Source organism: Mitsuokella sp. AF33-22, from assembly GCF_003475755.1.
In the GTDB taxonomy this organism is placed as follows: Bacteria; Bacillota; Negativicutes; order Selenomonadales; family Selenomonadaceae; genus Mitsuokella.
The window spans coordinates 412-57,104 of sequence record NZ_QRQA01000001.1 but is presented as its reverse complement, the minus strand read 5'-3'; the positions used below and the strand labels follow the sequence as shown (position 1 = coordinate 57,104).

General features: G+C 55.7%; 51 protein-coding genes and 13 tRNA genes (1 of these 64 running past the window's edge). 18 read left to right on the top strand and 46 right to left on the bottom strand.

What is annotated here, in order from left to right; all coding sequences use genetic code 11:
- Positions 1 to 966, bottom strand: the 5' portion of a protein-coding gene (locus DWZ54_RS00340) for an MFS transporter (protein ID WP_370245697.1). 396 nt of this gene lie to the left of the window's left edge; the window shows 966 of its 1,362 coding nt (coding positions 1–966); its start codon is at positions 964 to 966; its stop codon lies off the left edge, out of view.
- Positions 967 to 1,252: 286 nt separating this feature from the next.
- Between DWZ54_RS00340 and DWZ54_RS00335 the strand changes: the two genes are divergently transcribed.
- On the top strand, positions 1,253 to 1,483 hold the full coding sequence (locus tag DWZ54_RS00335; RefSeq protein WP_118474045.1) for a DUF4405 domain-containing protein: 231 nt from the start codon (positions 1,253 to 1,255) through the stop codon (positions 1,481 to 1,483).
- Between the two features lie 101 nt (positions 1,484 to 1,584).
- Here the strand turns inward: DWZ54_RS00335 and nirJ2 are convergent, their stop codons facing one another.
- From nirJ2 to DWZ54_RS00320, 3 genes are read right to left on the bottom strand one after another with little or no spacing between them, the layout of a single operon-like run.
- Positions 1,585 to 2,583, bottom strand: a complete 999-nt coding sequence (nirJ2, locus tag DWZ54_RS00330) for a putative heme d1 biosynthesis radical SAM protein NirJ2 (protein ID WP_118474044.1) — start codon at positions 2,581 to 2,583, stop codon at positions 1,585 to 1,587.
- On the bottom strand, positions 2,580 to 3,770 hold the full coding sequence (gene nirJ1, locus DWZ54_RS00325; protein ID WP_118474043.1) for a putative heme d1 biosynthesis radical SAM protein NirJ1: 1,191 nt from the start codon (positions 3,768 to 3,770) through the stop codon (positions 2,580 to 2,582). The genes nirJ2 and nirJ1 overlap by 4 nt, the downstream gene beginning before the upstream one ends.
- 37 nt (positions 3,771 to 3,807) lie before the next feature.
- Positions 3,808 to 4,404, bottom strand: a complete 597-nt coding sequence (locus DWZ54_RS00320; RefSeq protein WP_233541568.1) for a TetR/AcrR family transcriptional regulator — start codon at positions 4,402 to 4,404, stop codon at positions 3,808 to 3,810.
- 221 nt (positions 4,405 to 4,625) lie between these two features.
- Between DWZ54_RS00320 and DWZ54_RS00315 the strand changes: the two genes are divergently transcribed.
- From DWZ54_RS00315 to DWZ54_RS00305, 3 genes are all read left to right on the top strand, one after another.
- A tRNA-Arg gene (locus DWZ54_RS00315) sits at positions 4,626 to 4,703 on the top strand.
- 85 nt (positions 4,704 to 4,788) lie between these two features.
- Entirely contained in the window at positions 4,789 to 5,181 is a 393-nt protein-coding gene (locus DWZ54_RS00310) for a hypothetical protein (protein WP_118015240.1), read from the top strand.
- 24 nt (positions 5,182 to 5,205) lie between these two features.
- Positions 5,206 to 6,069: a 3'-5' exonuclease gene (locus DWZ54_RS00305; protein WP_118474042.1), complete on the top strand. Its 864-nt coding sequence runs from the start codon at positions 5,206 to 5,208 to the stop codon at positions 6,067 to 6,069.
- Between the two features lie 136 nt (positions 6,070 to 6,205).
- Here DWZ54_RS00305 and DWZ54_RS00300 read toward each other — a convergent pair.
- The 7 genes from DWZ54_RS00300 to dcuC all read right to left on the bottom strand — a co-directional run bounded on the left by DWZ54_RS00300 (position 6,206) and on the right by dcuC (position 9,930).
- A tRNA-Tyr gene (locus DWZ54_RS00300) sits at positions 6,206 to 6,291 on the bottom strand.
- A gap of 4 nt (positions 6,292 to 6,295) precedes the next feature.
- A tRNA-Arg gene (locus tag DWZ54_RS00295) sits at positions 6,296 to 6,373 on the bottom strand.
- A gap of 26 nt (positions 6,374 to 6,399) precedes the next feature.
- A tRNA-Ile gene (locus DWZ54_RS00290) sits at positions 6,400 to 6,476 on the bottom strand.
- 37 nt (positions 6,477 to 6,513) lie between these two features.
- Positions 6,514 to 6,588, bottom strand: a tRNA-Gly gene (locus DWZ54_RS00285).
- Between the two features lie 168 nt (positions 6,589 to 6,756).
- The gene (locus tag DWZ54_RS00280; RefSeq protein ID WP_233541566.1) at positions 6,757 to 7,431 is read right to left on the bottom strand and encodes a trimeric intracellular cation channel family protein; all 675 of its coding nucleotides are present in this window, start codon (positions 7,429 to 7,431) and stop codon (positions 6,757 to 6,759) included.
- Positions 7,432 to 7,458: 27 nt separating this feature from the next.
- Positions 7,459 to 8,586, bottom strand: coding sequence for a M20/M25/M40 family metallo-hydrolase (locus DWZ54_RS00275; protein ID WP_118474041.1), 1,128 nt, complete (start codon positions 8,584 to 8,586; stop codon positions 7,459 to 7,461).
- Positions 8,587 to 8,658: 72 nt separating this feature from the next.
- Positions 8,659 to 9,930, bottom strand: coding sequence for a C4-dicarboxylate transporter DcuC (gene dcuC / locus DWZ54_RS00270; protein ID WP_118474040.1), 1,272 nt, complete (start codon positions 9,928 to 9,930; stop codon positions 8,659 to 8,661).
- A gap of 874 nt (positions 9,931 to 10,804) precedes the next feature.
- On the opposite strand from dcuC, the gene DWZ54_RS00265 reads away from it, so the two are divergent.
- From DWZ54_RS00265 to DWZ54_RS00250, 4 genes are all read left to right on the top strand, one after another.
- The gene (locus tag DWZ54_RS00265) at positions 10,805 to 11,353 is read left to right on the top strand and encodes a TetR/AcrR family transcriptional regulator C-terminal domain-containing protein (protein ID WP_074739854.1); all 549 of its coding nucleotides are present in this window, start codon (positions 10,805 to 10,807) and stop codon (positions 11,351 to 11,353) included.
- 134 nt (positions 11,354 to 11,487) lie between these two features.
- Positions 11,488 to 11,814 carry a cupin domain-containing protein gene (locus DWZ54_RS00260; protein WP_022487520.1) on the top strand — a complete coding sequence of 109 codons (327 nt, stop codon included), beginning with the start codon at positions 11,488 to 11,490 and terminating at the stop codon, positions 11,812 to 11,814.
- Positions 11,815 to 11,889: 75 nt separating this feature from the next.
- A complete protein-coding gene (locus DWZ54_RS00255) occupies positions 11,890 to 12,534 on the top strand; it encodes a flavodoxin family protein (protein ID WP_118474038.1) in 645 nt (214 codons plus the stop codon).
- A gap of 28 nt (positions 12,535 to 12,562) precedes the next feature.
- Positions 12,563 to 13,066 carry a flavin reductase gene (locus tag DWZ54_RS00250; protein ID WP_118023021.1) on the top strand — a complete coding sequence of 168 codons (504 nt, stop codon included), beginning with the start codon at positions 12,563 to 12,565 and terminating at the stop codon, positions 13,064 to 13,066.
- Positions 13,067 to 13,762: 696 nt separating this feature from the next.
- On the opposite strand, the gene DWZ54_RS00245 is transcribed toward DWZ54_RS00250, so the two are convergent.
- A complete protein-coding gene (locus tag DWZ54_RS00245; RefSeq protein ID WP_118474037.1) occupies positions 13,763 to 14,728 on the bottom strand; it encodes a transposase in 966 nt (321 codons plus the stop codon).
- 430 nt (positions 14,729 to 15,158) lie between these two features.
- Here DWZ54_RS00245 and DWZ54_RS00240 point away from each other — a divergent pair, with 430 nt between their 5' ends.
- Together DWZ54_RS00240 and DWZ54_RS00235 are read left to right on the top strand one after the other, a co-directional pair.
- On the top strand, positions 15,159 to 15,716 hold the full coding sequence (locus DWZ54_RS00240; protein WP_118474036.1) for a hypothetical protein: 558 nt from the start codon (positions 15,159 to 15,161) through the stop codon (positions 15,714 to 15,716).
- Positions 15,717 to 15,925: 209 nt separating this feature from the next.
- Positions 15,926 to 19,177 carry a hypothetical protein gene (locus DWZ54_RS00235; RefSeq protein ID WP_147369877.1) on the top strand — a complete coding sequence of 1,084 codons (3,252 nt, stop codon included), beginning with the start codon at positions 15,926 to 15,928 and terminating at the stop codon, positions 19,175 to 19,177.
- Positions 19,178 to 19,254: 77 nt separating this feature from the next.
- On the opposite strand, the gene DWZ54_RS12105 is transcribed toward DWZ54_RS00235, so the two are convergent.
- Positions 19,255 to 19,674: a tyrosine-type recombinase/integrase gene (locus DWZ54_RS12105; protein ID WP_147369875.1), complete on the bottom strand. Its 420-nt coding sequence runs from the start codon at positions 19,672 to 19,674 to the stop codon at positions 19,255 to 19,257.
- 243 nt (positions 19,675 to 19,917) lie between these two features.
- Between DWZ54_RS12105 and DWZ54_RS00225 the strand changes: the two genes are divergently transcribed.
- Positions 19,918 to 20,391: a low molecular weight protein-tyrosine-phosphatase gene (locus DWZ54_RS00225; RefSeq protein ID WP_118474033.1), complete on the top strand. Its 474-nt coding sequence runs from the start codon at positions 19,918 to 19,920 to the stop codon at positions 20,389 to 20,391.
- Between the two features lie 70 nt (positions 20,392 to 20,461).
- Here the strand turns inward: DWZ54_RS00225 and rbr are convergent, their stop codons facing one another.
- The 6 genes from rbr to DWZ54_RS00195 form a co-directional block, all read right to left on the bottom strand.
- Positions 20,462 to 21,013, bottom strand: a complete 552-nt coding sequence (rbr, locus tag DWZ54_RS00220) for a rubrerythrin (protein WP_118015245.1) — start codon at positions 21,011 to 21,013, stop codon at positions 20,462 to 20,464.
- Positions 21,014 to 21,139: 126 nt separating this feature from the next.
- A complete protein-coding gene (locus tag DWZ54_RS00215; protein WP_118015246.1) occupies positions 21,140 to 21,559 on the bottom strand; it encodes a PaaI family thioesterase in 420 nt (139 codons plus the stop codon).
- Positions 21,560 to 21,602: 43 nt separating this feature from the next.
- On the bottom strand, positions 21,603 to 22,184 hold the full coding sequence (locus DWZ54_RS00210) for a hypothetical protein (RefSeq protein WP_118474032.1): 582 nt from the start codon (positions 22,182 to 22,184) through the stop codon (positions 21,603 to 21,605).
- 158 nt (positions 22,185 to 22,342) lie between these two features.
- Positions 22,343 to 23,410, bottom strand: a complete 1,068-nt coding sequence (locus tag DWZ54_RS00205; protein WP_370245694.1) for a type II asparaginase — start codon at positions 23,408 to 23,410, stop codon at positions 22,343 to 22,345.
- 236 nt (positions 23,411 to 23,646) lie between these two features.
- Positions 23,647 to 24,627, bottom strand: coding sequence for a Gfo/Idh/MocA family protein (locus tag DWZ54_RS00200; RefSeq protein ID WP_233541565.1), 981 nt, complete (start codon positions 24,625 to 24,627; stop codon positions 23,647 to 23,649).
- A 25-nt stretch (positions 24,628 to 24,652) separates the two neighbouring features.
- Positions 24,653 to 25,606, bottom strand: a complete 954-nt coding sequence (locus DWZ54_RS00195) for a LysR family transcriptional regulator (RefSeq protein ID WP_118474031.1) — start codon at positions 25,604 to 25,606, stop codon at positions 24,653 to 24,655.
- A gap of 173 nt (positions 25,607 to 25,779) precedes the next feature.
- Between DWZ54_RS00195 and DWZ54_RS00190 the strand changes: the two genes are divergently transcribed.
- Positions 25,780 to 26,796 carry a YeiH family protein gene (locus DWZ54_RS00190; RefSeq protein WP_118474030.1) on the top strand — a complete coding sequence of 339 codons (1,017 nt, stop codon included), beginning with the start codon at positions 25,780 to 25,782 and terminating at the stop codon, positions 26,794 to 26,796.
- Between the two features lie 97 nt (positions 26,797 to 26,893).
- Positions 26,894 to 27,145, top strand: coding sequence for a hypothetical protein (locus tag DWZ54_RS00185; RefSeq protein ID WP_118474029.1), 252 nt, complete (start codon positions 26,894 to 26,896; stop codon positions 27,143 to 27,145).
- 102 nt (positions 27,146 to 27,247) lie between these two features.
- On the opposite strand, the gene DWZ54_RS00180 is transcribed toward DWZ54_RS00185, so the two are convergent.
- Positions 27,248 to 29,038, bottom strand: a complete 1,791-nt coding sequence (locus DWZ54_RS00180) for a M48 family metallopeptidase (RefSeq protein ID WP_233541576.1) — start codon at positions 29,036 to 29,038, stop codon at positions 27,248 to 27,250.
- A 254-nt stretch (positions 29,039 to 29,292) separates the two neighbouring features.
- Here DWZ54_RS00180 and DWZ54_RS00175 point away from each other — a divergent pair, with 254 nt between their 5' ends.
- A complete protein-coding gene (locus DWZ54_RS00175) occupies positions 29,293 to 30,648 on the top strand; it encodes a threonine/serine exporter ThrE family protein (RefSeq protein WP_118474028.1) in 1,356 nt (451 codons plus the stop codon).
- A 192-nt stretch (positions 30,649 to 30,840) separates the two neighbouring features.
- Entirely contained in the window at positions 30,841 to 32,385 is a 1,545-nt protein-coding gene (locus DWZ54_RS00170) for a DASS family sodium-coupled anion symporter (protein ID WP_118474027.1), read from the top strand.
- 87 nt (positions 32,386 to 32,472) lie between these two features.
- Here the strand turns inward: DWZ54_RS00170 and DWZ54_RS00165 are convergent, their stop codons facing one another.
- Positions 32,473 to 33,111: a hypothetical protein gene (locus tag DWZ54_RS00165; RefSeq protein ID WP_147369874.1), complete on the bottom strand. Its 639-nt coding sequence runs from the start codon at positions 33,109 to 33,111 to the stop codon at positions 32,473 to 32,475.
- Between the two features lie 206 nt (positions 33,112 to 33,317).
- Here DWZ54_RS00165 and DWZ54_RS00160 point away from each other — a divergent pair, with 206 nt between their 5' ends.
- Positions 33,318 to 34,493: an MFS transporter gene (locus DWZ54_RS00160; RefSeq protein ID WP_118474025.1), complete on the top strand. Its 1,176-nt coding sequence runs from the start codon at positions 33,318 to 33,320 to the stop codon at positions 34,491 to 34,493.
- A 44-nt stretch (positions 34,494 to 34,537) separates the two neighbouring features.
- On the opposite strand, the gene fucP is transcribed toward DWZ54_RS00160, so the two are convergent.
- From fucP to DWZ54_RS00135, 5 genes are all read right to left on the bottom strand, one after another.
- A complete protein-coding gene (fucP, locus tag DWZ54_RS00155; RefSeq protein WP_118474024.1) occupies positions 34,538 to 35,878 on the bottom strand; it encodes an L-fucose:H+ symporter permease in 1,341 nt (446 codons plus the stop codon).
- A gap of 90 nt (positions 35,879 to 35,968) precedes the next feature.
- Entirely contained in the window at positions 35,969 to 36,652 is a 684-nt protein-coding gene (locus tag DWZ54_RS00150) for a class II aldolase/adducin family protein (RefSeq protein WP_118474023.1), read from the bottom strand.
- A 12-nt stretch (positions 36,653 to 36,664) separates the two neighbouring features.
- Positions 36,665 to 37,105, bottom strand: coding sequence for an RbsD/FucU family protein (locus tag DWZ54_RS00145; protein WP_118474022.1), 441 nt, complete (start codon positions 37,103 to 37,105; stop codon positions 36,665 to 36,667).
- Positions 37,099 to 38,574 carry a rhamnulokinase family protein gene (locus DWZ54_RS00140; protein ID WP_118474021.1) on the bottom strand — a complete coding sequence of 492 codons (1,476 nt, stop codon included), beginning with the start codon at positions 38,572 to 38,574 and terminating at the stop codon, positions 37,099 to 37,101. Before DWZ54_RS00140 ends, DWZ54_RS00145 begins: the two co-directional genes overlap by 7 nt.
- Positions 38,575 to 38,610: 36 nt before the next feature.
- A complete protein-coding gene (locus DWZ54_RS00135) occupies positions 38,611 to 40,404 on the bottom strand; it encodes an L-fucose isomerase (protein ID WP_118474020.1) in 1,794 nt (597 codons plus the stop codon).
- A 271-nt stretch (positions 40,405 to 40,675) separates the two neighbouring features.
- Between DWZ54_RS00135 and DWZ54_RS00130 the strand changes: the two genes are divergently transcribed.
- Positions 40,676 to 41,551, top strand: coding sequence for an AraC family transcriptional regulator (locus tag DWZ54_RS00130; protein WP_118474019.1), 876 nt, complete (start codon positions 40,676 to 40,678; stop codon positions 41,549 to 41,551).
- Between the two features lie 53 nt (positions 41,552 to 41,604).
- Here DWZ54_RS00130 and DWZ54_RS00125 read toward each other — a convergent pair whose 3' ends face one another.
- Positions 41,605 to 41,823 carry a hypothetical protein gene (locus DWZ54_RS00125; RefSeq protein WP_147369873.1) on the bottom strand — a complete coding sequence of 73 codons (219 nt, stop codon included), beginning with the start codon at positions 41,821 to 41,823 and terminating at the stop codon, positions 41,605 to 41,607.
- A gap of 180 nt (positions 41,824 to 42,003) precedes the next feature.
- Between DWZ54_RS00125 and DWZ54_RS00120 the strand changes: the two genes are divergently transcribed.
- Positions 42,004 to 42,894: a LysR family transcriptional regulator gene (locus tag DWZ54_RS00120; protein WP_233541563.1), complete on the top strand. Its 891-nt coding sequence runs from the start codon at positions 42,004 to 42,006 to the stop codon at positions 42,892 to 42,894.
- Here the strand turns inward: DWZ54_RS00120 and fliB are convergent.
- The 19 genes from fliB to DWZ54_RS00025 all read right to left on the bottom strand — a co-directional run bounded on the left by fliB (position 42,871) and on the right by DWZ54_RS00025 (position 56,605).
- Positions 42,871 to 43,776 carry a flagellin lysine-N-methylase gene (fliB, locus tag DWZ54_RS00115; RefSeq protein ID WP_118474165.1) on the bottom strand — a complete coding sequence of 302 codons (906 nt, stop codon included), beginning with the start codon at positions 43,774 to 43,776 and terminating at the stop codon, positions 42,871 to 42,873. The genes DWZ54_RS00120 and fliB overlap by 24 nt on opposite strands.
- 7 nt (positions 43,777 to 43,783) lie before the next feature.
- Positions 43,784 to 45,019 (bottom strand): phenylacetate--CoA ligase family protein, encoded by a 1,236-nt coding sequence (locus DWZ54_RS00110; RefSeq protein WP_118474016.1) that lies wholly within the window; start codon positions 45,017 to 45,019, stop codon positions 43,784 to 43,786.
- 14 nt (positions 45,020 to 45,033) lie between these two features.
- A complete protein-coding gene (locus DWZ54_RS00105; RefSeq protein ID WP_233541562.1) occupies positions 45,034 to 45,627 on the bottom strand; it encodes an indolepyruvate oxidoreductase subunit beta in 594 nt (197 codons plus the stop codon).
- Positions 45,624 to 47,477, bottom strand: coding sequence for an indolepyruvate ferredoxin oxidoreductase subunit alpha (gene iorA / locus DWZ54_RS00100; RefSeq protein WP_118474015.1), 1,854 nt, complete (start codon positions 47,475 to 47,477; stop codon positions 45,624 to 45,626). The genes DWZ54_RS00105 and iorA overlap by 4 nt, the downstream gene beginning before the upstream one ends.
- 139 nt (positions 47,478 to 47,616) lie before the next feature.
- A complete protein-coding gene (locus DWZ54_RS00095; RefSeq protein WP_118474163.1) occupies positions 47,617 to 48,186 on the bottom strand; it encodes a universal stress protein in 570 nt (189 codons plus the stop codon).
- Between the two features lie 21 nt (positions 48,187 to 48,207).
- The gene (locus DWZ54_RS00090; RefSeq protein ID WP_118474014.1) at positions 48,208 to 49,425 is read right to left on the bottom strand and encodes an ABC transporter permease; all 1,218 of its coding nucleotides are present in this window, start codon (positions 49,423 to 49,425) and stop codon (positions 48,208 to 48,210) included.
- The gene (locus DWZ54_RS00085; RefSeq protein ID WP_118474013.1) at positions 49,406 to 50,518 is read right to left on the bottom strand and encodes an HlyD family secretion protein; all 1,113 of its coding nucleotides are present in this window, start codon (positions 50,516 to 50,518) and stop codon (positions 49,406 to 49,408) included. The genes DWZ54_RS00090 and DWZ54_RS00085 overlap by 20 nt, the downstream gene beginning before the upstream one ends.
- Positions 50,519 to 50,544: 26 nt before the next feature.
- Positions 50,545 to 51,027: a MarR family winged helix-turn-helix transcriptional regulator gene (locus DWZ54_RS00080; protein WP_118474012.1), complete on the bottom strand. Its 483-nt coding sequence runs from the start codon at positions 51,025 to 51,027 to the stop codon at positions 50,545 to 50,547.
- Between the two features lie 81 nt (positions 51,028 to 51,108).
- Complete coding sequence (locus tag DWZ54_RS00075) at positions 51,109 to 52,752, bottom strand: EAL domain-containing protein (protein WP_118474011.1); 1,644 nt, start codon at positions 52,750 to 52,752, stop codon at positions 51,109 to 51,111.
- A 24-nt stretch (positions 52,753 to 52,776) separates the two neighbouring features.
- Positions 52,777 to 53,901, bottom strand: a complete 1,125-nt coding sequence (locus tag DWZ54_RS00070) for a DUF362 domain-containing protein (protein ID WP_199663137.1) — start codon at positions 53,899 to 53,901, stop codon at positions 52,777 to 52,779.
- Positions 53,902 to 54,258: 357 nt separating this feature from the next.
- Positions 54,259 to 55,710, bottom strand: coding sequence for a lipase family protein (locus tag DWZ54_RS00065; RefSeq protein ID WP_147369872.1), 1,452 nt, complete (start codon positions 55,708 to 55,710; stop codon positions 54,259 to 54,261).
- A gap of 75 nt (positions 55,711 to 55,785) precedes the next feature.
- A tRNA-Leu gene (locus tag DWZ54_RS00060) sits at positions 55,786 to 55,871 on the bottom strand.
- Positions 55,872 to 55,876: 5 nt separating this feature from the next.
- Positions 55,877 to 55,963 (bottom strand) — tRNA-Leu (locus tag DWZ54_RS00055).
- Positions 55,964 to 56,012: 49 nt separating this feature from the next.
- Positions 56,013 to 56,098, bottom strand: a tRNA-Leu gene (locus tag DWZ54_RS00050).
- A 44-nt stretch (positions 56,099 to 56,142) separates the two neighbouring features.
- Positions 56,143 to 56,228: transfer RNA gene (locus tag DWZ54_RS00045), tRNA-Leu, on the bottom strand.
- A 26-nt stretch (positions 56,229 to 56,254) separates the two neighbouring features.
- A tRNA-Leu gene (locus DWZ54_RS00040) sits at positions 56,255 to 56,343 on the bottom strand.
- Between the two features lie 18 nt (positions 56,344 to 56,361).
- Positions 56,362 to 56,435 (bottom strand) — tRNA-Gly (locus DWZ54_RS00035).
- A gap of 10 nt (positions 56,436 to 56,445) precedes the next feature.
- Positions 56,446 to 56,521: transfer RNA gene (locus DWZ54_RS00030), tRNA-Thr, on the bottom strand.
- 8 nt (positions 56,522 to 56,529) lie between these two features.
- A tRNA-Phe gene (locus tag DWZ54_RS00025) sits at positions 56,530 to 56,605 on the bottom strand.
- Positions 56,606 to 56,693 lie beyond the last annotated feature (88 nt).

The window sequence follows — 56,693 nt, the reverse complement described above, 5'->3', positions numbered from 1 at the left end:
CGTCGGCGCATGGCGATCGGAGAGTTTTCCGGCTACAGGAGAAAGCATGGCCATGACGATTGGCTGGATCAACATCATGAGACCTGCTTCCCGCGAAGTCAGATTAAGGACCGACTGCAGATAGATGGACAGCAGGAAGCTGATGGCAAACGTCGCACTGTAATTGATCATGGCCGTGAGATTTGACAGCGAGAATTCGCGGTTCTCCACGAAGATATGGACGGGCACGATGGGGTCCTGCGTCTTCCGCTCATGACGAATGAAAAACAGGAGCAGCAGCAGGCCGCCCGCCAGAGCCGCCCAGCCCCACGAAAGCTCCACAAGCTCTGAAAGACCGAACATTGCGAGGATCATCGCCAGCCCGTAGAGCACAGCCCCCGAACCATCAACCCCCGATACATTCTTCTCGCGCCATTCCTGATGCAGGTAGCGCATCGTCGTCACGACGCAGGCCAGGCACGCCAGCGTGATGAAGACGAAGATGCTCTGCCAGCCTGCGTAGTAATTGAGCAGACCGCCGAGCACCGGGCCGCAGGCCAGGCCGACATAGACCATCGAAACCATCCAGCCGAGTGCCTGTCCGCGCTGCTCCTTCGGAAAACTCAGTGCCACGATCGACATATTCGTCGCGTAGAGCATCGATGCCGCCACGCCCTGCAGAGCCCGGGCCGCCAGCAGCAGCGGCATGTCGGGCGTCACGATGCAGAGCGCAGATGACACGGTAAAAAGAATCGTTCCCCAAAAGAAAATGCGCCGCTTGCCGAGGCGGTCCGCCAGCTTGCCCATCGGCAGCAGGCAGACGATTGAGGCCAGCAGGAATATCTCCAGGACCCAGCCGAGCTCATTTGGAGAGCCCCCGTAATCCCGCCCGATATCCGGCAGCGAGAGCGTCAGCGCGCTGCTCGTGAACGGCGTCAGGAACGACGACATCATCATGATCAAGAGGATCTTATTGCGGTTGTTCAACGTCATAACTTCACCTAACTTCATATAAAAATATAAAACAACAGACTCACGCGGCTTATTTTACGCACAAAATCTAAAAAACACATTACAGTTACTCCCCTCGCGGCCGCCCTGCGGCAGGTGCTTGCCTCCCTTTTGCCCTGCACCATGATGAGCCGGAACAACAGCCCCAGGAATGATGAGAAAATTTAAGTAATCTTTAACGAACATACACATCATTTTCATCATACACCACTATAATTGATGATAGAAACTAATTCCAGCAGCAAACAAGAAGGTGATGATGATGAAAAAGAATTTTTACCTCGATGTCCTGTTGATCATCTGCATCCTGGTATGCGGCATCACGGGCATTGTTCTCGATTTCCATCTCTTCGGCGGCATGGGCCGCGCAGGCAAGGAACTCTTCTCGAATATCCACACCTGGTCCGGCTACATCATGCTCGTCGCCATCGTTCTTCACCTCGCCTGGCACTGGAAGTGGCTCAAAGCCGCTGCACGCCAGCTTGGAAAATAATCCCTCTCTCATACCCCCTATTTCCCAAAAGAAACGGTCTGTTCGCCGGAAGTCCCTGCAGGCTTCCCGGTGAACAGACCGTTTCTTTTTCTGTATGCAGCTTATTCGCCGCGGCGTCCGTGATAGAGGCACCAGGGCTCTTCGCTCATGTAGTCGCCGCCGTGGTAGTAGGCAGCGCGCGCGCGGCAGCCGCCGCAGGCGCCCTTGTAGTTGCAGGAGCCGCAGCCGCCGCTGTAGTCGAGCGTGCGCAGCTTCTGCAGGACCTCATTTTGGGCCCAGATCTCGTCAAACGGCGTCTCGCGCACATCGCCGAGCTCCATGTTGAGGTAGGCGCACGGCTGTACCTTGCCGCGCGGGCTGATGATGCAGTACGAAAGACCGGCAAGGCAGCCGCGGTGGAAGCGCGTCTTGTAGCCGAGCTGATCAGCGATGCGCAGGAACTGCGGCGCGCACGTCGGCTTGAGCTCGATGTCCACTTCCTGCTGCTTCTTCATGATGCGCGTCAGGACATCTTCGTACTGCTCGGCACGCAGCGACTCCTCCTCGATGGTCTTGGCGCGGCCTGTCGGCACGAGGAAGAAGAAATGATGCGCCTTGGCTCCGATCTCGACGGCAAAATCCGTCATGGCCTCGAGCTCCTGCTGATTCCAGTCCATGACCGTCGTGTGGATCTGGAACGGCAGACCGACGGCCGCACAGTTCTTCATGCCCTGCACGGCACCTTCCCAGCCGCCCGGGAAACTGCGGAACTTGTCATGTTTCTTCGGATCAAGCGAATCGAGCGAGATGCCCATCGCGCGCGCACCGGCCTCCTTGAGCTTCTTCGCCATATCGAGCGTGATGAGCGTGCCGTTCGTGCCAAAGACCGGAATCATGTGAAGGTCTGCCGCACATTTGACGAGCTCGAGGATATCGGGGCGCATCAGGGGTTCGCCGCCCGAGAAGATCATGATCTTGAAGCCGGCCTTCGCGATCTCGTGCAGCAGCTTCTTGCCTTCCTCGGTGCTCAGTTCCTCCTCGGCCTTGCAGCCCGCATCACGATAGCAGTGCGCGCAGTACATGTTGCAGGCATTTGTCGTATTCCAGGAAATGATCTTCATTTATGTTCCTCCGTCAGTCCGATTTCTTCATCCGTCAGATAGCAGCTCGGGTCCGAGGCCCAGAAATCACCCGTGCGTGCCTCAGCGCGCGTGCGGAAGTTGCCGTTGCAGTTATCGAGCCACTTGCATTTCGCGCAGCGTCCCTTCAGGAGCGGCTTGCGGTCCTTGAGGCCGGCCATAATCGGATTCGACGTATCCTGCCAGATATCGCCGAACTTGCGCTCGCGCACATTGCCGAATGTATGATGCTGCGTGAACTGATCGGGATGAACGTACCCAAGAGGATCGACCTCGCCGAACGCGATGCCCGAGCGATTGCCGCCATTCATCGAGATGTACTTCTTGATCTGCGCCGCCGTTTCCACATCACCGGCCTCGAGTGCCTTGAGATACATATACGGGCCGTCGCAGTGATTGTCGACGGTCAGGATTTCCTTCTTGAGGCCGCGCTCCTCGAAATCCTTTGTGCGGCGGATGATGATGTCCATGGCACGGCGGGACTCTTCCGGCGTGACATCCTGATCCATCATCTGCTCGCCGCGGCCCGAATAGACGAGGTGGTAGAAGCAGACGCGGTTGATGTTCTCAGCTTCGATGAAATCGAAGATGCGGTCGAGTTCCTGGATATTGTGATGGTTGATCGTGAAGCGCAGGCCGACGCGCTGCCCCACCGCCACGCAGTTCTTGATGCCCTGCATGGCTTTCTCGTAGGCACCGTCCACGCCGCGGAACTTATCATTGACATCCTTGAGCCCGTCGAGCGAGATGCCGACATACCCCACGCCGATGTCCTTGATGCGCTGTGCGACCTCGCGCGTGATCAGCGTGCCGTTCGTCGAAAGCGTCGGACGCACGCCCTTCTCCTGGGCATAGGCCGCGAGCTCAAAGAAATCCGGGCGAATCAGCGGCTCACCGCCCGAGAACAGCAGCACGGGCACATGGAAGTCTGCGAGATCATCGATGAACTTCTTGGCTTCTTCCGTTGTCAGTTCGTTCTGATATTTCTTTGCATCGGACTGCATATAGCAGTGCATGCACCGGAGGTTGCAAGTCTTCGTCGAATTCCAGACGACAACAGGGCCGACCCCCTCCGCTGCACCATTGCGCATCGTATGCGCGTTCTTCGTATAGCGCAGCCGGTCGCCAAAATACTCCCGGGCAAATAAAAGCTTCGTTACACTGATCATTACAAAACACTCCTAAATACAAGTACACAAATCCTGCTCAGTTCTTGATGCCGGACAAGAGAATGCGCGTCTTGAGCGCGACGTTCTCCTGGAAATCAATGGGCAGTTTGCTGAATGCTGCTGCCTGATAGATAGAATGGAACATCTCCGCAATGATCTCAGCGGGAACATCCCGGCGAAGCTCCCCGTCCTGCTGTCCCTGGCGCACGATGTCCTCAAAGACCGGCTTGAAGCCAGGCGCCGGCATCGCATGGTCCTGATGGCCGGCAGGCATGGCGGAGTGCTCCGCCGCAGAAAGGAACAGGGGCAGGACAAAGCGGTTCTCATCGAGGAATCTTGCCGTGATGCGGCTGCCGGCTTCAAGCAGCTCATAAGAAGGCCGTTTCGCAGCCCGCAGCTCGTTCAGCCCTGCATCCACCTCGTCGACGAGGCGGGCCAGCAGGCACATGAGCACTTCCTCTTTCGATTGAAAATAATTATAGAACGTGCCGATGCCGAGATCCGCTGCATTCATGATATCCGCTACCGAAGTCTCCTTGAACCCCTTCGCCGAGAATTCACGCACGGCCGCATCCAGGATGGCCCTGCGCGACTGCAGCTTCTTCCGCTCCCTGCGTCCCATCTTTTCTTCCATATCGATCGCTCCGTTTCCATTCAGTCTTCCTTCTGTGTCTATTCCATTATAATAGAAAATGTCCGCTTTATAAAGAGAAAAATGAATAGAATTCACTTTTTATCATCACGCACAGCCCGTACTCTACGAAAAAATTTTTATTTTTCAAAGGAAAGTGTTGACAGACCGCCAGGGTCATGCTATTATAATATACGTTGATTGCGAGAGCAAAAGACGAACATGACTCAGTAGCTCAGCTGGATTAGAGTATTTGACTACGAATCAAAGGGTCGGGGGTTCGAGTCCCTCCTGGGTCACCATATGAAAGTAAGGCATCAGCTGCGGCTGGTGCTTTTTTCGTATCTGTCAAAATCACTCGTATACAAAGTAAAGGAAGGGATCATCATGCTCTATATCGTCACCGAGCTGCTCACCGAGGGACAGGCCAAGACCTTCTCCATCATCGGTGCCACGGAAGACAAGCAGAAAGCCGCCGGCATCGCCGCCGAAGTCTACAAGGACTACAACAAGAATGCATCATTCCAGAACATCGAGATGATTACGGAATGGCTGGCCACGCGCCGCGCGTACTCCTTCCGCAAGGACAAGGATCACCGCCTGCAGCTGGCCATCACGGAACTCGACGGCAACGTGCTGCCAGAGGACAAGCGCGTCGTCTTCAGCGCCCAGGCCGAGGAAGAAGAGCTCATGCGGCGCGTGAGCCAGGCACTCTTTGAGGGCAAGCACACGGCCGAGCGCGGCGGTGCCGTCCACTCCTGCCCCATCGAGCAGAAGTGATCCCCAAAGAAAAGAAAGGATGATATGATGAAAATCATCGTTTTCGATACCGAAACCACCGGCGTGCGCGTAACAGATGAAGTGCTTTCCCTGGCCATGGTTGACGGCGAAGGCAGCGTCCTCCTCGACAGGCTCTACGCTCCGCAGTCGCACAAGGAATGGCCGCAGGCCCAGCAAGTCCATCACATCAGCCCGCAGGACCTCATCGGCAGGCCCACGATTCTCAGCGACAAACAGGAGATTGAAGCCCTGCTCAACGATGAGGACACGATGCTCGTCGGCTACAATCTCGGCTTTGACCTCCGCCTGCTGCGTCAGAGCGGTCTCACCATCCACCCGCACCGTACCTACGATGTCATGGATGCCTTCGCTGAATACCGCAAGGTCCCCGGCACGCAGCGCGGCAAATGGCGAAAATTCAAGCTCATTGAATGCGCTGCCTACTTCCAGTACGACTGGCAGGATACGAAGGCACATGGCGCACTTGCCGATTCCCTGGCCACGCTTCACTGCTACAAGAAGCTCGCCAAGATCATCGGCGGCCCGGCCAGCAATCCCTTCGCCGGCTACCTGGGGCTCCCCTTCAGCCGCATCGCCGCTGACGAACTGCGCGAGCTAAAGAAACTCCTGAAGCTGCCGCTCCAGAAAGACATCATCTACGTCAACGACCAGAATGAAAGCCTGCCGGCTGACGAAGTGACGATCACGCGCGTCCTGCAGCCATCCGGCAGCTGTGTCCTCAGCGTCACAGCCGGCGGGCAGAGCCACGACGTGCTTGCCGATTTCCTCGCCGAGATGCAGAAGACCGGTTTCCGCAAAGTGGAACAGCCGCTCGTCAGCCGCCGCCCCGCTCCCGCGGAAATGGCAGAACAAACCTCACTGTTCTAACCACACACGATATACAGGAAAATCCCGATGCATTGCTCGTACGTCGGGATTTTTTCATGGAGGACACAAAGGCTTCCGCGTGTAAGTTCCAGACAACAAAAAAGACGCCGCTTGCGCGACGTCTCATCGTTCATAGTGGTGGGCAGGGATGGATTCGAACCATCGTAATCCGAAGATGACAGATTTACAGTCTGTTCCCTTTAACCACTCGGGCACCTACCCACAATGGTGACCCAGGAGGGACTCGAACCCCCGACCCTTTGATTCGTAGTCAAATACTCTAATCCAGCTGAGCTACTGAGTCATGTTGTGTTGGCTATGAAATTGTTTTGGTGGGCCCACTTGGACTCGAACCAAGGACCGACCGGTTATGAGCCGGTTGCTCTAACCAACTGAGCTATAGGCCCATTGATATATGTGATCCGCAAAGCGGAATCAGGCAAATGGAGCGGAAAACGAGGCTCGAACTCGCGACCCCCACCTTGGCAAGGTGGTGCTCTACCACTGAGCTATTTCCGCATCTGCCGTCAATCTCCTGCGAGCTTTTCTGTGTCTCTCGCTGACTGACAAAAACTATTTTACTCATTTTCAGAGCTTTTGTCAACAGGTTTTTTCATTTTTTCTGCCAAAAAATCAAAAACAGATAGAAAACAGGGCGGGAAGCCTGTTCCCGCCCTGTCATGCTAGTTAAAGATCTTTATTCTGATGTTTGGCGCGGCGATGAAACATCCGCCCGCCAGGATGCGGATGATAGAGCTGCCAGCCAAAATGCAGTGCGCAGCCGCGCAGCAGCAGTACCACCAGAAAACAAATCCAGGAAGAGATCTCTGTCCCCCAGATGGGCCAGCTCCAGCACATGACGATACCTCCGGCCAGCGAGGCCACGGCATAAACATCCATGCGCAGGACAACCGGCACACGCTGTGCCATGAGATCGCGCAGCATGCCGCCACCCACGGCCGTGATGACGCCCAGCGTGACGGGGAATACATACGGATCCCCCGTCCCCTGCATAAGGCCTGTCGATGCGCCCGTCACGGTAAACGATGCCAGGCCGATGGTATCCGACAGATTATAAAGGAAGGTCATGTTCTTCCTGCGCCGGCTGTCAAAATGCATGGCCGAATACGCAAAGGATACCAGTATTGCCGTGACGATGGACATCAAGAGATCCGTCGGCTTCGTCATGGCCCCCGGCGGCGTGATGCCCGCGAGCACGTCGCGCACCATGCCGCCGCCGACAGCCGTCAGCAGAGCCAGCACGATGACGCCAAAGATATCCATGCGGCGCGACAGGCCCACCATGGCGCCTGAAACCGCAAAAGCGATGGTTCCCGCCCAGTCAAATAAGATCCAGGTCACATTCTCTCTCCCAACTGTTTGTGTTTGTTATCCGCGCTTGCAGTCTGCGGCCTGCTTGACAATCTCAAGCGCCCATTCTGCTGCATTGTAAAGATCTTTTTCTTCAATATATTCTTCTTTTGTATGGCAGTTTGTCATGCCAACAGCCAGCACAACGGTCGGTACGCCATAAGTGTTGAAGTGGTTGGCATCCGAGCCACCGCCCGACTCCTCGAGCTCAACCGGGAAGCCCAGCTTCTCCGCTGCACATTTTGCCACTTCAATGGCTGGACTGTCCTGCGGAATCTCATAAGGACCGTAGTCAGGGCTGACCTCCGCATGGATCTGGCAGCCGGTTTTCTCAGCGCCCTGCTCAAAATGATCGACAATGCGCTGCGTGATGGCATCGAGCTTCGCCTTGTCACGGCTGCGCGACTCATAGAAGACATCGCAGGTATCGGCCACGACATTCGTCGCACTGCCGCCCTGGATGCGTCCGACGTTGCAGGTCGTCTCCTCATCGATGCGGCCCTGCGGTGCATCAGAGAGCAGAATACCGGCTGCCTGGATGGCATTGATGCCCTTCTCCGGCTCCACACCGGCATGTGCAGCCTTGCCCTTGATAGCAATGTGGATCTGGTTCTTGCCCGGAGCCTTGTAACTCATGACGCCTGGATGGCCGTGCGTATCGAGCGTAAAGCCGAAATCTGCATGCAGCAGGCTGCTGTCGAGATTCTGCGAGCCATGCACGCCGTTCTCCTCGGCAATCGTGAATACGACCTGCAGCGGGCCGTGCGGGATATCCTGTTCCTTGAGCTGACGCAGCGTCTCGAGGATGGCCGTGACGCCGGCTTTATCGTCGGAGCCCAGCACCGTCGTGCCATCGGAGCGGATAATGCCGTTCTCGATCTGCGGATGGATGTCGCCGCAGGGTTCCACGCAGTCCATATGCGCCGTCAGCATGACCGTCGGCGCATCAATCGTACCCGGGAAATCCGCCACGAGATTGCCGCAATTGCCGCCGAGCTTGACGCCGGCCTGATCTTCATGAACCGTACCACCGAGTTCCTCCAGGCGCTTCATCAGAAGATCGCCGACCTCACGCTCCTGACGCGTGGAGCAGCGGATCTGCACTAATTCGAGAAATTCCTGCAAAACACGCTCGCGATTAATCATCATAAAGACTTCCTTTCTATGCGCTCACCATCATTATACCATAATGGCAGCTTGACTTATCATATATCCATCTCAAAGCATGAACATGAGGACCAGCGCTGCAACAAAGCACGGCAGCGCATTGCGCTTCGAGACTTCAATCGGATTGACCTTGGCGAGGCCTGCGCAGATGATGGCTGCACCGGCGACCGGCGAGATGGAACGGCCCATGGCACCGGCGATCTGAGCGAGAGAGCCGAGATCCATGATGCTCATGCCGAACTGCTCAGCAAACGGCGTAACCGCACCATTGAAGGCAAAGGCAGCGGCATCACCGGAACCCGAGATGACGGCGATGAGGAACGGGCCGAACGTGCCGGCAGCAGCTGCTGCGGACTGCGAGCCCTTCATGAGGTCCGTCAGTGCGCCCGTGAGGCCGATAGCCGTCATGCCAGCCGTGAAGACGCTGGCGCAGACGATCAGACCGATGACATCCGCATAGGCATTGCCCATGCCCTGGAAGAACTTGCGGCAGACTTCCTGGAGATCCGTGAGCGTTACGAGGAAACCGAGCGCCACACCAACGAGCATCGAGAGCGGTACGCTGACTTCCGGGATGAGGCCGACCTGCTTCGAGCTGATGATCAGGAGGATCAGCGGCACGAGCGGCACGATGGCGCGCAGCGGATTGACGTGGAATGCTTCGAGTTCCTTGGCATCTTCACCAAGAGAAGCAAGGTACGCCTGGCGGCGTTCTTCCGTGGCACCCTCGCGGCGCACGACTGCATAAGCCGTCATGACAGCCACGCAGGCAATCGAGGCGATGATGGCTGCCGGCGTCTCGTTGATGATGACCGTCATCATATCCGTACCGGCGAGATCGGCAACGAACGGGTTATGCGCGTTGCCCGGGCTGATGGCACTGCCCCAGGTACCGGCAAGAACCGTAGCGGCGGCCATAGCCGGATGAACGCCTGCGGCGATGAGCGTCGGAATGAGGATACTGCCGACAGCAGCCGAGCAGCCAGAAGCCGAAGGAATGGCCAGGCTGATCCACCAGGTCAGCAGGAACGAGAGCGGCACGAGTACGGCGCGGCCCTTCTTGAGCAGCCCCGAGATGGACTGGACGAGATGCTGGTCACATTCCGTAAGGCGCATGACGTAAGAAAAACCCATGACCGTACAGATTGTCGGCACCAGCGAGTTGTTGACCATCGCTTTCGTGAATGCCTTCATGACATCCCCCGGCAGGCCACCGATCAGGCACATCAAAAGACCTGCTAAAAATAATACCAGACGCGCTTCGTACTTTTTGACGATCAGTACGAAGGTAAGGATGACAATAAGTCCTCCAACAATCAACATGATAAAAACCTCCATTCGTATTTTATGATTTTTCTGTTGATTCCCCCTGCTATTATTGTATATAGATTTCATTTATCTTTCAATAGGTTTTGATAATTTTATTGTATGTGCACAGGATACACGCACGGAGGTAAACTTGTAACAATGTATCTGAAAACGATTACTATATGCAAAAATCTGCTAATAGGATAAAATCGGTATACATGCTATAATAAACGTATCTCTTTGCAGAAAGGAATTCGCAATGAAACGTATCTTATTCGTCTGCCATGGCAGCAATGACATGTTTCGGCACAAGGATTCAGATGGGAAATTAAACTGTTACCAAATATTTATATAAATCAATAAATATCTTGATAAATTTATCGATAGAATATCCTTCACGCTGGGAACGAATGAGGAATCGTGTTAAATGGTTTCAATTCCAATGTCCCTCTCATACTGCGAACGGATAAATCTATATAAATATAATTAAATATACCGGCTTCAAAAAAAAGAAAACGAGATGGGTGGCTTTTTGTAGAAACAAATGAGAAGATAAAAGGACAAAAAAACGAGGATAAAAATCCTGAGAAATTTTCCCGGACGGAACCTTCACGAGAGGCCGGAAAGGGCGGGCCTGCGGCTCGCCCCTACCACGTCAGAATCGGACTGTTGGGGAACAACGTGATTTGTCGACAGGCCACGAACGGTGATTCTGCTATAATTATAAGCTATAGGGAAAGTTTCACCCCACAAAAAGTTTGGTAGTAGGAAGAACCCGTTTTACTATCATTTTAAAAATAATTTTTGTTTGCCATGCGACTACTGGGAAAGCTGCCTTGGAGGACCGTATGAATTGGGGAAAAGAGAAATAAATGTAGGGGAGACTTTTATGATTGAACGGCCTACCACGAAGCAGTTATTGGCTGCTTCCCTCATTGAACTTGCTGGGAAAAAATCCGTTGACAAGATTTCGGTCAAAGAAATTGTCACCAACTGCGGCATGACAACGACAACCTTTTATAATCATTTTGCGGATAAATATGTACTACTGGCTTCTATTTATAACAAAGAAATTGAGCCGGCTTTCAGCCAACTCGGCAGCAAAATCATCTGGCGTGATGCGTTGCGCATATTCTGCACTACCCTTTCGGATAAACAGTCATTTTTTCTAAATGCGTTGAAAAACACATCAGGGCAGACCTCCTTCCGCTATGCGACTAATGACTACGCCATCGATTTACTGCGTGAACGCCTGCGTATTTTAGGTAAAGAAGATGCACTTCCTATAGAAATCGATTTTTTGGCTAAGTACTATATGCGTTCTATCTCTGAGATGATTCAGGACTGGTTTATTGGTGGGCAAAAAATTCCTCTCGATAATTTTATCGAACTACTTGTCCTCGCCATGCCAGAACCATTAAAGAAGCGTCTGCTTTAATGGCAGGTTGGCATTCTGCACAAAACGACAAGTTCGTTTAGAAACACACGATTTTCTAACGAGATTCTGCCTTCCTCCCGTGCTATAATAATTCAGTTGAAAAAACAAGAAACCTACTCAGGAGGATTATCCATATGTCTGTTTTTCCAGAAATCATCCGCCATGTTCCACAACGTGACTATGGTATAGAAGGGCTGACGGTTCGCGTGGACCATACGTCTACAGGCACGGTCTACTTCGTCAGTGCGGAAAAAGAAGTCCATTTCCCAGAGCATGCCCATGCGGAACAGTGGACAATTGTTGTCAGCGGTAAATGCCTGTTGACAATGGATGGCGCAACCAGGACGTATCAGCAGGGCGATACATACGTCATCCCAGGCAATAAGAAACATCAAATCACACTTTGCGCTGGCTATGCGGAAGTCGATTACGTCGACGATCCGTGTGACGGCGAAGCATAATCTATTTTTGCGCGGCCTGCGGTTATGAGTACATTGGCGATATCAACAAAAAATCATAGAGGAGAAGAGATTCCTATGAAAAAGATACTGATACTGAATGGTGGCCCCCGGAAGAACAACAACACTGCAAAACTCCTGGCATCTGCCAGGGAAGGTGCTGTTTCTGCCGGAGCCAGCGTCGAGACTATTGACTTATATAATCTGAACTTTACCGACTGTCGCAGCTGCCTGGCATGTAAGAATAAAAAGATTGCCGTGCCTTGGAAATGCTATTGGAAGGACGGCTTGACGGAAACGCTGGAGAAAGTCTATGAGGCAGATGCAATTATCATCGGCTCGCCAATTTACTTCGGGGAACCAACAGGCGAGGTCCGTTCCTTTATGGTACGCTCGACTTTTCCGGCACTATCCTATGATGATTATGAGAGCACGTTTACGGGAAAGATCGATGTCGGTATTATTCTTACGATGAATGCAGACCAGGACTACTACGATGAACACTACAAACCGCGCATGGAAGAATACTTCTGGCCGTTCCATTTCCTGAACGGGAAAACGGAAATACTGGCTTCCTGCGATACGCTTCAGGTACCGGATTACAGCCGATACCGTATGGCATCGTGGGATGAAACGAAAAAGAAAGCGCATCACGCCGAGCAATTCCCGAAAGACCTGCAGGCGGCCTTTGATCTTGGAAAGAGACTGGCCAGCCAACAGTAACTGTTTTGTTGTAAAAGGATAAACTTTTATGAATACGAAAGATTTTCAGCCAGAGATTTTCAAACTCTTTGATGACCAGTGGGGCATCCTGACCGCCGGCGATAAAGACGCCTTCAATTCGATGACGATTAGCTGGGGGATGCTGGGAACACTCTGGTGTATGCCTCACAAGGGGAAGAATGTCTGCGCAGTATTTGTCAATCCGGCGCGTTATACGTATGGTTTCATGGAAAAGAGCGACTACTACACTGTCTCGTTCTTTGACAACAAGAAGTATCAGAAAGCTCTCGGTATCATGGGAAGCAAATCCGGCCGGGATATGGATAAAGCAAAGGCCAGCGGTCTTACCCCAAAATATCTGGAGCATGGCGTGACCTACGAAGAAGCAGAGATTACTTTTGTCGTCCGGAAAATCTACCGCCATGAGCTTCAGCTGGGGCAAATGCCAGCGGATGTCATCGAGGGATTCTATACCAAAGGTCGTGTGCCGCACACGATGTATATCGGAGAAATCATCGAGACCATCCGGTAAATCCCGGCTATCAACCCTATAAGCTTCACATAATCATAATCTCCCTTTTCTGTTATAATTATAGGGGAAATTTCACCTACAAAAATTACGGTGTAGGAATCATAGCCTTTTACGGCTTTGAGAGGAGTTAAATGATCTTGATCAGGATACTTTTCATCTGCCATGGCACTACCTTGGGATGGGGCTGAAGAACCGCATGGATTGGGGCTTTGCGGACAAATGTACGTGAAAAAACTACTGTATTACTACCAACTACAAGATATTGTGTTTTGTAAAAACAAGTTACTACATATTGTGCATATTATTAAATTCTTTTCATTGTGCTTTTTGTTATGAGGCACTTGAAACGGTACTAGTCTTGGATAGTGCCGATTATCATCCAGGATAAGGTATTAAGCACCCACGACCGATAGGAAGCAGGTTTGGTGCCTTGCCATCGGACCTCTTAGAAACTCCGAAGGAAAGCAGTTAAGGGGCGGCCTTCGTGATCCAACTCAAAACTTCCGCTATTGCCCAAAGGAAGCGGTAGTTGCTCCGAGTAAAATAAAAAAGGTCCTTCTCTGAGCTGACCCCCAATTGTTAGATTTTTGGTCTAACAATTGGGGGTCAGTTTTTTATGGCAAAACACAGCTATGAATTTAAGAAAAAAATAGTACTGGAATATTTGGGTGTGTCAAGAGTTTTGTGTAAATCGATTTAATAAGCAACATCATATTGTTGCATGAGCTGTGACATCCTATCATCCATGAGCAACTGGTTCCGGACCATCGCCCAGTTCGCAACGTGACGCCCCTCCCATTTTTTATAGAGTTCCAGGATGCGCAGGTAGAAAATCTTGAAGACGGCATCCTCATTGGGGAATGCACCTTTCTTCGTCACCTTACGGAAGCTCGAGTTGACGCTCTCAATGGCATTGTTCGTGTACATGATCTTGCGTACGGCACTGCCGTAGTTGTAGAGCTGCTCGACGTGTGAGAAATTGTTCTCCCATACGCTGACTGTGCCTGGATAAGCCTGCCAGTCAGTCTTGAATTTCTCGAACTCCTGACGGGCCTGCTTGACATTGATTGCGCCGTAGATGAGCTTCAGCTGCTTCGTGAAGGCGCTCCACTGCTTGCGTGGGATGTAGCGGATGGAATTGCGGATGAGGTGTACGATGCAGCGCTGGAGCGGCCGGTTCCGCCACGCTTCGACCTCTTCTGTGACGCAGTCCGTGATGGTAGAGATCTGCTCATGCGACATCTGGAAACCGTAGATATCTTCGATGGTCGCTGCAATGTCACGCTGGCTCATGCCACGGGCATACATCGCCAGCACCTTGCCCTCGATGGACGAGACATCGCGTTGGTGCTTCTTGATGATCTGCGGCTCAAACGTGCTCTGGCGGTCTCTGGGGACACGGATAGGGACTTCACCCAGAGATGTCTTGAGCCTCTTGGATGAGTAGCCATTCCGTACATTGCCGCCATCTTCGGACCGCTCATGATTCTTATGGCCGAGATGATTTTCCATCTCACCTTTGAGCATGGACTCAAAGATTGGGGCAAAGATCTGCTTCAGGACGTCCTGGACGTCTTCCGCGCTCTTGATGTCGTAGTTGTCGAGAATCTGCTGAGCAATCTGTTCGCCTGGGGTAGTTAGTGGAGTTTTACGCTTTGCCATTCTGTTACCATCCTTATCTTTGTTTACCCCAGTATGGGGCATAAAGTAGATTCATGCAATACCGATTTACACAAACTATTTTACACTCCCGGTTTTTTCAAAATCCTTTCCATTTAAATTCTTGTTGATGTATAATATAATTAAAATTACATTACAATAATTATGTTTGCATTAAAAACATAAACGAACAACTAAAAAGATTTGCTTGCGAAAATTGTCGCATTTTTATAAAAAAACGTATAATACTGCAAAATAATAAGTGCAGGATACGTCGGCTTTCTACGGTTGATAGGCCGTTTCAAACAATATTCAGCCAAGCGAATCAGGAGGAAATTGAAGGGGGCTTTCCAGGGAATCTTTCTGTATTTGTTATTTTCTTTTCTTCATATCAGCCGTGAAAAGATTGGGGAATTTCAGAGGGGGAAATAGAATGAAAACGAAAAAATGGAACGAACTGACAGCACGTATTCTTACGAGCCTTATTTTTGCGTCTTTTTCCGGCAGTACGGCCTTGGCTGCCCTCCCGGGAGGATATACGAAAGGAACGGACGGGTCTTATATTTATACGAATGATGTTACCTCCGACATCAGCGGAGAACCCGGGGATAAAATTGTCCTGGGAGATGGCACAACAGCCATGAAAGTTTCAGGAGATTCAGGAGCTGTGGATGTGATAGGCGGGTACAGCGGCACGGGTGATGTGACGGAAAGCTCGGTTACGGTAAATCAAAATGTCCTGCTCGACAGAAATGATCTCTATGGCGGAATGGCCGAAGGGAATGGCGAAGTCAAGGCCAGCCAGAATGCCATCACGATTACATCCTCAAATGAAAGAATCAGTACGGAAGAGGTGATTGGCGGGTATGCGAAACTCAATAAAGCAGCAGACGGAAAAGCTGCCGGTGAGGCTTCCAACAATACAGTAACGGTTCGCGTCAACTCCGCTTCTCTCATGGATAACCACACTAACCTGTATGGGGAAAGGTAGACGTTGATACAGATGACAGTTATACCGCGTCTGCGGATTCCAACATCGTAGAAGCCGAAGGCGTAGCCATCCGTAGTCTTATTTTGGGTGGGGCGATTTACCCTTCTATCAGCAGTTCGGGAAATAAAGCGGATATAAGTGCATCCAATAATACGGTCATCATTAAAAACAGCGTTTTCAGTGATGGCAACGGAGTTTATGGTGGGTACGTGAGACGCTATAAGAATTCAGGAGTCCAGCATGTCACGGTTTCCGGAAATAATCTCACCTTTGACAACAGTGCCTTTACGGTACCGGAAAGCCGGAAAGGAGAAAATACGCTGCATGGCAGCATGGCAGCCGGTTTCTTTAGTGGTACAGAAGGCACAGTGTCGAATAATACGATTACCGTGAACAGCGCGAAGGCTACAATTACCGGAATGATTGCAGGGGCTAGAGCCATTGTTGACGGAAGCAAAGCAGATGCCAGTTTGAAGATAACAGGAAACACAGCCAAGGTAACGAACACAGCCAAGGTAACGGACACGGATGTCCCCATCATCAACGGGGCTTATGCCGTTCTCAGTTCTGCCGGGAATACCAGTATGACCGTAACAGGAAACGCAGTCGAAGGAACCAGGATAAAGGCAGATTTGGTGGCAGGAGCCTATGTGGGACATGCAGAAGGTGTCAATACCCTGAAGGCATCCGTGGATGAAAACCACGTTGTCTTGAATAATGCCTCTCCCCTGTCTGAAGACAACGGTCTTACCGTGGCCGGCGGAGATTTTACCGGTGCATCGGGTTCCGCTTCTAAAAATACGGTAGATGCCACGGACGTCACGGCCACTGAAATCGATGGCGGTCTTGTACAGCTGGATGACACTTCCGGAGTCCAAAACCCGGTGGGAAAAGCCAGCGGCAATACGGTAACCATGAACCACAGCACGGCGGAAAGAGTCATGGGCGGCTATGTGCAGGGAAACGACAACACCGGCAATGAAGCCAACGGCAACACGGTGACGCTCCAAAATGGGGCTTCTGCGGAAACCGTAATCGGCGGTAAGGTGGAAAATGGTTCGGGAAACACCAATGAAAACGAGATAAATATTACCGACAGCACTGTGAACTCAGCTAATGATATGTATGGTGGGTATACCGATAATGGCAGTGCCAATAATAATACCATCTCTATTACAAATGGGAACGTCACTGTGAAAAATAGCAGTATTATCAGCGGCCGCGCTAATGATGGTGGTGGTGATGTCATCGGCAATGTAGTATCCATAAGCGGTAAACAATCCAATATTTCTGCATGGTCTGTTAACGGCGGATATGCAAATAACGGCAAGGCACAGAAAAATCTTGTCAATATATCAGGTGGAAGGATTTCTGCGGATAATATTGTTGGCGGTGATGGTAATACGAATGCGGAAAGTGCTGTTCAGGATTTCGTAACCGGGAATGTGGTCAATATCGCAGGAGGAACCATAACACCTTATTCTCTGGACAATAATGTTGTGATTGCAGGAGCCGGATTCTTCGACCTTAAAGGTGTTGGAGAGATCAAAGAAAATGAGGTAAATCTCAGCGGCACTCCGGATCTTACGAAGGCGGATCTGTACGGGTGGAAATCTGATGATGATGACTACACCGGAAAAGACGTAAATGGAAATCCCCTGCATTCCGGTAATACCTTGAATCTGGGATATATCGCCACCATGACAGATACATCGGGAACCAGGACCATTACCGGTTCTGAAACCGGCTGGAATGGCACTACCATCCATGGCCTGTACAATTTCGATACGATTTATTTCCATGACCTGAACCCGGAAAACACCGGACTTACGGTTACAGGTACAGGTATAGTCAGTCTCCCTGAGAACGCAGAGCTGGAAGTTTCCAATACAGCCAGGGGAAAAATGAATGGCGATACAGGAATGGAGGAAGGCGATGACGCTGTCACCATCAATGGCACTGTCCTTAAGAAACCTGTATATCTGATTGATGCATCGAAGGCATCAGAAGTCAGCGGTCTGGACGATCTTTATAACAATAGTAAAAACCGAATTCAGGGTAGCAAACAATGGAGTTTTGAAAATGGTGGTGTAACAGTTGACGGTACCCTGGGACTCAAATTGTCAGGCAATCATATTCTTTCTTATGGTCTCGAAAACATTGATACCATTACGTACAAAACCATTGACTGGAATACGAATGGAACCGTCCTGTCGCTCAAGGCACCCGGGACGTTCAGTTTGGCGAATACAAAAGTTGATACCAGGGATATCGGTTTCACAGTGAATTCCCTGGCACAAATCGTGTCAACCGGGGACTATTCCATGACGCTTCTTGATACGAATGGAAACACGACACTTAAGGAAGAAAATCTGACGACCCGAAAAGGCATCTGGAATGTAGGCAATGGCCTGACCGGCACAGGCGAAGCCTCACTCCTGGCAAACGGAAATGTCATCTACAAAATGGATGTAACAGAAAAAACGGGTAAGCCAATCGTTGAGGCTACGGAAGAAACCCATAACGCGCTGATTGCCAATGAAGCGGCGATGAGCGCCCTGGCTTCTGGCAGGGACCGGATGGAGGGCGTGCTGAATGGACTGGATCAGAATGAGCCGGGTGTATTCACCTTTGCCAGCATTGGCGGCAGCCGGGATGTATACGATACAGGCAGTCAGGTCAAGAACTATAACTGGAACGGTATGGTAGGCGTAGGTAATGATGCAGACCTTACCAGCGGCGACCTGGCCTACAGTGTGTTCTACGAATACGGCAAGAGTCATTATGATACGGATGGCAGCGGTTTTAACGGAAATGGCGACGTCCATTATAACGGCGGCGGAGCCATGGTAAAGTTTACCGCCAGGAATAAGAATTACTACGAAGCCTCCGTACGGGCCGGAAGGATCAAGAATAGTGCCAGCGACGTGCTTCACGATGCAGTCGGACGCGCCTGCAGTTATGAGACCCGGGCCAATTACTGGGGCGGCCATCTGGGCTTTGGACACATCTTCGATCTGACGGACGAAACCGAAAGCCAGAGCCGCGGCGGCACCCAACGGGCTGCCCGGGATCTTGACGTATACGGCAAGTACTTCCACACCCACATGGGCAGTGATTCCTTTATGGCGAATGAAGTGAAATACGACCTCGACAGCGTGGACAGCGACCTGCTGCGCATTGGCGTGAGAGTGAACAACCGCAGCGGACGGAACAACTTCTTCTACGGCCTGGCCTGGGATTATGAATTTGACGGCGAAAGCAAAGGCACCGTTTCTGCAGCAGGTCTTTCCGCCCCCATCCGCAGGGCCGATGCAGGCGGCAGCAGTGCCATGCTGGAACTGGGCTGGAAGCAGGAAGCCACCAAAGAAAGCCCTTGGGATCTGAGACTGACCATGAGAGGGTTTGCGGGAGAGCACAGGGGATTGGGTGGAAATGTGTACATTGGGTATCATTTCTGATTCCAGGCATACATTACTTCCGATAAGCATACAGAGTCGTAGAATCCTTATATATCAAGGGTTCTGCGGCTCTTTCCTCATTTCTTCCGCAATTTTTTTGATTTTGCGGAAGGGGAGTGAGGCTGGTCTTGAGTCTCGACCAGTTCCTTATCCATGATGGATATGCTTTTCCTGCGTCGATTGGTCGAGACATGGATATAAGTTTTGGAAGTCAATAGGACACTTGAATGGCCTAGTCGCTTCGAGACGTAGTCTAGGTCCATACCTGCATCCAGTAATTGTGTCGCATGTGTATGGCGCAAACTATGGAATGTGCCAGGAAGATGGTTTTCACCACACCAGATGTTGAAATAGCGTAAATTGTTAGAGGTAGTCTTTGTACCATCTAAATGTGTGTAGACATAGCTAGATTTCTTATAGAATGGACCATATTCCTTCTTACATGCCTTCTGGCACTCTCTCCACGTATCCAAAATCTCACAGATAGCCTGGTCCATTGACCCCCAAAAAGGGGAGTACTGCAAATTTTGTGCAGCACTCCCTTTTCTGCTATAATCGATCCCAGAAACCGCTTAGTAGTAGGAATCGCCCCAATTACTACTACTTTTACTACTTAGTGGGGAAGAGTTGTGCCCAGTTATGCCATTTATTGTCTTTCTTGCATGGACTGGCAAAATCCGGGAACCGGCATTAATTCGGCCTAATTTGGCATAGTTTGGCATAGAGAGGAGTTCGTATCTTTGGTGAAAGTACTTTTTATTTGCCATGGCAACATCTGCCGTTCCACGATGGCGGAGTTCGTCATGAAGGAGCTCGTGCGCCGGGCCGGACTGCAGGACCAGATTATGGTGGCCTCAGCGGCCTGCCATCGCGATGAACTCGGCTCTGACACGCATCCCGGCACCAAAGCGCAGCTGCGGAAAAAGGGCATCCCGTTTACACCGCGCCGCGCCCGCCTGATTACACCGCAGGATTACGAGACGTATGACCTCATCATCGGCATGGACAACGAAAACATGCGCGATCTCAGGCGCCTGACAAAAGGCGATCCCGACCGCAAGACCTGTCTGTTGCTCGACTGTGCCGGCGAGCATCGCGAAGTCACCGATCCCTGGTACACCGATAATTTTTCCGCAACGTATGACGATGTGCTCAAGGGATGCCGAGCATTGTTGCAGCATATCAGGCAAAATAAAAAAGCCCCGCTGGCTTGACCAGGAGACTAAAAAAGGAGGACGAACGTCCTCCTTTTTGTTTGCTGTGATGGATGATTATGCAGGCAAATCAGTAATTCTCGGCGTTGACCTCGAAGAAGCTCTGCGGATGTGCGCAGACCGGGCATACACCCGGGGCCTTCGTGCCAATGACGATATGACCGCAGTTGCGGCACTCCCAGATCTTGACCTCGCTCTTCTCGAAGACCTGCGACGTCTCGATGTTCTTGAGCAGTGCACGATAACGCTCCTCATGATGCTTCTCGATGGCAGCAACCATGCGGAATTTCTGTGCCAGAACCTTGAAGCCCTCTTCCTCTGCCGTCTTGGCAAAGCCCTCGTACATGTCCGTCCACTCGTAGTTCTCGCCTGCGGCAGCATCTTCCAGATTGGCCGGCGTATCACTGATACCAGCAAGTTCCTTGAACCAGATCTTGGCATGCTCACGTTCATTGTTTGCCGTCTTCAGGAACAGTGCAGCCATCTGCTCATAGCCGTCCTTCTTTGCACGTGATGCAAAATACGTATACTTATTCGTTGCCTGACTTTCACCGGCAAAAGCAGCCCACAAATTCTTTTCCGTCTGAGTTCCTGCATACTGAGTTTTCTTTTCTTCAGCCATTTCATTTCCTCCTAAAAGATAATACGTAGTAACATCTCTTGATGACTTTATTATATCAGCATTTCGCAGATATATCCAGTATAATTTGTAATTATTATTTGTTAACAGTATAAAATTAATTTTATTTTAATCGTCAACACGGCCGAGCACATAGAACGTGCCATGCGCTTTGGCATAGAGCTTGCCGTCACGGTCCGTAATCGTGCATTCGAGCGTCATGTTGTGCTGGCCGTCGTGCAGTACCTGCCCCTGCGCGTAAATATGCGTCGTCAACGGCACCGAATGCATGAAATCCATGCCGAGCTCAATCGTGACCACGCGCTTGTTGTGCATGAGCGCCGCAGCGCCCATGGCCGTATCGGCCAGCGTCATGAGCACGCCGCCGTGGATGATGCCGTAAAGATTCGTATGCTCCTCCTCGACATCGAGCTCCAGACGGATCTGACCGTCCGGCGTCGGCACGACCTGCGCGTGAATGTATTCAACAAATGGATTCTGATGATAAAAATCGACGATTTTCTGCTGCAGCTCCGTCATCTGCTTCATGCTGCCATCCCTTTCCTGTGGCGTCTTGCCTTACCATCCCGGCTCAAAGCAGGATGGACTGTACCGACGGGAGTCTCTGCATGCGCTCCGTACCCGGCTCATAATGATGATACTTCGGCATATAGTGGCTTTCGAGGCGGTACACATCGATATCGAGATAGGCAGCCGCCATCGCGGCTGCCGTGCGCATCAGAGGCGAACCGCCCGTGATGTCGATGGCACTCCTGCCCATGGAATCCCAGATATCATGCTGCTTGCGGATTACGCGGTAAAGCGCCGCCGCATCGCCTTCCTGGATGGTCGTCACGCAGAAGCTCCCTTCATCCAGTCCCAGATTGCTGCAGAGCAGGGAGAGCTGGATGTCGTGGTCCCGGCTGCAAAGCACATGGACATTCTGCGGTTCCAGGAGCTTGACATTGAAGGCTACCTGCTCCCACGAAGACCCCAGCAGCAGGAACATGCCGTAATACGATGTTTTCTTCTCCGTCGCATAATGCCCGACAAAACGTTCCTGCGCCATGGGCACCAGCTCGGCATCGTAGTAATTATCGGCCCATACCTGCTGCTCCGGCGTATCCTGCGGCAAGCCGAGCCAGATTTCCTTCTTATCCTCTAACCCGATCATAGCACGACCTCCCCTGATCAATCCTGTCACGTGTTATCGTTTTCCATATTTTATCTTTCTAGCTCGACCTCACATTTCCCTGCTTGTTTCCGGAAACAAAAATGCGCAAAGAAAAACGGGACGGCCTGCGCCGTCCCGCCAGGGGGAGAAAGATAGGATCAATATTTGTGGAACATCGACTGGATCTCGCCGAGATCATGCGTCTTGGTCAGAGCCAGCTGCAGAAGGATGCGTGCCTTCTGCGGGTTCAGGGAATCGCCGTCCAGGAAGCCTTCCTTGGCGTACTCCGGCTCCGGCACGACCATGCCGCTGCCGGTGCGCGAACTGCGCACGACGACAACGCCGGCCTTGGCTGCCCGGATGAGCGCCTCTTTATCCTGCTGATGGATGCTGCCATTACCCGTGCCGGCATAGACGATGCCTTTTGCACCGGCCTTGATGGCAGCGTCCACGAGGCTGCCGTCCGCACCGGCCGTACCGTAAATGACATAGACCTTCGGCAGCGACGTCAGATTGCGCACGTCAAACGGGGTCTTTGTCGTATGGAGGCGCAACGGCTTGTTGTAGAAATCCGGCACACCGTCGTTCATGAAGCCCAGCGGGCCGTTGTGCGACTTGAAGGTATCGACCGAGGTCGTGTTCGACTTCGTGACATCGCGCGCATTATCGATCTCATCGTTCAGGAGCACCATGACGCCGTTGCCCCCAGCTTTCTTGTCCGCAGCGAGGCGCACGGAATTCAGGAGATTCATCGGGCCGTCAGCACTGATGGCCGTCGCCGGGCGCATGGCACCCGTGAGGATAACAGGCTTGTCGCTCTTGACCGTGAGGTCGAGGAAATACGCCGTTTCCTCCAGCGTATCCGTGCCGTGCGTCACGACGATGCCGTTGACATCTTTCTGCGCTGCCAGCTCATTGATGCGCTTGGAAAGCTTGAGCCACAGCTCATCCGTCATATTATTGCTCGAAATATTGCAGACCTGCTCACCGGAAACCTTGGCATAATCCTGGATTTCCGGCACAGCCTCCATCAGTACGTCAATGCCGAGCGAACCGGCCTTGTATCCGGACGTTGCCGTCTTGGAAGCCGCGCTGCCGGCAATCGTGCCGCCCGTGGCCAGAATCTTCACGCCGGGTTTCTGATTGGCCGGAGCCGCAAAGCCACATTGCGTTCCCAGGATCATCGCCGAAAGCATAACTGCTGCAATAGAAAGTTTCGATTTCAAATAAATCCTCTCCTTTACCAGTGCTTCATTTTGTCTCCCATCGATGGATAAAACATGTCTATGTTCACATCATGCAATACATCCTACGTAATCCGACAAAATCCGACATTTCTGTAGTTGTTATTTTCAAAATTTTCTGTTACATGTTGACAAAATAAAAATATGCCAGCCCGAAAAAATAAAGACTCTGTGGACATCTGTCCGAATCTTCGGGGCTGGCATAAAAATCCCGTTTTTTATGGCTGGCTCATCGCCGCCGACTGGCGCAGGCCGTCGACGATTTCACCAACGAGCACGGAGCGCGACAAGCCGCGCTGAACAGCAGCCAAATCATGCGATTCGTAGATTTCCGCCATGCGCTGGAATTCGTGGACCATGCGGTGCGCATAGCGGTTCTTCTGTACCTGCCAGGTCCTGCCGCCATACGAAAGCGTCACAGCCGGCATCTCATTGGGCGCGCCGTCCACACGCAGCCAGCCCGTTTCCCCCTGTACGAGGAAGAAACCGGGGCTCGCGCTGTCCTTCGCACCGACAGCCGTGGCAAAGAAATCCTTGTAGCGCAGCACGGCCACGCCCGATGTATCGATGCCGTTATAGCCCGTATTCGCCATGTAATGCATGGCCTGCGGCCGCCCAAACAAACCGGCGAGCAGATTGAGATTGTAGATATTGATATCGTACAGAGCACCGCCACATTTTTCGGGATCAAAGACCGGCAGGACCTCGCCCGCCAGGTAGCGGTCGTAGCGGCTCGAATACTGCGAATAATTTGCCTGTACGGCACGGATGCGGCCGAGATGGGGCAAAGCTTCCCGCACGACCTCATAATTCGGCAGGAAAAACGGCGTCACAGCCTCGATGAGGCAGAGGCCCTTCTCCCTTGCCAGGTCCGCGAGTTCCCGAATCTCAGTCGCCGTCGGCGCAAACGGCTTCTCCATGATGACATGGCGGCCGTGCTGCAGCGCCCGCCTGGCATAGGCATAATGGACATGATTCGCGAGCCCGACGTAAAAGAAATCGGCATCCTCCGCCGTGAGCATCGCTTCATAGTCCGTATAGATCCTGGGGATATGCCATTTCGCAGCCAGCTTCTCCGCCTTCGCCCTGCTCTGAGGCCGCGTAAAGATGGCCACAGCCTCCATCTGCGGCACCTCCCGCAAGGCCGTCAATGCCTCCTGCACGATTTTTCCAGCACCAAGCAACGCAATTTTCACCATAGTCTCCACCTCCGTTTTCTTTATTTTACACCTGCTCTGGCAGCGGGACAATTTCCATTTCGTTACGGACGTCCCCGCCCCTGGCAACGTCACGTGCGCAGGCAGCCAGCTCACGGCCAAAGGCCTGGTACTGCTCCGTGTAGATGCTGCCCTTTTCCCAGATGAAATCGAAATCGTGCTGCATCGAGAAATCGAGTAGCTGAATTTCACGCAGCATATGATTGGCCAGCTCATGCTCCACGGCCGTCTTGTAGAGGAACGAGATGCCGCAATCCCGGCACAGGAGCCCAATGATCGTGTGCATGTTGCCAACTTCCGTGAAGTGGATGAAATGCTCGATCTTCATGCCGCGCAGGGCGAGATTGCGCTCGAGGATATTGCGCGTCCCGGAACCCTCCTCGCGCACGAGCAGCCGCTCCCCGAGGAGATCGCTGAAGGTGCGCGGCTCGCCATGGGCAAAGACATGCGAAGCTGCACAGACGCCGATGTAATCCTCGGTACTGTAACGATAGTGCGCATACTGATCCTTCGGATAATAGCCTTCGACCAGGGCCATCTGGATGGTGCCCTCCGCCAGCATCTGCAGGAGCTGCGTCGTATTGCCGAAGCGCAGCTTGACATTGCGCTCGGGATGGCGGCGCAGCATGGCGGCGAGCGGCCCGATGATTGCGTATTCGCCCACGGTCATCGTCACGCCCAGTGCAATCTCCTCGATTTCCGTCACGCGGCTGTGCAGCTCAGCCCGCAGTGCCTGCTCATCGTTCTTGAGCGCCGTCAGCCGCTTGTAGAGGATGCAGCCGGCCGGCGTCAGCGATAGTTTCTTGTTCTCATAATGGAAGAGCCGCACCTTATAGGCTTCTTCGAGGAAACGGATGTGCTGCGACACGGCTGGCTGCGTGATATTCAACGCCTTGGCTGCCTGTGTGAAGTTCATGGTCTGGCAGACGCAGAGAAATGTCGCCACACGGAAATCCAACATACAAAAACCTCCAAACGATAAATACTGTTTCCTTTAGCATTATAACAGAAATATCAATAAGATTTTATAATCGATATATTATAATACATAATTTTACATACTGGCTAATTCCGCCTATAATCGGGACGTCAGCTGATTCTTTTCGCATTTTTTCTCGACATAGGAGTTTTTACATGAATATCCGCAATTATGATCTCTACTGGCGGCGCGCGAGCATCGGTTTCCTCGTCACGCTGGCCTGTTCATTCGCCGGTCAGGCCCTCGCGAAACTGCCGGGTCTCTCGCTCATCGGCCATCTCGTGCTGGCCCTGATCCTCGGCATGTGCCTGCAGCTCCTGCGCCCCGTGGCGCTTTCCGCTCAGCAGAGCACCCCGTTCATCGCCAACAAATTCCTGCGTGCCGGCATTATCCTGCTGGGCTTCAAGCTCAACCTCGTCATCCTGATGAGCGCCGGCCTCAAGAGCCTCGAGGCCGCCATCTTCATCGTCGCCGTCATGATCCCGCTCAACTATTTTGTCGCCCGTTTCTTCAAGGTCGAGCACACGCTCGCCCTGCTCACGGCCTGCGGCTGCAGCATCTGCGGCGCCGCGGCCGTCATGGGCATCGCGGGCGCCGTCAAGGCCAAGACCGACCAGTCCGTACTGGCCGTGGCCATCGTCGCCATCCTCGGCACCGTCTTCACGCTCATCGAAGTCACGCTGCAGCCCGTCCTCGGCTTCAATGACACCCAGTTCGGCGTCATGGCCGGCCTGAGCCTCCACGAGATTGCGCATGCCGTAGCTGCCGGCGGCGCCGCAGGACCGGCCGGTACCGACAGCGCCATCATCGCCAAGCTTTCCCGCGTCCTGCTGCTTGCACCGGTCGCCATCATCGTCGGCATCTTCGAAGCGCGCCGTACCCGCAAGCAAGGTGCGGACAATGGCAGCAGGATGTCCGTGCCGGTTCCCTGGTTCATGGGCGGCTTCATCCTTGCCAGCGCCGTCGGTTCTTATGTGCCGGCCATCGATGCCTTTGTTCCCTCCTTCGTGCAGCTCGCCTATCTGCTGCTCGGCATGGCTATGGCTGCCCTCGGACTCAACGTCAATTTCAGCGTCATATTGCAGAAGGGTTTCCGCCCGATGATTGGCGCCTTCCTCTGCTCCATCGTCATCATGAGCCTCGCCATTGCCATCGTGCATACCTGGTTCTGATTTTCATTTCTGCCCCTCCCTCTCCTGCCCCCTTTCTGGTATAATAAGGGCAGGAGTACACATCGCTCTATCACTTCGAGCCAAGGAGGGATTTGTCGTGAAAAAAATCAGTATCGCTTTTATCGCCGGCCTGCTGCTGGCAATCGCCGTGCCGGTATTCGCGGCTTCCAATGAGAGCGCAAACAACTGCCCCGTTGAAGCCTGCTGGTCTAACAACGCCGCCTGCAACAACGGCGCATACTGCCAGGGCGACCGCTCGGCCTGTTACAACAGACAGGCTTACTGCGGCGGGAACAGCCAGCGCGGCCAGTACCGCGGCGGCTGCGGCTACAATGGCGGCTGCTGGTAACAGCCTCCCGCTCAACTGAAAACAGCGTAAGAAAAATGGAGATGTCCGCAGAGAGCCTCATGGCTTTCTGCGGACATCTCCATTTTCTTTTGTCTCAACGCTTCATTTTTTTGCTTTCCTGGCCTTGTCTCTGGCCTCGGCCTTTTCCTTCTGCCAGGTCTTGTAATCCTTGGCCGAGATCTTCTGCAGGTATTCCGGCGGGATCCGGCGGAAGGCCGCCGGGCGCAGCTTGTAGAATGCCTGGTATTCCTTGAGTGCCGCATCCTTATTGCCCTGTTCGTCCTCAATCTCTGCGCTGATCAGATAACTGAATGGATTCTCTGCGTCTACCTTCTTGGCACTGGCGCAGTCAGAAAGTGCGGCCTCGCGGTTGCCCGCCATGCGGTAAATATCGGCACGGTTGAGGAAGTTGTACGCATTCTTGCCGTCGAGGGCCACGCCCCTGTTGGCATCGGCCAGCGCGCCCGCATAGTCGCCTTCAACGGCCTTGGCACGGCCGCGCATGACATAGCTTTCCGCTTCATCGTCCATATTCTTTGACGCAAAGACGCGCGAAAACTCCCAGAGTGCCTGCCTGCCCATGCCATAGTCGCTGTAGGCATCGCCGTTTTCCCGCATCTTCTTGACGGCCTTGGCATCTGCCGCCTGCACGTCCTGCTGCACGGCCGCGAAGGATGCCTCCCGCTGCGCCTCTTCCTGCCTCATGGCCGCACGGGCACCGGACTGCGCTTCGCCCGCATAGGCCGCGCGGACCATCTGCTCGAGCTTCGAGCCCAGTCCACGGCTCCTGACTGCATCGCGCAGGACCGCATAGACGCGGCTGTCATCGAGGAAATCCACGCCTCCCTCACCATCGGGGCGGAAATTCCACGAGTCCGGAGAATCGTAATCGTGGAAGGCCTTGGCAAGACCGCCGGCCGTATAATAGGCATTCTCGACAGTATTGTCGTAATCGTCGCGGGTCCAGTCCGCCGTCAGGAGCTCCTGCCCGTCGATGAGCACATTCTTCCTGTCCCTGACCGTTACGTGGCCGCAGCCGTAATCCGTCATCATCTTCGCAAGCCGCTGCTCACGCAGTTCCGTCTCCGGATGGTCGGAAAAGTTCTCCTGATTCTTGTTCTTTTCATCGAGGTCCTGATACTCCAGGACATTCTTCGTCTCATACGTCAGATAGTACGCCATGCGGTACATGACCGCAGCCGGCCCGCCGGGATTGAAGCCAGCACTCGTCATGATGTAAAAGCCGCCTTCGTCGGCCTCGTACTCCGTGGGCAGCGTCACATTCTTCGCAATGGAATAACTGGCCAGCGCATTGAGCTTGTTCCAGTCCATGAGCCCCGCGTCCATGTTGAGGAAGCTCATGCCGTAATACTGCGCAACGGCCTTCGCGTAATTCCGCGCGCTGTGCTGCTCGATGCCATGCGTCATCTCATGGCCGAGCACGGCCGCGAGCTCATCTTCATCGCACTCGAGCCCGCGCACGAGCGCCCGGTTGATGCTGATGTAATCCGTGGGGAAACAAGAGGCATTGAACTCATTGCTGTTGTTGACGCCCCAGATAAACGGCAGGGAATTGGCCTTGAGCACATAGCGCCCCTGCGTGACGAGCTGCTGCATGACCTTGTTGACGATCCTGACATCGTGCTCGTTATCGTCCAGGCCGTTTTCCTGCCGGTCCTGACGGGCACTGGCGACCTGCGCATTGACATCATTGCCCATCGCGAGGATGCTCGCAAGGCTCGACTTGTACGCGGCCAGCACGCCGAGGGACTGTGCCGCCACCGCCCAGGCGTCGACGGCCTCCGCCCGCCCCGCCGGCAATACGAACAGACTCGTACCCAGAAGAGCACTGCCCAGAAGCATGCCAGCCTGCTTTTTCCAGCGTTTCATCATCATCTCATTCCCCCCCTTATAGTCGACCTCATCATACCATGCGCCTCTGAAAATCCGGCGAGAACGCATGGAAAAATCAATCTCTAAAAAGCGACGCCTCTATTATAGCAGATACCGCAAGCTATAGCATCCAGCTTTGCCGTCAACTCCCCGTGACGAAAGTCGCGAGCTTGAAAGCATCATGCCTTCAAGTTATAATGGAGAAAACGAGCGATAGCGACATATTCCTGCCTATCCGGAAAGAAGTGTGATCGATGGAACACGATAAACCATTACAGGAACAACAAACAGCCGCCCCCGACCAGACCGTGCTGACCAGGCCCTATGCCGAGATCAGCGCCAAGCTGCACCTGCTGCTGCACACGGGCCAGCTGCTCATGGAAAGCGGTGCGGACAGTGACCGCACCGTTCGCGACATGATGCGCGTGGCTGCCTACATGGGCATCCCCGAAGACCGCGTCCACCAGCACATCATGTACACGACCCTGATGCTCAACATCAATGATGAAACGCACTCCTACACGGAATTCCGCAAGTGCAAGAAACACGGCATCAACATGACGGCCCTTTCCGCCGTCAGCAAGCTGACCTGGCGGGCCCTGGCCAATAACTACACGCTTGAGGAATTCGAGCAGCAGCTCATGGCCATCAAGAACCGTCCGCGCAACTATCCCTTCTGGCTCACGGCACTCGGCGCCGGTGCTGCCTGCGGCGGCTTCTGCAAGCTCTTCGGCGGCAGCTGGCTGGACTTTTTCCTGACCGCCCTCTGCGCCTTCCTCGGCTTCTACGTCAAGCGCCTTTGCACGAGCTACGGCTTCAACATCTACGCGGTCATCGCGATCACCTCCTTCGTCACGACCATGCTGGCCTGGAGCACGCAGTTTCTCACGGGAACCATGAACTGGTATCCGCTGATTGCCTGTACGCTGTTTCTCGTCCCCGGCATCCCGCTCATCAATGCCGTCGACGACCTCCTGAACAATTTCATCGTCTCCGGCATGACGCGTGCCATGAACACCCTGCTCGTCGTCGGCAGCATGACCTTCGGCATCGTCATCGCCATCCGCCTCGGCAACGTGGCCGATTTCACGAACGTCAGCCTGCAGCCAGATACCATCTACTTCTCGCAGGCCGTCGCCGCAGCCATTTCCTCGATGGGTTTCTCCATCATCTTCAACATCCCGCGCCGGCTGCTGCCCGTCGTCGCCGTCGGCGGCATCATCACCGTGCTGCTGCGCAACATCTGCGTCATGCAGTTCGGGCTCTCCCAGGCTGCCGGCTCCTTCCTCGGCGCCGCGGTCGTCGGCCTCATCGCGCTCAAGGCCATTCACTGGTTCCACACGCCAAACATCATCCTGACCATCCCGTCGGCCATCCCGATGATCCCGGGCGTCCTGCTCTACCGGCTGCTCTTCGCCATCCTCAACATCCAGACCATCACGCTTGCGATGCTGCTCGACGGACTGCGCAGCGGCATCCTCGCCATCATCATCATCATCGGCATCGCCATCGGCGTAGCCATCCCGAATATCTTCATCCACCGCTACATCGAGCACAACAAACAGCGCACGGTGGAAGATCTGCTGGCCAGACGCTACACCAGTGAATGAGGCCAGGCCTCCCGAAAACACAGCCATCACATCAGAAAAATTCAATGCTATTTAAATGATTCGAAAAAAGAATCATTTAAATAGCATTTTTCTATTGATAAAGTTCTGATTTTTCATTATCATTAGACATAGGACCTGCGCAGTCTACTCATCCTCGCACCAGAAATCATAAAAAAACAGGAGGTATTCTCTATGGACAAGATGAGTCAAGAAGCACTAGCCGTAAAACGAGCTGAACAAGCTTTTGACCGCAAGCGCCGCACGATTGGTCTCTTCGGCGCTCCCATCCTTGCTCTGCTCGTATTTTTTACCCCGATTGCCGGGCTGACGCTTGAAGCACACAAGCTGCTGGCCATCATGGTGCTCGTCGCCCTATGGTGGATCACCGAGCCCGTGCCCATCCCCGTCACATCCCTGATTGGCCCGACTCTGGCCGTCATCACGGGCGTCGTGCCTGCCGGCACGGCCTTCGCGGCCTTCGCCAATCCGATGATTTTCCTCTTCATGGGCGGCTTCATTCTCGCCAAGGCCATGATGACGCACGGCATCGACAAGCGCTTCGCCTACTGGCTGCTCTCGCGCTCCTGGGTCGGCTCAAATCCCCGCCGCATCTTCCTCGCCGTAGGACTCGCGGCCGCCCTGTGCTCCGGCTGGGTCAGCAATACGGCGACCGCTGCCATGATGTTCCCGATCTGCCTTGGCCTTCTGACCTCCATCAAGGAGATGTTCGCCGCCAACGGCCGGGAAATCGATCTGCACGAATACAAATACGCCACGGGACTCATGCTGATGACGGCCTATTCCTGTTCCATCGGCGGCGTCCTGACCCCAATCGGCACGCCTCCCAACCTCATCATGCTGGGCTTCCTCGACCAGATGTGCAACATCCATGTCTCCTTCTTCCAGTGGATGACGTGGGGCTTCATCGCCATGGTCCTGTACTTCATCATCGCTTATATCGTCCTCATTCGCATGTTCCCGGCTGATGTCGAGCGCATCGACGGTGCCGAGGAATTCGTCCGGAGCAAGATTGCCGAGCTCGGCGAGTGGACCCGCGCACAGAAGAACACCGTCTTCTGCTTCGGCGTCGCCGTCCTGCTCTGGGTCCTGCCGGGCTTCCTCTCCATCGCACTCGGCGGCACCTCGCCTGTCCTCAAGATGTACAACCGACTCTTCCCTGAAGCCGTCGCCGCCATGGCCGGCGCTTTGCTGCTCTTTCTTCTGCCCATCAATTTCAAGCGCCGCCAGTTCACGCTGACCTGGAGCGAAGCCAAGGAAGGCATCGAATGGGGCACGCTGATTCTCTTCGGCGGCGGCCTCGCCATGGGCGGCATGATGTATAAGACCGGCCTCTCGCAATGGGTCGGCGATGCCATCATCACCATGATGGGCGGCGAGCCCTCGGCCATCGCCATGGTCGCCATCTTCTCCGTCATGGCCCTGCTGCTCTCCGAGCTCACGAGCCATACGGCCGCCACGAACATGATTGGCCCGCTGGCCATCACGGCCGCCATGTCCGCCGGCATGGACCCGATTCCGGTGTCCGTCGCCATCGCCCTCTCCGCATCGCTCGGCTTCATGCTGCCGGTCTCCACGCCCCCGAATGCCATCGTCTACGCGTCTGGCTACATCCCCATCACCAAGATGATCCGCACGGGCGTCTACATCGACTTCATCGGCATCGCCTGCGTCACGATTCCGCTGGCCATCTACTTCGTCAGCTGGATTATCCACTGATGCAATGACAATGAGATAACGCATATACAAGAAGGCAGTCCGCCGGCTCACAGGAGTCGGCGGACTGCCTTCTCATTTTATGTGTTTTCAATTGTTGATGCGATAATCCTCAAACGACGTAATCATGCCCGAATCAAGGCCGAGTATCAGCTCGTGGAACACTTCCGGCGAAGTGTAATCGAGCGGCAGGAAGCAGCGCAGCGCATCGTTGTAGAAGTTGCGGATCTGATTCTCCGTCGTGCGGATGTCGAGCTCCGTCTTCCGCTTGTGCGCCAGGTAGGCACGCCACGAGCGCTGATACCCGAGATACGAGATCAGCCCCCAGAGTACGAGGAACAGAACGATGACGCCTGCCGGGAAATGGATGCCGATGAGCAGGTACAGGAGCAGAGCCAAAAGACCGCCCCCGATGAGCCAGTGTGAGCGCGAGGGCTGGCGCCAGCGGGAGCTCATCATCCAAAGGTCTTCCAGTACGGCATACTTCTCATCCATATCGGAAAAATACTTCTGGAGCCGGCGAAGCTCCGCAATCGTTTCCTCTCTGGTCCCCGGCACCGGCGACAATTCCCGGAGAGCCACGAGTTCCGGCAGGCCGTTTGTTTCCGCTGCCTGACCAGCCTGTGCATCTGCGCGGCGGCCCGTTTCGTCAAACGTCACCGGCTCGCCGCAGAAGGGACAGATCCGCGTCCCCTTGTCCAGCATGCAGCCACATCTTCTGCAGATCATACAGATCCCTTCTTTCTTCGTAATGACGATACACGACCAAGGTGAATTACAGTTCATAGATAACATTTCGACGAAGAAAGAAAAAGTCCTTCTGCCATGGCGCATTCACTTGTTTTTTCGCAGCAGCTGCGCCTTTGTGATGCCCTGCTCGGCAAAAAACGTTATAATAGAAGAAATCATACATACTCTGCGAGGAACTGCATCTTATGGAAATCTGGAAACGCAATCTTTTCATCTGCTGCCTGGCTTCTTTCATCGTTTCAGTCGGCATGAGCCAGATGGCTCCAATCCTGCCAATCTACATCGAGGAACTCGGCGTCACGGATCCGCGGGACGTCGCGCGCTGGGCGGGCATCGTCTTTGGCTGCAACTTCATCAGCCTGGCCATCTTCTCCCCCATCTGGGGCCGGCTTGCCGACCGCTACGGCCGCAAGCCCATGATCCTTCGCGCCTCAGGCTGGCTCGGGCTCATCATGATTGGCATGTCCTTTGCGACGTCGGTCTGTCATCTCGTCGTCCTGCGCCTCATGCAGGGCTGCCTGTCAGGCTTCCAGGCAGCCGTCGTGCCGCTCATCGCCCAGGAAACGCCGAAGGATCACTCCGGCTGGGCCATGGGCATGTTCTTTACGGCTCAGGTCACAGGCGGCCTCCTGGGACCGCTTTTTGGCGGCTTCTTATCGGAAATCATCGGCATCCGCCACACCTTCCTGCTCATCGGCTGCTGCTGCCTGCTCGGCTTCCTCGCGCTGACCCGCGTCCACGAAACCATGCGCCCGGCAGCCCGGAAAGCCGCGCTGGGGCTGAAGGCCACCTTTGCTTCCCTGCCCCAGCGCAGCGCAATTCTCGGTCTTTTCCTGACCACGCTCATCATGCATTTTTCGCTGACCTGCATCCAGCCGATTCTCACCGTCTACGTGAAGGAACTCTCGCTCACCGACGACCACATCGCGCTGATCTCCGGCGTCATCTTCTCGAGCGCCGGCTTTGCCTGCATGCTCTTTGCCTCCCGCATCGGCCACCTGGCCGATACCATCGGCTCGCACAAGGTCCTCTTCGCGTCTCTGACGCTCGCCGGTTTCGTCTCCCTGCCGCAGGGCCTCGTCACGGCTCCCTGGCAGCTCGCCCTGCTGCGCTTCATCCATGGCATCGCCGTCGCCGGCCTCATGCCCTCCATCAACAACCTCATCCGCCAGCTGACACCAGCAAACTGCCTTGGCCGCATCTACGGCTTCAACCAATCGTGCCAGTTCATCGGCATGTTCACCGGAGCCTTCCTCGGCGGCCATCTCGCAGCCTTCTTCGGCATCCGCCACATGTTCTTCATCGTCGCGTTCCTGCTGCTCTTTGACGCGCTCTGGTACCACAAAGCCAGTCAGGCATAAAAAAGAGCTGCCCGTACAGGCAGCTCAGAAGGGGAATGATTCGATTAATCCTTCACATTGCGGAAGGCCAGGGAATACGCCAGGACCACGGCAAAGCAGAGGACCGGCAAATAGAAGGCCGAACGGATCGCCGTCTGCTCCGGGTTGAAGCCGCTGACCAGGAAGGCAAGCGTGCTGTTGTCAACGAGAGCACCCATGATCGGCGTAATGATGGCGCCGCCGAGGATGGCCATGATGAGGCCCGCGGCGCCGAACTTGACCTCAGCGCCGAGGCCGCGCAGTGCGATACCGTAAATCGTCGGGAACATCAGCGACATGCAGCCGGAAATACCGATCAGGCAGTAAATGGAAACATCAATCGGCAGATAGATCGTGCCAAGGCAGCAGAGGATGCCGCCCAAGGCAAAGACAGCCATCATCTTCGCCGGCGTGATGTACTTCATGAGCCACGTGCATATCCAGCGGCAGCCGATGAAGAGGAAGATAGAATAGATGTAGAAGTTGGCAGCCTCAGCCTCAATGACGTGCAGGTTGGCCATCGCATACTTGATGGTCCAGGTCCAGACGGCAATCTGTACGCCGACGTAGAAGAACTGCGTCACGACACCGAACGCATAGCGCGGCAGATGGATGAGGCGCGAAAGTGCTTCCCTGACGGTGATTTCCTCGCCGGCATCCTTGTCGTTGAGCTTGCTGCGGAAGAACGCACACCAGATGATAAACGCGATGAGAATCAAACCGACATACGGCACGCACACCCAGAAGAGCTCGACATCGCGTACAGCCGTGAGCTGCTCCGGCGTCATGGCCAGGCGATCCTCGAGCGTGGCCGGATTCAGATGCGAGAGGATGACGTATTTGGCGAGGAACAGGCCAGCCATGGAGCCGAGCGGGTTGAACGCCTGCGCAAAATTCAGGCGGCGGACGCTCGTGGATTCATCGCCCAGGGACAATACAAAAGGATTACAGGTCGTCTCGAGGACCGACAGGCCGCCGGCCAGAACGAAAATCGAAACCAGGAACAGATTATAGCTTTGCAGGATGGCCGCCGGGATGTAGCCGAAGGCACCGATCATGTAGAAACCCAGGCCGACCAGGACGCCCACGCGGTAGGAATACCGCTTGATGATAAAGGCTGCCGGCAGGGCCAGCACGGCATAGGCACCGTAGAAGGCGACCTGTACCAGGGACGAATCGACCGCTTTTATCATGAATATTTTGGCAAATGACGGCACAAGATTATCCGTCATGTTGTTGAGCAGGCCCCAGAGTGCAAAGCACGTGACGAGCAATCCGAAATAGAACCGGTATTCCTTCGGCACGACAGGCGCAGAAGCCTCCTGTACCTCTGGCTGCACAGCAGCTGCAAACCCTTCTTCTTTCATACTAGCCCTCCTTCGGGAAACGGCCCGCCTGGACGTCAGGCGAGCGCTCTTTCCTGATTCTCTCTATCGTTATCTTCTCAAATCCTGTTCTCAATCCTCTGCATAATGACGGTAGCCGGGATGACGGCCCGTCACGCCGTAATAGCTGCGGAGTTTGATGAGCTTATCGATGTTCTCCTTCGAGATCTCCTTCGGCCCGCCGAGCTGATAGGCCACGAGGTTGATCTTCGCGAAAAGCTCAAGCGTCTCCATCTTGTAATACGCGCCGATGAGATCAGCTCCCATCGTCAGGGCACCGTGATTCTCGAGCAGGACAGCATCGTGGTCCTGGATGTACGGGGCGATGGCCTCCGGCACCTCATATGTGGATGGCGTGCCATACGGCGTGATGGGAATGGAGCCGAGCGATACGACCGTCTCAATCATATCGTAGCGGTCCAGGGGAATATGGGCCACGGCAAAGCCCGTAGCCGTGGGCGGATGTGCGTGCAGCACGGCACCGACATCCTCGCGGTCCTTGTAGCAGCGCATGTGCATCTTGATCTCCGAGGACGGGCGATACCCTTCTTTGGCCTCGAGTACCTTGCCCTCCGCATCGATGCGCACGAGCTTTTCCGGCGTGATGAAACTCTTGCTGATGCCTGTCGGCGTAGCCAGGAACGTCCCGTCGTCGAGCTTGACGGTTACATTGCCGTCGTTGGCTGCCACCCAGCCCAGCTGCCACATCTTATGGCAAACATCGCAGATTTCTGCTTTAATTTCTTCGTAACTCACGTAATTTCCTCCTCAATCCTGCACGACGCCTTTTTGCAGCATGACATTCGCATAGACGGCACTCTCGCCCGTCGTCACGATGGCATACGCCGTGCTGGCTTCTTTATAGAATGCGAAGCGTTCAATCGTGCCCACGGCATCCTTGCCGCGTGCATCGTGATGTGAAACGATATCCTTGTACGTATCCCAGATCGGTGTCTTGACGGGATCGCCTTTCATGACCTCCATGAGGCTGACCGGTTTCTCGACGTAAGCATCGAGCGGCATGACCTGCAGGATGGCGTCCAGGAGTTCCGGCACGCCGTGTCCGTCGCAGCGCACGACCTTGCAGTTTTTGCCCACCGATTCGGCCGGGAAATTGCCGTCGCCGATGACGATGCGGTCGCTGTGCCCCATCTCGCAGAGCACCTTGAGTAATTCCGGCGATAAAATATGGGGAATGCCCTTCAGCATGATGTAATCTCCTCCCATCTGTGATATTCCTGCTGCCAGCGCTCCGTCTGCTGCGGCTCATACGTCCGGATGTCCTCCGAAGCCTTGATGATCTGCCGCGCTTCGCGCAGGCTGCCGATAGCGCCTGTCGAAAGCAGCTGCAGGGCGATGTTGCCGAGTACCGTGGCCTCAACGGGCCCGGCCAGCACGGTTTTTGCGCAGGCATCCGCCGTCATCTGGCAGAGCAGCCGGCTCTGGATGCCGCCGCCGATCATGTGCAGGCGCGGATACGTGCGGCCGAGGCAGGTTTCAAGTTCCAGCGCGGCCTGATGGTAACGCATGGCCAGGCTCTCATCGATGCAGCGGACGACAGCACCGACGGAATCGGGCACAGGCTGCCCGGTTCTCCGGCAGTAGTCGCGGATCCTCTCCGGCATGTTGCCACTCGGCACGAACTCCGGCGCATCGGGATGAATGAAGGAACGGAACGGTTCAGCCGCTTTTGCCAGCTGCTCGAGCTCGCCGAAGGAATATTCCCTGCCTTCCCGCAGCCACTGGCGGCGGCATTCCTGGATCAGCCAGAGGCCGATGATGTTCTTGAGGAAGGATGCCTTGCCGCCATAGCCGCCCTCATTCGTGATATTCGCCTGTTCCGAAGCCTCGTTGATGACGGGCTCGGGAAGTTCTGTGCCGAGCAGCGACCAGGTCCCGCACGAAAGGAACAGGAAATCCTGTTCATCCGTCGGCACGGCCGCCATGGCACTCTGCGTGTCGTGTCCCGCCACAGCTATCACCGAAGCCGGCGCCAGGCCGAGCTCCTCGCAAAGCGCTGCATCGATCTTCCCGATGCACGTCCCCGTCGGAATGAGCTCCGGCAGGATGCCCTCCGGCAGGGACAGGGCAGCAAGGACGCGCCGGGACCAGCATTTCTTCCTGGCGTCGAGCATCTGGCTCGTCGATGCGATGGAGTATTCTGCCTTGCATGCTCCTGACAGGAAATAATTCAGGAGATCCGGCATGAACAGCAGTTTCTTTGCCCGTGCGAGCACCTCCGGCCGCTGCTCCTTGAGTGAAAGCAGCTGAAAGAGCGTATTGATCGGCATGATCTGGTTGCCGGTGATACCGTAAAGCTCCTGCCGTGAAATATGGCGAAAGGCTGCTTCAACCATGCCGGCCGTGCGCGCATCCCGGTAGTGAACGGGATTCTCCAGCAAATTCCCGCGCTCATCCAGCAGGCCAAAGTCAACGCCCCAGGTATCGATGCCGACACTGGCAAACGGCCCGGCCAGATGCGCCTTGGTCATGCCCTGCTTGATCTCGTGGAACAAGCGCAGGACATCCCAATACATCGTACCGCGGACCATGACGGGATCGTTGGCAAAACGGTGTACCTCCTCCATGTGGATGGTGCGGCCGTCGAACGTGCCGACGACCGCCCTGCCACTGGAGGCACCGAAGTCAAAAGCGAGCACGCGTTTTTCTTCGGTCATCCTATCTCCTCCAACTCAGCGCTCATGAAGCGCTTTTTATTTATACATCGGGCCATATGCCTGGCAGGCACGGTAATCCTGTCCCTCTTTATCCATGCCGAAGGCATTCCAGGCCGCCGGACGGAAGATATCCGCCTCCGGCACATTGTGCATGCAGACCGGGATGCGCAGGATCGAGCAGAGCGTGATGAGATCCGCACCGATATGCCCGTACGTGATGGCACCGTGATTGGCGCCCCAGTTGTTCATGACATCGTAAGCCGACTTGAAGGCACCTTCGCCCGTGAGGCGCGGCGTGAACCACGTGCAGGGCCAGGTGTAATCCGTGCGCTTCCAGAGCTTGTCGGAAACTTCATCCGGCAGATTGACCGTGTAGCCCTCAACGAGCTGCAGGACAGGGCCGACGCCCTTGACGATATTGACGCGGACCATCGTGGCTGGCATCTCGCCGCGCGTCAGATAGCGGGACGAGAAGCCGCCGCCACGGAAGTAACCATTGTCGGCCGGGCACCACTGCGTGGCATCGAGGCAGGCTGTTTGGTCGCTCTCCGTCATCTCCCAGAACGGCTTGATGACGGAATTGCCTTCGCTGTCCTTGACTTCGCCGCAGGCATCGAGGCAGGCTGCACCCGAATTGATGAGATGCAGGAAGCCCTTGCCTTCCTTGGCCTTGCCCTCGAGCTCGTAGCCCGTCGCCTTCTTGACGGCCTCCGGGCTCCAGTACGTGCGAACATCGGCGAAGATCTGCGCACGATTCGTCAGGAGCTTGTTGAAGAGCATGGCCACGCCGTTGAGCGTATCGTTCTCCGTCGCGAGGATATAGCTCTCACGTGCGCCATCCCAGTCAAACGACGAGTTCATGAGCGCTTCGGCGAAATCGCCATTCGGGTAGAAATCCGTCCACTGGCGCTGTCCCTGGAAACCGCCGGCAATCGCATTGTGTCCGACCGCTTCCTCCTCGCAGCCTTTCGGCAGATTCGGATTGCCATTGTAGAGGTCCTTCATGATGCACATCATCTTGACGACAAATTCCCAGGCCTCTTTTTTCTGTTCGTCCGTCTTGCGTGCAAAGTCCGGATTCTTGTCAAAGCCTTCCTTGCAGTGTTCTTTCGTCCAGGCCAGTGCCTTCTCATATTCCTTCTGATCGTAGATGCCTTCCGTCATGCGGCGGATGATCTCGACCTCATCGACCGACTCGATGCGCATGCCGAGATATTCCTCAAAGAAATCCGGATTGATGATGGAGCCGCCGATGCCCATCGTGATGGAGCCAATCTGCAGATACGATTTGCCGCGCATCGTCGCTGCTGCCACGGCCGCCCGGCCGAAGCGGAGCAGCTTGACCTTGACGTCCTCGGGGATCTCCGTCGCATCGGCCTCCTGCACATCGTGACCGTAGATGCCGAAGGCCGGCAGGCCCTTCTGTGCATGGCTCGCGAGCACCGAAGCCAGGTAGACGGCACCCGGGCGCTCCGTGCCGTTGAAGCCCCAGACACCCTTAATGGTCATCGGATCCATGTCCATCGTCTCGGAACCGTAGCACCAGCACGGCGTAACCGTCAGCGTGATATCGACGCCGGCCTTCTTGAACTGATCGGCACAGGCAGCGGCCTCCGCCACGCGGCCAATCGTCGTATTGGCGATGATGACCTTCACGGGCTCGCCGTTCGTATAGCAGAGATTATCCTCAAAAAGCTTCTTGGCAGCCTGGGCCATGCCCATGGTCTGCTCCTCCAGCGAACCGCGCACATCGAGAACGCCGCGGCGTCCATCGATCGTCGGACGGATGCCAATTACCGGATAATCACCAATCAATCTGCTCTTTGCCATGCCTGTTTCCTCCTAATCTATTGTCTGAAGATTGCTTAACCTTGATTACGCGTTCAGTATACCATTGAAAACAGGCTTCTTTCTCGGTGTATCTTATGGTAAAATAGTACTATATTATCTTATTGTATATTTTATATATTCTGAGAACAATTTTAGCAAAAATTAAAATTGACTACAAACAAAAATATTCAACCTCATTTTCAGCAAAACAGCAAGATTATTACATTTTATAAGACAATATTATCTTTTACTTCGAAAGGGTGTTTTCCATATGAAGCACGATGGATATAACGAATTTCGTCAGCGCGGCCGCTTCGATTTTCCCATTGAATGCCACCACGTCGACTGCCATCACCCGCGTTTCTACATGCCGTATCACTGGCATATGGAATACGAGATCGATCTCGTCGTCAGGGGATCCGTGACGCTCACGCTCAATGAATCTCAGGTCCACGCAAAAGCCGGTGACATCATCTTCATCCGCGACGGCGTCGTGCACGGCGGTCATCCCGAAACCACGGACACGATTTACGACTGCATCGTCTTCGACATGAAGAAGATGCTGGCCGGCAGCCATACGTTCCAGGATCGGATTGAGGATGTCCTCAAGCACGTCACGCTCATCAACAAATATCTGCCGGCCTCCACGCCTGACATTCCGCGGCTCATACAGCACCTCTTCCGCAGCATGAAAGAGGAGCACACGGGCTACGAGCTCGTCGTCACGGGGCTGCTCTACACCTTCCTCGGCTTCATCTTCCAGCAGGGCCTTTACCACGAAGCCGCATCCCTCCCCCTGCGGGAGCACCGCCGCAAGCGCATCACGCAGCTCAAGCAGACCTTCCAGCTCATCGATTCCCAGTACCAGCAGCCGCTGACACTCACCGACCTCGCACAGGCGGCCAACCTCTCGCCCAATTACTTCTGCCGCTTCTTCCAGAAAATCACGCATCACAGCCCCATCGACTACCTCAACCGCTACCGCATCGAGATGGCCTGTCTCAAGCTCACCCACACGAACGATTCCATCACGGAAATCGCCTTCTCCTGCGGCTTCAACGATGTCAGTTATTTCATCCGGCTCTTCCGCCGCTACAAGGAAACCTCGCCGCGCAAGTACAAGCAGCTCATGAAAGAGGGCAAATAAAAAAAGCCATCGCCCGAGCGACAGCTTCCTGATTTTCACGATTTTCTTGATTTTCATCGGTCCGTACCGTCCTGCTCGAGAACGATATCGGGGTAATCCGGGCTGTGCAGACTCACATAGCTCGTCGTGCCCATCTCTACGGCATACCGGTCCATCGGCGTGGTCAGGCCTGCCTTGCCCACGCGGGCATCGGCAGCCGCAATATTCATGAGAACAACCATGATCCAAATGGCAGCAATAACCATGCAGGTCAGCAGTTTCTTCGTCATCATGACAATCACACTCCATTCTTTCTGTCTCTATGAACCATCTCGGCGCCGTTCCTTTTGACACCTTTATTATCGCACAGCCGCGCCCGCTTGAAAAACGGATAAATCTGATTGATATATCGGAAAAACCGATTGATTCAGGCAGGATGCAGCGCTACAATAAGCTTGGAATGGAGGATTGCCATGACTCTTTTGCAAATGCGTTACTTCCTGGCCGTCTGCCGCTGCCAGAACATCACCCATGCGGCCACCGAACTTCACATCGCTCAGTCCACGCTGAGCCAGTCCATGCAGGCCCTCGAGGACGAAACGGGGCTCAACCTTTTCCTGCGCGCCGGGCGCACGATCGTGATCAGCCAGGCCGGCCAACAGCTCGCGCAGAAACTCGCGCGGCTGCTGCAGCAGGTCGATCAGGTGGAGGGCGAGATTCGCGATATGGCGATGCGCCACAACAAGGTCCGCATCGCCATCCCGCAGCAGCAGGCCTCCTATCTCCTGCCTTACCTGCTCAGCGAGTTCCAGCAGCAGCACCCCGAGATCCAGCTCGACATCACAGAGCCATACGGCCTCGAAGCCGCCCGCCTCGTGCGCGATGAAAAAGTCGACCTGGCCGTCATCAACTCCGACGACAGCAGCCTGCCGGACGTCCACTACCGCCGGCTTGCCTCGCGTCCCATCTGCTTTGTCGTCTGGGAAGATCATCCGCTTGCGGGCCGCACGAGCATGACACTCGAAGAAGCCGCCGGCATGCCTGTCGCGATGCTCTCCGAAGGATTTTACGTGACGCGCGTCGTCCTGCGCACCATGCATCAGCGCGGGCTTACACCAAACGTGCGCTATTTCTCGCCGCATCTCTCCACGCTCTACAGCCTGATGCGCCATCACGTGCTGCCCGCCATCCTCTTTGAACGTTCCTTAGCCGAAATGCCGGGGCTCGTCACGATTCCCTTTACCGAAGGGCTCAAGCTCACGGGCGCACTCCTGACAAAAAAGAACCGCCAGTCCTCAAAGGACCAGCGGCTCGTCATGAAATTCATCCTCGAAAAATTATCAGCCATTCCCAGTCAGGAATGACGAGAACTCTCTGCCGCACGCCTCGATGAGGTGTACGGTATTTTCTTCATCGTATTCAATCTGCTCCGACCAGCGGCGCACGGCCTCCGGGAAATCCTGCAGCGAAGCGGCCAGGAGATAGATGAAGGCCGCATTGCCGCGCGCATAAGCAGCAAGTGCCCCGATGCCATACCGGGACACCTTGTCGAGCTGGCGGTAGAGGATATACGAGGTCAGGCGCCTTGCCACAGCCTCTCCCAGCGCCGCATAAAGCTGCGCATACGATAAAAGCAAGGCATCACCAGCCGCCCGCAAGGCAGCGAGCTGCCGCGTCCAGACAGCATCGATGGGCTCTGTCGCCTCCATCTGTTCGAGCAGGAACGACATCCGCCCCCTGGTCAGCCGTGCAGGCGGACGCAGCCAGGCATCCGGCACCGGATAGCCCAGGAACATCAGCAGGGCTGGGAAAGTAAAGGACTGACACTCCCCTTCCGCGTGAAAGCGCAGTTCCTTTGCCGCAAGCAGCAGCTCCGTGGACTTCTCGCAGGCCAGTCCGAAGCCGGCGAGCTCTATCCCGCCGCAGAGCGCGAAAAAGCGCGGATGCATCGTGCAGATCTCACAGAGATTCTCCTCGCCGAGGCCGAGCACGAGACGGCAAAGCCCGTCTGACCTCAGGAACGGGCAGCGCTCATCCGCCGTGAGCCGGAACGAATACGTCCCGTCATCACATCGGATCTTCCGCCTCAGTTCATCGCCCAGGGGGCCGTCAAGCGAGCGATACCACTGCGCCGTATCGCTGTCAACATCGATTTCCCAGCCGCGGCAGCAGGTATGGCGGCAGCCGCCGGCCTTGCAGGCAAAGTCAGCGGCAAAGTCCGGCCAGATCGTGATAATCCTCTCCATCGCATTCTCATTCATAACGCGTATCGATTACGCGCTTCGTCTTCTTCTCCGAGCGCGGCAGCACGCCGATTTCCACGACCTTGACGAGCGGCGTGAAGCCGATGCGGCTCTTGACGCGCTCGGCGATGCGTTTCGCGAGGTCGAGGAAGTCCACGCTGCCGTTCGTCTCGACATAAAGGCGCATTGTGTCCTTGCCGTCGAGATGCGAGATATGGATCTGATACTCGCTCGAAACCTCGGGGAAGGTCCGAAGGATTTCCTCGATCTGTGCAGGGAAGAGATTGACACCCTTGATCTTGACCATATCATCCGTGCGTCCCTGGATTGTATCGAGGCGCGGGAATTTGCTGCCGCACGGGCAGTCGCCCGGCAGGATGCGCGAAAGGTCATGCGTGCGGAAGCGGATGAGCGGTGCACCCTCCTTGCGCAGCGTCGTGATGACGATCTCGCCCCACTCGCCGTCCGGCAGCGTCTCTCCCGTCTGCGGGTCGATGATCTCGATGTAGACGTAATCATCCCAGTAATGGATGCCGTCATGCGCATCGCAGCTGATGCCGATGCCCGGGCCGTAAATTTCCGTCAGCCCGTAGATATCGTAGGCCTCGATGCCGAGCTTCTCGCAGATGGACTTTCTCATCTTTTCGCTCCAGCGCTCCGAGCCGATGATGCCCTTGCGCAGATGGATCTTGTCCTCGATGCCGCGCTTCTCGATTTCCTCGGCGAGCAGCAGCGCGTACGACGACGTCGCACAGAGCACCGTGCTCTTCATATCCATCATCATCTGCAACTGCTTTTCCGTATTGCCCGGCCCCATTGGCACGGCCATAGCCCCGAGCTTCTCGCAGCCCGCCTGGAAGCCGATGCCGGCCGTCCAGAGCCCGTAGCCCGGCGTGATCTGCACGCGGTCCAGCTTCGTCACACCGGCCATCTCATAGCAGCGCGAAAAGAGCAGCGCCCAGTCCTCGACATCCTTTTTCGTATAGGGCACGATGACCGGCTTGCCCGTCGTACCGGACGACGAATGAATGCGCACGATCTCCTCCTCCGGCACGGACATGAGGCCGAGCGGATACGCGTCGCGCAGATCCTTTTTCTCCGAGAACGGCAGCTTCCTGAAGTCCTCCGCGCTGTCCACATGATCGATGCCGTATTCCTCGAGGCGCCTGCCGTAGAAGCTGTCGGCCCTGCGCAGCGCCTTGATGCGGCTGTTGACGAGTTCCAGTTGTTCGTTTGTGATCTCCATAAAGACTACCTCTCTTACTGCTTGTCCCCTTCGGCATAATAGGCCAGCGCACGCTCATTGAGCGCGACAAAGCGCGGCTTGACCTTGTCGCGGATGGCCCCCAAAAGCTCCTCTTCCGTCAGGAAATCCAGCGCGCCGCTCTTGAGAGCCGCGCCGAGCATGACGACATTTAGGACCTTCGGATTCCCGAGCTCCTGCACGGCCTGCCAGCCATCGATGACGAGAAGGTCCGGGACCGCCTTTTGCAGATACTCGATCATTTCCCTGCCGGTGTAATCCGTCCCCTTGAGCGCCGCCGTCACGGGCATAACGGGATGGGAATTGACCACCACCGTGCCGCCGTCCTTCAGATACGGCAGCATGCGCACGGCCTCCGCAGGCTCAAAGGCCAGCAGGAGGTCTGCCGTGCCGCGGCGGATCATCGGGCTCATGACGCCCTCGCCGATGCGCAGATGGCTGAAAACCGAGCCGCCCTTTTGGGCCATGCCGATGGTTTCGGCGCTCATGACCGGCAGCCCCTTCTTCATGGCCGCCGCGGCGATGAGCTTCGACGCGAGCACCGTGCCCTGGCCGCCCACGCCCGTCAACAAGATATTCTTCTGCATCATGCTCTGCCCCCTTCCTTTTTATCTGCCGCTGCAAAGTTCTTCACGGCAATCGCATCGAACGGGCAGATCTCGCGGCAGATGCCGCAGCCCGTACACTGCGAGGCATCAATCGTCACGCGGCCATCCTCGATGACAATGCCGGGGCAGCCGATCTCGCGGATGCACTTCTTGCACGTCCGGCACTTGTCTTGCAGGATTTCGGCAAGTCCCAAAGGCTTGACGAGCGCAATGCACGGCGAGCGGAAAATGATGGCCTTGAGCCCCGGCTCAGCCGCCACCTCGCGGACGACGGCCACGGCCTTCTCAAGGTCCAGCGGGTCAACCGTGCGCACCGTCTGCACGCCGACGCCGCGCAGGCTGTCTTCAATCGATACCTTGTCGACGATCTGGCCCATCATCGTATGGCCGGTACCAGGGTGCGGCTGATGGCCCGTCATCGCCGTCGTCGAATTGTCGAGCACGACGAGCGTCATGTCTGCCTGATTGTAGATGCCGTTGACGACGCCCGTCAGCGCCGAAGCGAAGAACGTCGAGTCGCCGACGAAGGCAAAGCACTTCATGCCCGGCGTCACCGCGCCGATGCCCTGGGCAATGTTGACGCCCGCGCCCATGCAGAGACAGGTATCGACCATGTCGAGCGGCATGGCATTGCCGAGTGTATAGCAGCCGATATCGCCACAGAACACGCTCTTCTGACCCTTCATCGCGAGCTTCACCGCGTAGAACGACGCCCGGTGCGGACAGCCCGCGCAGAGCACCGGCGGACGCACAACCTCGCAGGGGACAGGCGGCAGCTCCTGCCGCTTTGACTGCGGCCAGCCCATGAAGCATGCCACGTCGTCATAGACGGAATCGCGCGTATTCTCACCGGCCGTACGGACATCGCCCGTGAGCTTGCCGCGAATCTTCACGGGCAGCTGATACTTGCCGCAGACATACGTGAGCGCGCGCTCGATGACAGGATCGAGTTCCTCGAGGCAGAGCACCTCATCGAGTCCCTGCAGGAACTCGACGGCCTTTTCCTCGGGAAACGGAAACGGCGTCGAAACCTTGAAGACGCGCGGTGCGCCTTCGCCATGCTCCTGCAGCGTCTCCACGACATACGGATAGCTGACACCATGTGTCGCGATGCCGCGGCGGCAGCCCTGGTCCGCAGCCGGCAGCACCTTGTTGCGTGCGTACGCCGAAAATGTCTTGGAAAGCCCCGCATTGCGCGCCTCGATCTCCTGATGCGCGCGATACGAGAGCTTCGGGAAGATGACCCAGCGTGCCGGATCGCGCACGAAGCCCTCCACCTCATGCTGCACGTATTTCTCGGGGTCCTTGACCTGCAGCGACGCATAGCCGTGGTCGATGCGCGTCGTCGGCCGCAGGAAAACCGGCGTATGATACTCTTCCGAGAACGCAAACGCCTCCTGGATCATCTCATAGGCCTCCTGTACACTCGAGGGGTCGAAGCACGGCAGCTTCGCGAACGCGGCGAAATGGCGCGTATCCTGCTCCGTCTGCGAGGAAATCGGCCCCGGATCGTCGGCCACGAGCACGACCATGCCACCCTTGACGCCAAGATACGCAAGGCTCATCAAGGGGTCAGCCGCCACATTGAGCCCGACCTGCTTCATCGTCACGAGCGCGCGCGCACCGGAATACGCTGCACCGGCCGCGACCTCCATGCCGGCCTTTTCATTCGTCGACCACTCCACGTGGACTTTCCCGTCCGGATTATGCCGGGCTATCGTCTCCAGCACTTCCGTCGACGGCGTCCCCGGGTAGCCTGCCACCACATTGACACCGGCGGCCAGCGCCCCCATGCCAATGGCTTCGTTGCCCATCCAATACTCTGTATGCATCTCCTGATCCCGTCCTTCAATCGTTAAAATACACAGATACCCTTTCATTATACTATAAAATTCCACTTTGAGTAGACAAAACTTACAATATGTACAAAAATACGCACAAAAAAATCCTCCCCGTCAGGGAGGAGGATGGTTAGATATGTTCCTGTCTCGTCAGATAATCGTCTTCGCTGTCCCAGTCATCGGGCAGACCCTTGACGATGAGCACGGGACACGGCGCGCACTGCAGTACGTAATGCGACACCGAGCCCACGAGCAGGCTGTGGAAGCTGCCGAAGCCCCGGCTGCCCATGACGATGAGATCGCTGTGCTCCTGCTCGGCAACCTCACAGATTATCTCGCCGGGCGTGCCAACCTCCACGCGCGTCCTCGCCCGTATCTCCTGCGGGATCACGTGCATCATATCCGCCAGGAACTGATAGGCTGAGATCTTGAGCTCGGATGGCACGTAGCCGCTGAGACTGACCTGCTCAAAAGCAGCCACATGCTTGTTGAGGTCGACGACCATCAGGAGTGTCAGCTCCGCCCCCGTCACCGCCGCGAGATGGATGGCCTGATTGACCGCCGTGAACGCCTGTCCTGAACCATCCGTCGGCACGAGGATGCGCCGGCAGGAAATCTCCTGCTTTGGCCGCGACTGGATATCCGCGATGAGCCTGGCCGTATCCGGCCGGCCCTCATGCCCCTCTTCCTGCTTGATCATCGTCATCACTCCTTTTCCTGCTCATGCTTCCGGCACGCCTGACACATCTGCCGGGCGTGCACCCTTCTTCTCCGCGGCAAGCTCCTGCAACTGCTGGAGCTTCTTCTCATCGGCCAGCCGCTTCAGCAGCGCCTTGCGCGAGCCGTAGAACCGCCAGCAGAGCAGGACGGCGACGATCCCCATGAAGACGAAGAACGCCCCGAGCTCCCGCGAGATGTCCGCCAGCCCGGCGCCCCTGGCAATGATGTCGCGCACGAAATGGAATTCCCACGTCAGCGGGAACACATGCGAGACGGCCACGACCCAGTCCGGATAAAACGAGATTGGCCCTGTCGGACCGCCGAAGATGAAGCCGCCCGGGATAAACAGGATCATGCGCGACGACGCGATGCCAGGATTTGCCGCCGTCCAGCCGAAAATCAGGCTCATCATGCCCACCGTCATCACATAGAAGCACTGGATGATCAGGAAGGTCAGGAGATTGCCCGAAAACGTCATATCGCCAAGCGTGTGCAGCACGCCCATGCCGAGCACGAACGACACGATGAGGCAGGCCCCGTACGGGATCAGCCGCAGCACGAGATCCCAGGGTGTGCCCTCCAGAAGGATCTTGTCAAGCTGATGCGTGAGCCGCAGCCGCGGCACCATGCCGATGGTCGCGAACGTGAAAAACATGGAACCGAAGAAGAACAGAAACCCCTGCGTCTCCACGTTGTAATTCGAGCCATTCGGATTGAAGAGCACGCGGTCCGCGAGGCTCACGGTGCCGGCATCCGAATCATTCGTGCTGCCCGGATCGCCGGCTGCCGCCGCATTGTCGAGCCCGACAATCTCATTGAGCGCCAGCTTGACGTCGGCCGTCTGTGCCGTATTCGTATTGTCGTAGAATACGCCGATATTCGTCGCCGTTCCCGTGTAGCGGTCCTTCTCGAGATTGCGCGGGAAGTACACGACGGCGATGGCCCGGTCGCGGTAAAAGAGTTCCTTGGGATCGACCGGCGTATTGAGTACGGCCGTGACCTTCATGTACTCCGACGCATTGATGCGGTTCGTCATCTCATGGCTGTATGCCGAATTGTCGAGGTCGATGACGACGATATTCGCATCGTGCGAGAAATTGCTGCTGAGCATGATGCCGAGCAGCACCGTGACGACCATGGCCACCATGATGCAGACCTTCTCGTACGGCATGCCCTGTCCCGAGAACAGAAAACGGATTTCATCTTTTAGTGAATTCACGGTCGCTCACCCCAATGGTCATGCCCGGGACGACACCGTCCTGCGGGTCGATATAGATGCGCACCTGGAAGGCGGTAAGGTCGGCCTGCCCCTTCTCGCGCGACTGCTTGAGATCAGCAAAGCCCGGCGCCTGCGTCAAAAGCTTGATGGTACCCGTGACCTGCCTGCCGCCAGCGACCGTTGTGCCCGTGATGGTATCGCCTTCCGCGAGGCCCCGCGCCTGCTGCTCGCTGATGTAGATATCATAATAGCTGCGGTTGCTCTGCAAGAGGATGACCGGCGTATCCGCCGTCACCATCTCGCCCTCTTTCGAGAGCACCTTCAGGATCTTGCCGTCCTCCGGCGCCCGCAGCGTCAGGCGCTCCTTCTTGACCTGGAGCTGCTGGAGCTGCACGGCGAGCGCCTGCTTCTGCTGCACAAGCGCATCGATATCGTTGCTCATGTTGCCGGCCGTCTGGCGCTGCTGCTCGATAGTCGGCAGGCTTAAAGAGTCCGTATCACCCGTATCCTTCGCGCCCGTCAGGAGCTTGTCGAGGAGCTGCTGCTGCTGCTCGACATTGGCCTCGGCCACATTGAGCGCCATCTCTGCATCATCAAGCTGCGATTTCGCGATGGCCCCCGCGTCGAGCAAAGCCGATTTGCGGTTGTAATCGATGCGGCTGTTCTTGAGCGTCGCCTGTGCGGCCGCAACAGCTGCGCGCTGCTGGTCGATCTGGCGGAAACTCTGCGTCTCGTCGTTATCGGCCTGCATATAGCTCAGCGCCTGCTTGCCTCCCGTCGAGCGGATCTGCGCATCGAGCTGGGCAATCTGCGCCTTAAGCTGCTCGATGGCAAGGTCCGTATCCGTCGAATCAATTTGCATGACGACATCGCCGGCCTTCACCGTATCGCCCTCCTGCACCGTCACCTGCTGCAGGCGGCCGCTGACGCCATCAAAGGCCATCTTGACCTGCTCGGCCGTCAGGATGCCCTCTTTCTTCTCCATGCCCAGCGCGATGGCATCATGCCCCTTGTACATGAGCAGCAGGCCGCCCACGATGAGCAGCGCGATGAAAACCACGCCGGTGCGCAATGCTTTCTGTCTCGTATTCATCCAAAATCCCCCTCATCTGCGATGCATCAGCCCGACATCTTCTTGAGCAAGCGGCTGAGCTCCTTCTGCTCGTCCTCCGTCAGGCGCTCCATGAGCTTCGTGACGCGCAGGTAATGCGCGGGCAGCAGCCCATCCATGAAGTCGCGTCCCTTCTGCGTCAGGCACGCGAGCTTGCCGCGCGCATCCTTCGGGTCCGGCAGGATCTCCACCATGCCTTCCCGCTCGAGGCGCTGCAGCATCGTGCTGACCGTCGCCTTTGCCACGCCCACCTTGGCCGCAACCTGCGAGGGCGCGATGCCCTGCGGATGCTGATGCAGCACGATGAGCAGGCAGAACTTCCCTTCGGACAGATGGTACTCCCGCTGCAGCACATCCATGACGGACTGCTGCACCTCCTCACCAGCCTGCTTGATTTCGAGCATCGCAATCACGGCCGATGGATTGATTTCGGGGATGATTTTTTTATGGCGTGCGAGCTCTTCCCAGCTCGGCAGCATTTCCCGTTTCATGTCCCATTCCTCCAGAAATTAGTTAGCTTACTAACTAATAGTATAAAAAAATTGCCTCGTTTTGTCAAACGAGGCAACTTTTCAGGCAAGTGTATCCAGGCGATTGGCCTCGCAGCCGATGGCTTTGCCCTGCACATCGGCCGTGCGGATCATGCAGAGATATGCGTCACTATCGAGATGCGGGATGCGCATGATGATGTGGCTCTTCCAGACGGGACCATGACCGCGCCACTTCGTGCGGAACATGCCGCAGAGAATGCCGTTTTCCGCGGCTTCCAGCCGATCATCGAGGTTATCCGTGCGGAAAAATTCTTCATAGCGCAGCCAGTCATCCTCGCAGACATACATCTCTTTGTAAAGTGTCATGCTATCCTCGAGCGAAAACGAACGCCCGTTGAGCTTGCCACTCGGACTCGTGAGCAACAGGAGCTGCTGATGCTTGAGGTCCAGCGTGAAGATGGCATCGTAGAGGTAGAAGATACCCTTCATCATCTTTTCCGGCGTCAGTTTCTCTTCTTCACGAATCTTTGCCTTGCTGCGGCAATGGATCTCGAACAGGCAGCGCTGCTCGCGCTTCACGACGAGACTGGCATCCATGCGGATGATCGTGTCGCCCTGCACATAGGAAAATTCCTCAGATTCTCCCGTCCGAGCGAGGCGCAGCAAGCCATGATGCAGATAGCGCATTTCCGGGTCATGCGAGGAATTGAGCGCTTCTGCCCATTCTTCAGAGCCGTCCTCCGCGCCCTGCCAGAGCAAATCACCGCAGCTCTTGTCGGCAAACAACAGTTGGAACTGACGCGCATGGTACTCAAGCAGCATCAGAGGCTGCTCCGTGAGGAAATCCACGCGCGCAATCGCATCATAATACGATTTCCAGTTCCAATCCTCGATGCCGATGCCCTGCTTCAGGCAGGCCTCGACGCTCTTGTCGTACGGCATGGGCCGGCCGAGATAATAGCCCTGAACCTTCTCGCAGCCGCTCTCCCGCAGGAAATTGAACTGCTCCTCCGTCTCCACACCCTCCGCCAGCGTGCGGTTGCCGATGCGCTTGTCCATCGCGATGATCGAAAGGATGATGTCGCGCGCCCGCTTCGTATCGCTCTTGAGGAACGCCATATCCATCTTGAGCACATCGAAGCGCTGATCTTTGAGGAAATTCAGCGTGGAATAGCCGCTGCCGAAATCGTCCATCCAGATTTCATAGCCCGCCTCGCGGAACTTGTCGAGCGACGTGCCAATGACCTTGACGCGGTCCGTCAGAATGCTCTCGACGACCTCAAGATGCAGCATGCTGCGCGGCATGTCATAGCGTTTGAGCGTATCCTCCACCACCGAAAAGATATCACAGGTGATGAAATCGAGGCGCGACAAGTTCAGCGATACCGGCACCGCCTGACGTCCGGCCTTGCGCAGCCGTGCGAAATTGCGGCAGACGGCCTCAATCATGTAGCGGTCGAGCTTATCGATGAGATTGTGCTGTTCGAGCACACCAATGAACTGCGGCGGCGTCAAAAAGCCATACGTCGGGTCATCCCAGCGGGCCAGTGCCTCCATGGCACAGAGCCTGCGCGAGATGGTCCGCACGATTGGCTGATAATACACCTTGATCCACCGTTTCTCGATGGCCTCATCGATATGACGAACGATATAGCCCCGCGGCATGCTGCTGCGCTTGAGCGTTTTCTTTTTCTTGTCTGGCTGTCCCGGCAATGCTTCCGCCATAAAACACGCCTCTTTCCCCTAAGCTTATTTGAGCGTAACGAGCTCGTATTCTCTCGTTCCCAGACCGATCTTCTCCGCATGCTCCAGCGTCTCACGCCAATGCACGTTGGGGTTGTTGTCCAGGAAGTGATCGTGATGATGATGCCAGTCCGGCTTGGCCAGATTATCGGCGAGCTGGCTGTTCGGCAGCGGCGTCGCCTTCAGGCAGGCGTCAGCGCAGGCCTGGTCGAGTGCGACCGGGTCAAACGAAGCGAACATGCCGATATTCGGCAGAATCGGGGCATCGTTCTCGCCATGGCAGTCGCAATTCGGCGAGATATCCATGACCATGTTGACATGGAAACACGGACGGTCCTGGCAGACGGCCTGTGCGTACTCCGCCATCTTGCGGTCGAGCTTGTCGCCGGCATCCCACTGCTCATTGCTGATGGCGCTGAACGAGCAGGCACCGATGCAGCGGCCGCAGCCCTTGCAGAGCTCCGGATCAATCACGGCCTTGTTGTCGACGTAATGGATGGCGTCCGAGCCGCACTCCTTGGCGCACTGGCGGCAGCCGCGGCAAAGCGCCTCGTCAACGACGCACTTGCCCGACGAATGCTGCTCCATCTTGCCGGCGCGGCTGCCGCAGCCCATGCCGATGTTCTTGATGGCACCGCCGAAGCCCGTCGCCTCATGTCCCTTGAAATGCGCGAGGCTGATAAAGACATCGGCATCCATGACGGCACGGCCGATCTTCGCCTTCTCCACGAACTCCCCGTTCTTGACCGGCACCTCAACGTCATCCGTGCCCTTGAGCCCGTCGCCGATGATGATCTGGCAGCCCGTCGTCGTCGGATTGAAACCGTTGAGATTCGCACAGTCCATATGCTCGAGCGCATGCTTGCGGCTGCCAGGATAGAGCGTATTGCAGTCCGTCAGGAACGGGCGGCCGCCCTGCTCCTTGACGAGATCCGCGATGACCTTCGCGTACTGCGGGCGCAGGAAGGCCATATTGCCGAGCTCACCGAAATGCATCTTGATGGCGACGAACTTGCCGTCCATATCAATCTTCTTGATGCCCGCAGCCACGCAGAGCGTCTTGAGCTTCTGCAGGAGATTTCGTCCCACCGGCACGCGAAAATCCGTAAAATATACCTTGGCTTTCTCCATGATAATCCTCCATCCAATACACACATTTAACTGTATACATTTATTCGACACAACTGTGAAAATTCCCTCTCACTGTCGTTCAAAAGAATGACCGCCCCGCAAAAAAACAAATAAAATAACCATCAGCGGCTTTCTCGTCACCACTGATGGTTATCCGTGAGATAGGAACGATTCGATCATTGAGTTTTTCCCTTTGGACTCGTTAACTAGCCCATCGGAATTACCTCCCATCCTGAGTAAGTTCGTCGGCTGTCGGGAAAGGTGAACCCTGCCTTTCCTTTGGCTTGATTTTATTATACCGGAAGGGCGGCCAAAAGTCAATATAATTGTAAGAATATTTTATGTATTATGTATTCGTTATGACATCCCAAGCGCGTGATCACGTTCCTCACGTCCGAGGAACTGCAGGCAGCTCGCTGCCTCGAGCGGTGTCATATCGCGCGTCGTCATGCTGTGCGACTGCATCGTCAGGAGATGCCCCTGGAGATCGTAGAGCTCCTCCACAAGACTCAGCCGGTATACGCCCTCCTGCGTGCGGCTGCCCTCGGCGCGCAGATGCGTCAGCAGCACCGACTGACAGCCGGCCTGACGTGCCGCAGCCATAAGCGACGGCAAATCCGAAGCGGCCTGCTGCGAAGCCGGCGCGAAGACCACCGGTGCATACTGCAGGGCGAGGGATTCCGTCAGAGATCGCCGCATGTACGCTGCATCGTCTGTCAGATGCGTGTCAAGCTGCAGCTCCGGCCCCACGACGTAGAGACCGCCGGAAAGTGCCTTGGGCTCGTGCGCCGTCAGCGGCGTAATTATCCCCTCCGGAGTCTCATCGTAATAACTGCGCAATGCATCGTCAAGATACACGACCATCTGATGGGCAAAGCGGTCGCTGTTGCGGTTCTGGCGCCAGCGTACCTTCTCGCCGAACTGCACGAAATGTCCCGAAAGCGACTGCAGCACCGCCGCCACGGGATCCCCCTCCATGACCACGCGTGTGAGCGCAAAGCGCGACTCGTAGCGTCGCGCAAAAGCCTCATCGCCGACGGCCGGCGCCCCGAAGGTGATAACGCGCAGCTGCTCTTTGGACACGCCCATGTCGGAAAGACGCGCCGCTGCCAGCGTCGCCGCCGCACCACCGAGACTGTGACCCGTCAGGCAGAGGATTTCCTGCGGCCTGGCCAAGAGCTCTGCCGCCAGCGCTTCCCCAGCCGTTTGGCCCTGCAGGGCCTCCACCGGTGTCGTGAAAAGCGCCGTCATCGTGTAATCATCAAAGCCCTTATGCACCATCGGCAGCGGATCCTCCTGCCGCATCCCGCCGGCGGCCGCAGCCGCAAACTCCTGTGGATTCGTGCCACCGAACGGCACACGATGCGTCTTGAGATCGACCTCGACATCCTTCTTGCGTTCCGTTCCCGGGAACGACAGGATCATGGCCTGCTTCCCCTCGGCAAGCTCCTTGCGCACGAGATGGATGCGCCCTTCTGCCACGGGCGAGACAGTCTCATGGCTCGCAATCGACCAGCCTGATTCTCTGAGCCATTCCCGCGCCAGCAGGCTGCGGTCATCCCCATACGAAGCCAGCGATACCACCGCCGCCGTCAAGAATAATGCCTCCTGCTGCTCTTTCTTGCGCTGCACCGCGTCCACGGACGTAGCCGCTGAAACAGGAGTCACCACCTGCTGCGAGGCTGTCGTCCCCGCCGCCGCAGGCGCCGCCAAAGCCGTGACAGCGAAAAGCCCCGGCATGCTGCCCGTTCCCAGCAGCAGACCAAGCAGCAGCGGCACGCCCCGCTGTCTCCATCCCCATCTTTCCATGACAGCATCCCCTTCTTGAAACTGGTATCCAGATACAGAAAAAGCCCAGATAAAAATCTGAGCTTATATTTCAAATGGTGCGGTCGATGGGACTTGAACCCATACGTCTTGTGAACACTACCCCCTCAAAGTAGCGCGTCTGCCAATTCCGCCACGACCGCGTAAATGGTGCGGTCAAGAGGACTTGAACCTCCAAGGTGTTGCCACCACTAGCGCCTGAAGCTAGCGCGTCTGCCAATTCCGCCATAACCGCATGATATGTAATTTTTATGAAAACAGCACCAAGTGCCGTTTTAAGCAAATGGTGCGGTCGATGGGACTTGAACCCATACGTCTTGTGAACACTACCCCCTCAAAGTAGCGCGTCTGCCAATTCCGCCACGACCGCATAATGAAGTTGTGAAGACCTTGTAAAAATGAGGAAAATTTGAATGGTGCGGTCGAGAGGACTTGAACCTCCATGATGTTGCCATCACTAGCGCCTGAAGCTAGCGCGTCTGCCATTCCGCCACGACCGCATGATGAAATTTCACAAGGCAATAGTTGGTGCCGAGGACCGGAATCGAACCGGTACGGTTGTTTCCAACCGACGGATTTTAAGTCCGTTGCGTCTGCCAGTTCCGCCACCCCGGCAGTATCTGGAACAATTAATGGAGCGGGTGATGGGAATCGAACCCACGTGATCAGCTTGGAAGGCTGGAGCTCTACCATTGAGCTACACCCGCATAAGCAAAGTGGAGCTGGCGAGAGGAATTGAACCCCCAACCTGCTGATTACAAGTCAGCTGCTCTACCAATTGAGCTACACCAGCTTGAAAAATGGTGCCTCAGAGCGGAATCGAACCACTGACACGGGGATTTTCAGTCCCCTGCTCTACCGACTGAGCTACCGAGGCATCTTAACAAGTTGAAAATATTATAACACATTGCTGTGTAATAAGCAAATGGCGACCCGAATGGGACTTGAACCCATGACCTCCGCCG

What these genes read in the sequence shown, in the direction of transcription:
- DWZ54_RS00335 (WP_118474045.1), top strand. Translation starts at nt 1,253, where the DNA reads ATGAAAAAGAATTTTTACCTCGATGTCCTGTTGATCATCTGCATCCTG.
- nirJ2 (WP_118474044.1), bottom strand. Translation starts at nt 2,583, where the DNA reads ATGAAGATCATTTCCTGGAATACGACAAATGCCTGCAACATGTACTGC.
- nirJ1 (WP_118474043.1), bottom strand. Translation starts at nt 3,770, where the DNA reads ATGATCAGTGTAACGAAGCTTTTATTTGCCCGGGAGTATTTTGGCGAC.
- DWZ54_RS00320 (WP_233541568.1), bottom strand. Translation starts at nt 4,404, where the DNA reads ATGGAAGAAAAGATGGGACGCAGGGAGCGGAAGAAGCTGCAGTCGCGC.
- DWZ54_RS00310 (WP_118015240.1), top strand. Translation starts at nt 4,789, where the DNA reads ATGCTCTATATCGTCACCGAGCTGCTCACCGAGGGACAGGCCAAGACC.
- DWZ54_RS00305 (WP_118474042.1), top strand. Translation starts at nt 5,206, where the DNA reads ATGATGAAAATCATCGTTTTCGATACCGAAACCACCGGCGTGCGCGTA.
- DWZ54_RS00275 (WP_118474041.1), bottom strand. Translation starts at nt 8,586, where the DNA reads ATGATTAATCGCGAGCGTGTTTTGCAGGAATTTCTCGAATTAGTGCAG.
- dcuC (WP_118474040.1), bottom strand. Translation starts at nt 9,930, where the DNA reads ATGTTGATTGTTGGAGGACTTATTGTCATCCTTACCTTCGTACTGATC.
- DWZ54_RS00265 (WP_074739854.1), top strand. Translation starts at nt 10,805, where the DNA reads ATGATTGAACGGCCTACCACGAAGCAGTTATTGGCTGCTTCCCTCATT.
- DWZ54_RS00260 (WP_022487520.1), top strand. Translation starts at nt 11,488, where the DNA reads ATGTCTGTTTTTCCAGAAATCATCCGCCATGTTCCACAACGTGACTAT.
- DWZ54_RS00255 (WP_118474038.1), top strand. Translation starts at nt 11,890, where the DNA reads ATGAAAAAGATACTGATACTGAATGGTGGCCCCCGGAAGAACAACAAC.
- DWZ54_RS00250 (WP_118023021.1), top strand. Translation starts at nt 12,563, where the DNA reads ATGAATACGAAAGATTTTCAGCCAGAGATTTTCAAACTCTTTGATGAC.
- DWZ54_RS00245 (WP_118474037.1), bottom strand. Translation starts at nt 14,728, where the DNA reads ATGGCAAAGCGTAAAACTCCACTAACTACCCCAGGCGAACAGATTGCT.
- DWZ54_RS00240 (WP_118474036.1), top strand. Translation starts at nt 15,159, where the DNA reads ATGAAAACGAAAAAATGGAACGAACTGACAGCACGTATTCTTACGAGC.
- DWZ54_RS12105 (WP_147369875.1), bottom strand. Translation starts at nt 19,674, where the DNA reads ATGGACCAGGCTATCTGTGAGATTTTGGATACGTGGAGAGAGTGCCAG.
- rbr (WP_118015245.1), bottom strand. Translation starts at nt 21,013, where the DNA reads ATGGCTGAAGAAAAGAAAACTCAGTATGCAGGAACTCAGACGGAAAAG.
- DWZ54_RS00215 (WP_118015246.1), bottom strand. Translation starts at nt 21,559, where the DNA reads ATGAAGCAGATGACGGAGCTGCAGCAGAAAATCGTCGATTTTTATCAT.
- DWZ54_RS00210 (WP_118474032.1), bottom strand. Translation starts at nt 22,184, where the DNA reads ATGATCGGGTTAGAGGATAAGAAGGAAATCTGGCTCGGCTTGCCGCAG.
- DWZ54_RS00200 (WP_233541565.1), bottom strand. Translation starts at nt 24,627, where the DNA reads ATGGTGAAAATTGCGTTGCTTGGTGCTGGAAAAATCGTGCAGGAGGCA.
- DWZ54_RS00195 (WP_118474031.1), bottom strand. Translation starts at nt 25,606, where the DNA reads ATGTTGGATTTCCGTGTGGCGACATTTCTCTGCGTCTGCCAGACCATG.
- DWZ54_RS00190 (WP_118474030.1), top strand. Translation starts at nt 25,780, where the DNA reads ATGAATATCCGCAATTATGATCTCTACTGGCGGCGCGCGAGCATCGGT.
- DWZ54_RS00180 (WP_233541576.1), bottom strand. Translation starts at nt 29,038, where the DNA reads ATGATGAAACGCTGGAAAAAGCAGGCTGGCATGCTTCTGGGCAGTGCT.
- DWZ54_RS00175 (WP_118474028.1), top strand. Translation starts at nt 29,293, where the DNA reads ATGGAACACGATAAACCATTACAGGAACAACAAACAGCCGCCCCCGAC.
- DWZ54_RS00170 (WP_118474027.1), top strand. Translation starts at nt 30,841, where the DNA reads ATGGACAAGATGAGTCAAGAAGCACTAGCCGTAAAACGAGCTGAACAA.
- DWZ54_RS00165 (WP_147369874.1), bottom strand. Translation starts at nt 33,111, where the DNA reads ATGATCTGCAGAAGATGTGGCTGCATGCTGGACAAGGGGACGCGGATC.
- DWZ54_RS00160 (WP_118474025.1), top strand. Translation starts at nt 33,318, where the DNA reads ATGGAAATCTGGAAACGCAATCTTTTCATCTGCTGCCTGGCTTCTTTC.
- fucP (WP_118474024.1), bottom strand. Translation starts at nt 35,878, where the DNA reads ATGAAAGAAGAAGGGTTTGCAGCTGCTGTGCAGCCAGAGGTACAGGAG.
- DWZ54_RS00145 (WP_118474022.1), bottom strand. Translation starts at nt 37,105, where the DNA reads ATGCTGAAGGGCATTCCCCATATTTTATCGCCGGAATTACTCAAGGTG.
- DWZ54_RS00140 (WP_118474021.1), bottom strand. Translation starts at nt 38,574, where the DNA reads ATGACCGAAGAAAAACGCGTGCTCGCTTTTGACTTCGGTGCCTCCAGT.
- DWZ54_RS00135 (WP_118474020.1), bottom strand. Translation starts at nt 40,404, where the DNA reads ATGGCAAAGAGCAGATTGATTGGTGATTATCCGGTAATTGGCATCCGT.
- DWZ54_RS00130 (WP_118474019.1), top strand. Translation starts at nt 40,676, where the DNA reads ATGAAGCACGATGGATATAACGAATTTCGTCAGCGCGGCCGCTTCGAT.
- DWZ54_RS00125 (WP_147369873.1), bottom strand. Translation starts at nt 41,823, where the DNA reads ATGATGACGAAGAAACTGCTGACCTGCATGGTTATTGCTGCCATTTGG.
- DWZ54_RS00120 (WP_233541563.1), top strand. Translation starts at nt 42,004, where the DNA reads ATGACTCTTTTGCAAATGCGTTACTTCCTGGCCGTCTGCCGCTGCCAG.
- fliB (WP_118474165.1), bottom strand. Translation starts at nt 43,776, where the DNA reads ATGGAGAGGATTATCACGATCTGGCCGGACTTTGCCGCTGACTTTGCC.
- DWZ54_RS00110 (WP_118474016.1), bottom strand. Translation starts at nt 45,019, where the DNA reads ATGGAGATCACAAACGAACAACTGGAACTCGTCAACAGCCGCATCAAG.
- DWZ54_RS00105 (WP_233541562.1), bottom strand. Translation starts at nt 45,627, where the DNA reads ATGATGCAGAAGAATATCTTGTTGACGGGCGTGGGCGGCCAGGGCACG.
- iorA (WP_118474015.1), bottom strand. Translation starts at nt 47,477, where the DNA reads ATGCATACAGAGTATTGGATGGGCAACGAAGCCATTGGCATGGGGGCG.
- DWZ54_RS00095 (WP_118474163.1), bottom strand. Translation starts at nt 48,186, where the DNA reads ATGATCAAGCAGGAAGAGGGGCATGAGGGCCGGCCGGATACGGCCAGG.
- DWZ54_RS00085 (WP_118474013.1), bottom strand. Translation starts at nt 50,518, where the DNA reads ATGAATACGAGACAGAAAGCATTGCGCACCGGCGTGGTTTTCATCGCG.
- DWZ54_RS00080 (WP_118474012.1), bottom strand. Translation starts at nt 51,027, where the DNA reads ATGAAACGGGAAATGCTGCCGAGCTGGGAAGAGCTCGCACGCCATAAA.
- DWZ54_RS00075 (WP_118474011.1), bottom strand. Translation starts at nt 52,752, where the DNA reads ATGGCGGAAGCATTGCCGGGACAGCCAGACAAGAAAAAGAAAACGCTC.
- DWZ54_RS00070 (WP_199663137.1), bottom strand. Translation starts at nt 53,901, where the DNA reads ATGGAGAAAGCCAAGGTATATTTTACGGATTTTCGCGTGCCGGTGGGA.
- DWZ54_RS00065 (WP_147369872.1), bottom strand. Translation starts at nt 55,710, where the DNA reads ATGGAAAGATGGGGATGGAGACAGCGGGGCGTGCCGCTGCTGCTTGGT.